This is a genomic window from Oscillibacter sp. PEA192 (assembly GCF_003574015.1).
GTDB classification, from domain to species: domain Bacteria; phylum Bacillota; class Clostridia; order Oscillospirales; family Oscillospiraceae; genus Oscillibacter; species Oscillibacter welbionis.
The window spans coordinates 853,650-907,352 of sequence record NZ_AP018532.1 but is presented as its reverse complement, the minus strand read 5'-3'; the positions used below and the strand labels follow the sequence as shown (position 1 = coordinate 907,352).

61 protein-coding genes and 1 riboswitch (2 of these 62 running past the window's edge) are annotated in these 53,703 nt (G+C 62.7%); of the genes, 27 read left to right on the top strand and 34 right to left on the bottom strand.

Annotated elements, in window-relative coordinates; all coding sequences use genetic code 11:
* Positions 1 to 161, top strand: partial view of an AbrB/MazE/SpoVT family DNA-binding domain-containing protein gene (locus DN611_RS04395; RefSeq protein WP_119310740.1) — the 3' portion only. It extends 85 nt beyond the left edge of the window; the window shows 161 of its 246 coding nt (coding positions 86-246); its start codon lies beyond the left edge, outside the window; it ends in the stop codon at positions 159 to 161.
* A gap of 47 nt (positions 162 to 208) precedes the next feature.
* Here DN611_RS04395 and DN611_RS04390 read toward each other — a convergent pair whose 3' ends face one another.
* From DN611_RS04390 to DN611_RS04380, 3 genes are all read right to left on the bottom strand, one after another.
* Positions 209 to 655 carry a zinc ribbon domain-containing protein gene (locus tag DN611_RS04390; RefSeq protein ID WP_036629574.1) on the bottom strand — a complete coding sequence of 149 codons (447 nt, stop codon included), beginning with the start codon at positions 653 to 655 and terminating at the stop codon, positions 209 to 211.
* A gap of 69 nt (positions 656 to 724) precedes the next feature.
* Entirely contained in the window at positions 725 to 1,645 is a 921-nt protein-coding gene (locus tag DN611_RS04385; protein ID WP_160117404.1) for a polysaccharide deacetylase family protein, read from the bottom strand.
* 156 nt (positions 1,646 to 1,801) lie between these two features.
* Complete coding sequence (locus DN611_RS04380) at positions 1,802 to 2,338, bottom strand: macro domain-containing protein (protein ID WP_119310738.1); 537 nt, start codon at positions 2,336 to 2,338, stop codon at positions 1,802 to 1,804.
* Positions 2,339 to 2,516: 178 nt separating this feature from the next.
* Between DN611_RS04380 and DN611_RS04375 the strand changes: the two genes are divergently transcribed.
* Complete coding sequence (locus DN611_RS04375; RefSeq protein ID WP_021749849.1) at positions 2,517 to 3,182, top strand: hypothetical protein; 666 nt, start codon at positions 2,517 to 2,519, stop codon at positions 3,180 to 3,182.
* A gap of 64 nt (positions 3,183 to 3,246) precedes the next feature.
* Positions 3,247 to 3,417: riboswitch (M-box (ykoK) riboswitch) on the top strand.
* 243 nt (positions 3,418 to 3,660) lie between these two features.
* A complete protein-coding gene (mgtE, locus tag DN611_RS04370; protein ID WP_025545283.1) occupies positions 3,661 to 5,010 on the top strand; it encodes a magnesium transporter in 1,350 nt (449 codons plus the stop codon).
* Between the two features lie 75 nt (positions 5,011 to 5,085).
* On the opposite strand, the gene selD is transcribed toward mgtE, so the two are convergent.
* The 3 genes from selD to yqeC are packed head-to-tail and all read right to left on the bottom strand — an operon-like array spanning position 5,086 to position 7,682.
* On the bottom strand, positions 5,086 to 6,126 hold the full coding sequence (gene selD, locus DN611_RS04365) for a selenide, water dikinase SelD (RefSeq protein ID WP_119310737.1): 1,041 nt from the start codon (positions 6,124 to 6,126) through the stop codon (positions 5,086 to 5,088).
* Between the two features lie 48 nt (positions 6,127 to 6,174).
* On the bottom strand, positions 6,175 to 6,990 hold the full coding sequence (yqeB, locus tag DN611_RS04360) for a selenium-dependent molybdenum cofactor biosynthesis protein YqeB (protein WP_119310736.1): 816 nt from the start codon (positions 6,988 to 6,990) through the stop codon (positions 6,175 to 6,177).
* Positions 6,981 to 7,682 carry a selenium cofactor biosynthesis protein YqeC gene (yqeC, locus tag DN611_RS04355; RefSeq protein ID WP_256264671.1) on the bottom strand — a complete coding sequence of 234 codons (702 nt, stop codon included), beginning with the start codon at positions 7,680 to 7,682 and terminating at the stop codon, positions 6,981 to 6,983. The genes yqeB and yqeC overlap by 10 nt, the downstream gene beginning before the upstream one ends.
* Before the next feature lie 161 nt (positions 7,683 to 7,843).
* On the opposite strand from yqeC, the gene DN611_RS04350 reads away from it, so the two are divergent.
* The 9 genes from DN611_RS04350 to DN611_RS04310 all read left to right on the top strand — a co-directional run bounded on the left by DN611_RS04350 (position 7,844) and on the right by DN611_RS04310 (position 15,255).
* Positions 7,844 to 8,683, top strand: a complete 840-nt coding sequence (locus tag DN611_RS04350) for a helix-turn-helix domain-containing protein (RefSeq protein WP_021749844.1) — start codon at positions 7,844 to 7,846, stop codon at positions 8,681 to 8,683.
* 116 nt (positions 8,684 to 8,799) lie between these two features.
* Complete coding sequence (moaA, locus tag DN611_RS04345; RefSeq protein WP_021749843.1) at positions 8,800 to 9,744, top strand: GTP 3',8-cyclase MoaA; 945 nt, start codon at positions 8,800 to 8,802, stop codon at positions 9,742 to 9,744.
* 5 nt (positions 9,745 to 9,749) lie between these two features.
* Positions 9,750 to 10,229, top strand: a complete 480-nt coding sequence (gene moaC, locus DN611_RS04340) for a cyclic pyranopterin monophosphate synthase MoaC (RefSeq protein WP_119310734.1) — start codon at positions 9,750 to 9,752, stop codon at positions 10,227 to 10,229.
* 5 nt (positions 10,230 to 10,234) lie between these two features.
* Entirely contained in the window at positions 10,235 to 10,678 is a 444-nt protein-coding gene (locus tag DN611_RS04335; RefSeq protein WP_025544848.1) for an MOSC domain-containing protein, read from the top strand.
* The gene (locus DN611_RS04330; protein WP_119310733.1) at positions 10,675 to 11,694 is read left to right on the top strand and encodes a molybdopterin-binding protein; all 1,020 of its coding nucleotides are present in this window, start codon (positions 10,675 to 10,677) and stop codon (positions 11,692 to 11,694) included. The genes DN611_RS04335 and DN611_RS04330 overlap by 4 nt, the downstream gene beginning before the upstream one ends.
* A 133-nt stretch (positions 11,695 to 11,827) precedes the next feature.
* Positions 11,828 to 12,682, top strand: coding sequence for a molybdate ABC transporter substrate-binding protein (gene modA, locus DN611_RS04325; RefSeq protein ID WP_021749839.1), 855 nt, complete (start codon positions 11,828 to 11,830; stop codon positions 12,680 to 12,682).
* 334 nt (positions 12,683 to 13,016) lie between these two features.
* A complete protein-coding gene (modB, locus tag DN611_RS04320) occupies positions 13,017 to 13,697 on the top strand; it encodes a molybdate ABC transporter permease subunit (RefSeq protein ID WP_119310732.1) in 681 nt (226 codons plus the stop codon).
* Positions 13,697 to 14,743, top strand: coding sequence for a sulfate/molybdate ABC transporter ATP-binding protein (locus tag DN611_RS04315; protein ID WP_021749837.1), 1,047 nt, complete (start codon positions 13,697 to 13,699; stop codon positions 14,741 to 14,743). The genes modB and DN611_RS04315 overlap by 1 nt, the downstream gene beginning before the upstream one ends.
* A 14-nt stretch (positions 14,744 to 14,757) precedes the next feature.
* A complete protein-coding gene (locus tag DN611_RS04310) occupies positions 14,758 to 15,255 on the top strand; it encodes a MogA/MoaB family molybdenum cofactor biosynthesis protein (RefSeq protein WP_119310731.1) in 498 nt (165 codons plus the stop codon).
* 51 nt (positions 15,256 to 15,306) lie between these two features.
* Here the strand turns inward: DN611_RS04310 and DN611_RS04305 are convergent, their stop codons facing one another.
* Positions 15,307 to 15,753, bottom strand: coding sequence for an RrF2 family transcriptional regulator (locus DN611_RS04305; protein WP_021749835.1), 447 nt, complete (start codon positions 15,751 to 15,753; stop codon positions 15,307 to 15,309).
* Between the two features lie 164 nt (positions 15,754 to 15,917).
* Between DN611_RS04305 and DN611_RS04300 the strand changes: the two genes are divergently transcribed.
* Positions 15,918 to 17,090, top strand: coding sequence for an NAD(P)-dependent malic enzyme (locus tag DN611_RS04300; protein WP_119310730.1), 1,173 nt, complete (start codon positions 15,918 to 15,920; stop codon positions 17,088 to 17,090).
* A gap of 74 nt (positions 17,091 to 17,164) precedes the next feature.
* On the opposite strand, the gene DN611_RS04295 is transcribed toward DN611_RS04300, so the two are convergent.
* Entirely contained in the window at positions 17,165 to 17,722 is a 558-nt protein-coding gene (locus tag DN611_RS04295; protein ID WP_025544844.1) for a hypothetical protein, read from the bottom strand.
* Positions 17,723 to 17,886: 164 nt separating this feature from the next.
* Here DN611_RS04295 and DN611_RS04290 point away from each other — a divergent pair, with 164 nt between their 5' ends.
* Positions 17,887 to 18,498, top strand: a complete 612-nt coding sequence (locus DN611_RS04290; protein ID WP_025544843.1) for a single-stranded DNA-binding protein — start codon at positions 17,887 to 17,889, stop codon at positions 18,496 to 18,498.
* Here the strand turns inward: DN611_RS04290 and DN611_RS04285 are convergent.
* The 3 genes from DN611_RS04285 to DN611_RS04275 all read right to left on the bottom strand — a co-directional run bounded on the left by DN611_RS04285 (position 18,450) and on the right by DN611_RS04275 (position 21,178).
* The gene (locus DN611_RS04285; RefSeq protein ID WP_119310729.1) at positions 18,450 to 19,712 is read right to left on the bottom strand and encodes an MFS transporter; all 1,263 of its coding nucleotides are present in this window, start codon (positions 19,710 to 19,712) and stop codon (positions 18,450 to 18,452) included. The genes DN611_RS04290 and DN611_RS04285 overlap by 49 nt on opposite strands.
* A 181-nt stretch (positions 19,713 to 19,893) precedes the next feature.
* Positions 19,894 to 20,547 (bottom strand): TetR/AcrR family transcriptional regulator, encoded by a 654-nt coding sequence (locus DN611_RS04280; RefSeq protein ID WP_119310728.1) that lies wholly within the window; start codon positions 20,545 to 20,547, stop codon positions 19,894 to 19,896.
* Between the two features lie 112 nt (positions 20,548 to 20,659).
* Entirely contained in the window at positions 20,660 to 21,178 is a 519-nt protein-coding gene (locus tag DN611_RS04275) for an NUDIX hydrolase (RefSeq protein ID WP_021749828.1), read from the bottom strand.
* Positions 21,179 to 21,360: 182 nt separating this feature from the next.
* On the opposite strand from DN611_RS04275, the gene DN611_RS04270 reads away from it, so the two are divergent.
* The 4 genes from DN611_RS04270 (at position 21,361) to DN611_RS04255 (ending at position 24,704) form a co-directional block, all read left to right on the top strand.
* Entirely contained in the window at positions 21,361 to 22,638 is a 1,278-nt protein-coding gene (locus tag DN611_RS04270) for a redoxin domain-containing protein (RefSeq protein ID WP_025544764.1), read from the top strand.
* Between the two features lie 176 nt (positions 22,639 to 22,814).
* Positions 22,815 to 23,327 (top strand): RNA polymerase sigma factor, encoded by a 513-nt coding sequence (locus tag DN611_RS04265; protein ID WP_021749765.1) that lies wholly within the window; start codon positions 22,815 to 22,817, stop codon positions 23,325 to 23,327.
* Between the two features lie 72 nt (positions 23,328 to 23,399).
* The gene (locus DN611_RS04260; RefSeq protein WP_119310726.1) at positions 23,400 to 24,275 is read left to right on the top strand and encodes a DUF4367 domain-containing protein; all 876 of its coding nucleotides are present in this window, start codon (positions 23,400 to 23,402) and stop codon (positions 24,273 to 24,275) included.
* Positions 24,276 to 24,281: 6 nt separating this feature from the next.
* On the top strand, positions 24,282 to 24,704 hold the full coding sequence (locus DN611_RS04255; protein WP_119310725.1) for a hypothetical protein: 423 nt from the start codon (positions 24,282 to 24,284) through the stop codon (positions 24,702 to 24,704).
* Positions 24,705 to 24,758: 54 nt separating this feature from the next.
* On the opposite strand, the gene dpaL is transcribed toward DN611_RS04255, so the two are convergent.
* Positions 24,759 to 25,973: a diaminopropionate ammonia-lyase gene (gene dpaL, locus DN611_RS04250; RefSeq protein ID WP_119310724.1), complete on the bottom strand. Its 1,215-nt coding sequence runs from the start codon at positions 25,971 to 25,973 to the stop codon at positions 24,759 to 24,761.
* A 218-nt stretch (positions 25,974 to 26,191) separates the two neighbouring features.
* On the opposite strand from dpaL, the gene DN611_RS04245 reads away from it, so the two are divergent.
* The 4 genes from DN611_RS04245 (at position 26,192) to DN611_RS04230 (ending at position 30,408) form a co-directional block, all read left to right on the top strand.
* Entirely contained in the window at positions 26,192 to 28,441 is a 2,250-nt protein-coding gene (locus DN611_RS04245) for a heavy metal translocating P-type ATPase (RefSeq protein WP_119310723.1), read from the top strand.
* A gap of 33 nt (positions 28,442 to 28,474) precedes the next feature.
* Positions 28,475 to 28,825, top strand: coding sequence for a metal-sensing transcriptional repressor (locus tag DN611_RS04240; RefSeq protein WP_021749760.1), 351 nt, complete (start codon positions 28,475 to 28,477; stop codon positions 28,823 to 28,825).
* Between the two features lie 15 nt (positions 28,826 to 28,840).
* Positions 28,841 to 29,035 carry a heavy-metal-associated domain-containing protein gene (locus tag DN611_RS04235; RefSeq protein ID WP_119310722.1) on the top strand — a complete coding sequence of 65 codons (195 nt, stop codon included), beginning with the start codon at positions 28,841 to 28,843 and terminating at the stop codon, positions 29,033 to 29,035.
* A 347-nt stretch (positions 29,036 to 29,382) separates the two neighbouring features.
* Positions 29,383 to 30,408 (top strand): G5 domain-containing protein, encoded by a 1,026-nt coding sequence (locus tag DN611_RS04230; protein ID WP_119310721.1) that lies wholly within the window; start codon positions 29,383 to 29,385, stop codon positions 30,406 to 30,408.
* Between the two features lie 73 nt (positions 30,409 to 30,481).
* On the opposite strand, the gene DN611_RS04225 is transcribed toward DN611_RS04230, so the two are convergent.
* Positions 30,482 to 31,165 (bottom strand): YjjG family noncanonical pyrimidine nucleotidase, encoded by a 684-nt coding sequence (locus DN611_RS04225; protein WP_119310720.1) that lies wholly within the window; start codon positions 31,163 to 31,165, stop codon positions 30,482 to 30,484.
* Between the two features lie 139 nt (positions 31,166 to 31,304).
* Here DN611_RS04225 and rsmA point away from each other — a divergent pair, with 139 nt between their 5' ends.
* The gene (gene rsmA / locus DN611_RS04220; RefSeq protein ID WP_119310719.1) at positions 31,305 to 32,171 is read left to right on the top strand and encodes a 16S rRNA (adenine(1518)-N(6)/adenine(1519)-N(6))-dimethyltransferase RsmA; all 867 of its coding nucleotides are present in this window, start codon (positions 31,305 to 31,307) and stop codon (positions 32,169 to 32,171) included.
* A 90-nt stretch (positions 32,172 to 32,261) separates the two neighbouring features.
* Entirely contained in the window at positions 32,262 to 33,869 is a 1,608-nt protein-coding gene (gene pckA / locus DN611_RS04215) for a phosphoenolpyruvate carboxykinase (ATP) (RefSeq protein ID WP_119310718.1), read from the top strand.
* Positions 33,870 to 34,008: 139 nt separating this feature from the next.
* Here pckA and DN611_RS04210 read toward each other — a convergent pair whose 3' ends face one another.
* From DN611_RS04210 to DN611_RS04195, 4 genes are read right to left on the bottom strand one after another with little or no spacing between them, the layout of a single operon-like run.
* Positions 34,009 to 34,245 carry a hypothetical protein gene (locus DN611_RS04210; RefSeq protein WP_021749750.1) on the bottom strand — a complete coding sequence of 79 codons (237 nt, stop codon included), beginning with the start codon at positions 34,243 to 34,245 and terminating at the stop codon, positions 34,009 to 34,011.
* Positions 34,246 to 34,258: 13 nt separating this feature from the next.
* Positions 34,259 to 34,492, bottom strand: coding sequence for a hypothetical protein (locus DN611_RS04205; RefSeq protein ID WP_025545071.1), 234 nt, complete (start codon positions 34,490 to 34,492; stop codon positions 34,259 to 34,261).
* Positions 34,493 to 34,531: 39 nt separating this feature from the next.
* Positions 34,532 to 34,975 carry a WapI family immunity protein gene (locus DN611_RS04200; protein ID WP_021749748.1) on the bottom strand — a complete coding sequence of 148 codons (444 nt, stop codon included), beginning with the start codon at positions 34,973 to 34,975 and terminating at the stop codon, positions 34,532 to 34,534.
* Between the two features lie 15 nt (positions 34,976 to 34,990).
* A complete protein-coding gene (locus DN611_RS04195; RefSeq protein ID WP_119310717.1) occupies positions 34,991 to 36,016 on the bottom strand; it encodes an aldo/keto reductase in 1,026 nt (341 codons plus the stop codon).
* A gap of 253 nt (positions 36,017 to 36,269) precedes the next feature.
* Here DN611_RS04195 and DN611_RS04190 point away from each other — a divergent pair, with 253 nt between their 5' ends.
* Positions 36,270 to 36,644, top strand: coding sequence for a winged helix-turn-helix domain-containing protein (locus tag DN611_RS04190; protein WP_021749746.1), 375 nt, complete (start codon positions 36,270 to 36,272; stop codon positions 36,642 to 36,644).
* 105 nt (positions 36,645 to 36,749) lie between these two features.
* Here the strand turns inward: DN611_RS04190 and DN611_RS04185 are convergent, their stop codons facing one another.
* The 7 genes from DN611_RS04185 to xdhA form a co-directional block, all read right to left on the bottom strand.
* Positions 36,750 to 37,406, bottom strand: coding sequence for a cytidylate kinase-like family protein (locus tag DN611_RS04185; RefSeq protein WP_021749745.1), 657 nt, complete (start codon positions 37,404 to 37,406; stop codon positions 36,750 to 36,752).
* A gap of 53 nt (positions 37,407 to 37,459) precedes the next feature.
* On the bottom strand, positions 37,460 to 37,660 hold the full coding sequence (locus DN611_RS04180; RefSeq protein ID WP_119310716.1) for a hypothetical protein: 201 nt from the start codon (positions 37,658 to 37,660) through the stop codon (positions 37,460 to 37,462).
* 12 nt (positions 37,661 to 37,672) lie between these two features.
* Positions 37,673 to 38,161, bottom strand: coding sequence for a hypothetical protein (locus DN611_RS04175; RefSeq protein ID WP_021749743.1), 489 nt, complete (start codon positions 38,159 to 38,161; stop codon positions 37,673 to 37,675).
* A gap of 132 nt (positions 38,162 to 38,293) precedes the next feature.
* Complete coding sequence (locus DN611_RS04170) at positions 38,294 to 38,917, bottom strand: TetR/AcrR family transcriptional regulator (RefSeq protein WP_021749742.1); 624 nt, start codon at positions 38,915 to 38,917, stop codon at positions 38,294 to 38,296.
* 127 nt (positions 38,918 to 39,044) lie between these two features.
* Positions 39,045 to 39,554: a xanthine dehydrogenase subunit XdhC gene (gene xdhC / locus DN611_RS04165; protein WP_021749741.1), complete on the bottom strand. Its 510-nt coding sequence runs from the start codon at positions 39,552 to 39,554 to the stop codon at positions 39,045 to 39,047.
* Positions 39,554 to 40,435, bottom strand: a complete 882-nt coding sequence (gene xdhB, locus DN611_RS04160) for a xanthine dehydrogenase subunit XdhB (protein WP_119310715.1) — start codon at positions 40,433 to 40,435, stop codon at positions 39,554 to 39,556. Before xdhB ends, xdhC begins: the two co-directional genes overlap by 1 nt.
* Before the next feature lie 15 nt (positions 40,436 to 40,450).
* Complete coding sequence (gene xdhA / locus DN611_RS04155; protein WP_021749739.1) at positions 40,451 to 42,745, bottom strand: xanthine dehydrogenase subunit XdhA; 2,295 nt, start codon at positions 42,743 to 42,745, stop codon at positions 40,451 to 40,453.
* Positions 42,746 to 42,837: 92 nt separating this feature from the next.
* On the opposite strand from xdhA, the gene DN611_RS04150 reads away from it, so the two are divergent.
* Positions 42,838 to 43,431 (top strand): nucleotidyltransferase family protein, encoded by a 594-nt coding sequence (locus tag DN611_RS04150; RefSeq protein ID WP_267288290.1) that lies wholly within the window; start codon positions 42,838 to 42,840, stop codon positions 43,429 to 43,431.
* On the top strand, positions 43,428 to 43,697 hold the full coding sequence (locus DN611_RS04145; protein WP_021749737.1) for a DUF1905 domain-containing protein: 270 nt from the start codon (positions 43,428 to 43,430) through the stop codon (positions 43,695 to 43,697). The genes DN611_RS04150 and DN611_RS04145 overlap by 4 nt, the downstream gene beginning before the upstream one ends.
* 45 nt (positions 43,698 to 43,742) lie before the next feature.
* On the opposite strand, the gene xdh is transcribed toward DN611_RS04145, so the two are convergent.
* The 10 genes from xdh to DN611_RS04090 all read right to left on the bottom strand — a co-directional run.
* Complete coding sequence (gene xdh / locus DN611_RS04140) at positions 43,743 to 46,295, bottom strand: selenium-dependent xanthine dehydrogenase (RefSeq protein ID WP_119310713.1); 2,553 nt, start codon at positions 46,293 to 46,295, stop codon at positions 43,743 to 43,745.
* 135 nt (positions 46,296 to 46,430) lie between these two features.
* A complete protein-coding gene (locus tag DN611_RS04135; RefSeq protein ID WP_119310712.1) occupies positions 46,431 to 47,078 on the bottom strand; it encodes a thiamine diphosphokinase in 648 nt (215 codons plus the stop codon).
* A 165-nt stretch (positions 47,079 to 47,243) separates the two neighbouring features.
* Positions 47,244 to 47,426, bottom strand: a complete 183-nt coding sequence (locus DN611_RS04130) for a hypothetical protein (RefSeq protein ID WP_021749734.1) — start codon at positions 47,424 to 47,426, stop codon at positions 47,244 to 47,246.
* Between the two features lie 111 nt (positions 47,427 to 47,537).
* Positions 47,538 to 48,158 carry a D-Ala-D-Ala carboxypeptidase family metallohydrolase gene (locus DN611_RS04125; protein WP_119310711.1) on the bottom strand — a complete coding sequence of 207 codons (621 nt, stop codon included), beginning with the start codon at positions 48,156 to 48,158 and terminating at the stop codon, positions 47,538 to 47,540.
* Positions 48,155 to 48,343: a hypothetical protein gene (locus tag DN611_RS04120; protein ID WP_021749732.1), complete on the bottom strand. Its 189-nt coding sequence runs from the start codon at positions 48,341 to 48,343 to the stop codon at positions 48,155 to 48,157. Before DN611_RS04120 ends, DN611_RS04125 begins: the two co-directional genes overlap by 4 nt.
* 1 nt (position 48,344) lies before the next feature.
* Complete coding sequence (locus DN611_RS04115) at positions 48,345 to 48,680, bottom strand: hypothetical protein (protein WP_025544507.1); 336 nt, start codon at positions 48,678 to 48,680, stop codon at positions 48,345 to 48,347.
* 35 nt (positions 48,681 to 48,715) lie between these two features.
* Positions 48,716 to 49,012, bottom strand: a complete 297-nt coding sequence (locus DN611_RS04110; protein WP_021749730.1) for a hypothetical protein — start codon at positions 49,010 to 49,012, stop codon at positions 48,716 to 48,718.
* Positions 49,013 to 49,039: 27 nt separating this feature from the next.
* A complete protein-coding gene (locus DN611_RS04105) occupies positions 49,040 to 49,456 on the bottom strand; it encodes a putative ABC transporter permease (RefSeq protein ID WP_025544504.1) in 417 nt (138 codons plus the stop codon).
* A gap of 300 nt (positions 49,457 to 49,756) precedes the next feature.
* Positions 49,757 to 53,302, bottom strand: a complete 3,546-nt coding sequence (gene nifJ / locus DN611_RS04095) for a pyruvate:ferredoxin (flavodoxin) oxidoreductase (protein WP_119310710.1) — start codon at positions 53,300 to 53,302, stop codon at positions 49,757 to 49,759.
* Between the two features lie 177 nt (positions 53,303 to 53,479).
* Positions 53,480 to 53,703, bottom strand: the 3' portion of a protein-coding gene (locus DN611_RS04090; RefSeq protein WP_021749725.1) for a UxaA family hydrolase. 940 nt of this gene lie beyond the right edge of the window; only the last 224 of its 1,164 coding nucleotides appear in the window; its start codon lies beyond the right edge, outside the window; its stop codon occupies positions 53,480 to 53,482.

Here is a 53,703-nt window from a genome sequence, read left to right as displayed (position 1 = left end):
ATGAGCGGGACACCGTAATGTTTTTTCTGGATGAAAAATCCCGCACGGTAATCCTGAAGAAAGAATTCCCCTCCTGCATCTGCTGCCATGCTGCGGATTCTCTCAGGCAGCTCCCCCATGGGATCTATGTGTGCGAAAGCTGTCTTGCGCAGCTGTCCTGAAAAAATCCAGGCGCCGGACCGCGGGTTTCCGCAGTCCGGCGCCTGTGTCAGTTCTCTTTCCACCGCCCCAGTGTGGGCAGAAGGCTCCGCATATAGGCGCGGCACGCCTCCGGATCCGTCCGGCCCAGGGGCATGTGGGGCAGGCAGTGCTCCACCATCTCCTCCATGGTGCAGTCCTGGGCAAAGCCCTCTCCATCCCAGCACCACATGCAGTACTGCTCATTGAAGCTGCCGTCTGTGTTTTTGGCCAGGATGTCATCGTTCAGCGGCATTCCACAGCTCTGGCAGACCAGGGTCCGGGGACTGCCCAGCAGGGTGTTGATGGACACGCCGAACAGCCTTGACAGCGCCTGAAGCGTCTCCACCTCCGGGATCGTCTCTCCCCGTTCCCAGCGGCTCACTGCCTGCCGGGTGACAAACAGCCGCTCCGCCACCTCGCTCTGGGACAGACCCGTCCGCTGCCGCAGCTGGGCGAACACCTCTTGAAACTCCATTCCCATCACCTCGGGACCAGTCTATCACAGCAGGGCAGCGGCGTAAAGCAACCGTCGGTTGCCTGCCGCTCATGCGGCGGCGGGCGCCGTCTCCGCAGGCAGGGGCGGCACCTGGAAGCGGAAGTAGTCGTAATTATAGGTGCGGTTGGGCTCCACCTGATCCCCAAAGCGCAGCTGGATCAGCTCGCTGACCGTCACCAGCTGGTAGCCCTGCTCCAGCAGCCAGGGCACCAGGACCTCCGTGGCCGCCACCGTGCTCTCGTAGATGCTGTGGAGCAGGATCACCTGTCCGTCCAGATTCCCGGCGTTCTCCACGCCGGTCACCACCTTGTCCGCGTCCTTGGAGCGCCAGTCCTCCGTGTCGATGGACCAAGTGACGATGCTCCGGCCGGAGGTGGTCTTCAGCGTCTTGTTCATGGAGCCATAGGGCGGCCGCAGCAGCGCGGGCGTGGTGCCCAGCACCTCCTGAAACAGCGCGTCCGCCGCGGCCTGATCCGCCTGCTGGGCGGCCTGATCCATCTTGCCCAGGTTTGCGTGGCGGTAAGAGTGGCTGCCGATCTCGCAGCCCATGTCCGCCGCCCGGCGGACTGCCTCCGGCGCCTCGGGGAGATTCCGCGCCACTTCGAAGAAGGTAGCCACCGCGCCGTGCTCCTCCAGAATATCCAAAATCTGGTCCGTGTAGACCGCGTGGGGACCATCGTCAAAGGTCAGGGCCACCATGGGGCGGGTGGGATCCACCACCCGCTGGGGCTCCGGCAGCGTCTCCACGGGAGTTCCGCCGCCCTCTTCCAGGGAGGGCTCCGAAGCATTCTCCCCGCCTGCCTCCTGGCTGTCCGGGAGGAGCTCCGGCATCTCGCCGGGAGCGGGGAGAACCTGAGCCGGGGGCGCCTCTGACACCAAATGCTCCGGCGGGGTCTTGGCGGGGGTCACAATGGTGCCGCAGGAGCTCAGCAGCAGGCAGGACAGCAGAAGGGAAACCAGTCGTTTCATGATGGGATACCTTTCTTTCATCTCTTATTTGAGTCTATCATACGGAATGCCCCGGGAAAAATCGGGTCAAAACGGATACAAAAAGGTCAAAAAGAGTGACAAAAGAAACGAAGAGTGACAAACGCCGGAGCGGGAAAGGTCCCGCTCCGGCGTTCTTTACATCCGCTGGTCCTTGCCCTCCGCGTACCAGAGGTTCCAGGTCCGGCGGTAGACCTCCGCCGCCTGCTCCGAATGGCAGACCATCCGCACCCGCTCCGGCAGGGCATGGTCCGCCAGGAAGTCCATGATGGCCCGCAGGGCCACGGTGGCCGCCAGCGGCAACGGATACCCGTAGACTCCCGTGGATATGGAGCAGAAGTCCAGGGTGCGGATGCTGTGGGCCTCCGCCAAAAGCAGGCAGCTGCGGTAGCAGGAGGCCAGCAGGGCCGCCTCCCCCTGCTCCCCGCCCTGCCAGACGGGACCCGGCGTGTGGATTACATACCGGGCCCGCAGGCGGTAGCCCGCCGTCAGCTTGGCCTGCCCCCGCTCGCAGCCCCCCAGCGTCCGGCACTCCGCCAGCAGCTCCGGCCCCGCCGCCGCGTGGATGGCCCCGTCCACCCCGGCGCCGCCCAGCAGCGTGGGATTGGCCGCGTTGACAATGGCCTCCGCGTCCGAACGGGTGATATCTCCCACCAGAATGGAAAAGCGATCCATAGCCGTCCTCCTGTTCCCCTGTGCCGTCCCGACACATCTCGTCTCTTAACAGTATATCTCCCGCCGGAAAAAAAGCAAGCCCGGATCCGGGCTTGTCCCGCGTGGCTTCCTGCGGTATAATTTGCCCGTGAACAACCACCTGTGCCCGGCGTTCTGCCGCCGGGAGAAAGGAGTCCCTATGGCAAAACAGGTCCCCTCCTACACTGGGACGCTGCGCAATCACTCCCTGACCATCCCCGCCTGCGTCAGCGAGTGCAGCGGCATCCGTATTTTCGGCCGGCGCATCAAGTCCCTGGCCTTTTCCACCGATGTAGCCATCATCAAGAACATCAACGCGGACGCCATCATCGCCGTCTATCCCTTCACGCCCCAGCCGGTGATCTCCCAGGCCATCATCAGCGTGTCCGACGTGCCGGTATTCGTGGGCGTGGGCGGCGGAATCACCACCGGCTCCCGCTCCGTCCGGCTGGCCATCCAGTCCGAGCACCAGGGTGCCTACGGCGTGGTGCTGAATGCCCCCACCTCCGACGATGTCATCCGCCAGATCAAAAAGGTGGTGGACATTCCCGTGGTCATCACGGTGGTCTCCGCTCACACGGACATCGGCAGCCGCCTGGAGGCGGGAGCCGACTTTCTCAATGTCTCCGGCGCCGCCGCCACGCCGGAGATCGTGGCGGAGATCCGCCGGGACTTCCCGAAGGTTCCCATCATCGCCACCGGCGGCCCCACAGAGGAGTCGATCCTCCGCACCATCCAGGCCGGAGCCAATGCCATTACATACACCCCGCCCTCCAACGGCGTGCTGTTCGCCCGTATCATGAACCAGCACCGGAAGGCGCTGTGAGGTCATGGCGAAAATTTTTTTGAGGCGACGGGGTTGACAAACGTCCGTCCAGGCGGTTATAATGACGGCGAATCGGTAGGTGAGGCTACCACGGGGATTCGGAATCATCCAAAGACTGCTGCCGCACAGTTGTGGAGACACAACCAGCTGGTCAACAGGCCGCGTCGACAACAAGGCGCCGCTTAACGCAGTTGCTACGCCCCGTGAAGCTAAAGCTTGGACGAAGACGCCCATTGTGTGCAGCTCTCCCTGCCGGATTTCCGGCAGGGATTTTTTTGCTGCGGAAAAGCACGGCCAAAAATTCAAACGCGCCATTTCCCCGTCCCTTCGGGGCAGCTGGAAAGGATGCGCAAAACCTCACACAGCCGATGTTCCTAACGCGCGAACGCGCATAGAGTTTTATGCAGAAAGGAGGTGCGGACCATGGAAAGCGCCAGTCAGCCACCCAGACAATACAGACGAAAGCGAGGTAACGACTATGACCATGTTCAACAAGGATCAGATCTTTCAGCTTTTGGAGAGCCGGGACGGCGAGGCGCTCCGCGCCCTTTGGCAGGGCCGCGGTGCCGTGGACATCGCCGCCCTCCTGGACTCCGTGGAGGACGGTGCCCGGCAGGCGGCGGTGTTCCGCACGCTGCCCAAGGACCTGGCGGCAGATGTGTTCTCCTATCTCCCCGGTCCCACTCAGGCCACCCTGGCCCGCTCTTTCGCGGACGGGGAGCTGCAGCAGATTTTTGACGCCCTGCATCTGGACGACGCGGCGGATTTTCTGGAGGAGCTTCCCGCTAACCTGGTGACCCGCATCCTCCGCTCCGCCAGCCCTCAGCGCCGTATGGCGGTAAATGCCCTGCTGCGCTATCCGGCGGACAGTGCCGGCAGCGTCATGACGCCGGAGTTTGTCTCCCTCCGGCCGGGCGATACGGTCCGGCAGGCGCTGGATACCATCCGCCGCACCGGAATCCACAAGGAGACGGTCTACACCTGCTATGTGCTGGAGCACCGGCAGCTGCTGGGCGTGGTGTCGGCCAAGGACCTGCTGACAGCCGCGGAGGATGCCGCTGTGGCGGACCTGATGGTCACGGATGTGGTATCTGTGGGTACGCTCACAGACCGGGAAGAGGCCGCCCGGCTCCTGGCGAAATATGACCTGCTGGCCTTGCCGGTGCTGGATGGAGAGGAGCGGATGGTGGGCATCGTCACCGTGGATGATGCCATGGATGTCCTGACGGAGGCCGCCGCAGAGGATCTCTCCATCATGGCGGCGGTGACGCCGGACGAGAAGCCCTACTTCGCCGCCTCCGCCTGGGAGCACGCCCGCCATCGGGTAGTGTGGCTGCTGATTTTGATGCTGTCCGCCGCCATCACCGGCTCTATCATCACCCGGTACGAGGACGCCATCTCCGCCGTGCCCCTGCTGGTGGCCTTTCTACCCATGCTGATGGACACCGGCGGAAACTGCGGCTCCCAGAGCGCCACGCTGGTGATCCGGGGGCTGGCTCTGGAAGAGATCCGCCCCCGGGACGCGCTGCGGGTGATCCGCAAGGAGCTGGCGGTAGCCGCCATCGTCAGCGCCGTCCTAGCCGCGGCCAACGGCCTGCGGATCTACCTTCAGTACCATGACAGCGCCATCGCCCTGGTGATCTCCCTGTCCCTGGCGGCCACGGTGGTGCTGGCCAAGCTGGTGGGCTGTATGCTGCCCATTGCCGCCAAGCAGCTCCACATGGATCCGGCCATCATGGCCTCCCCCCTCATCACTACCATTGTGGATGCCGGGGCGGTGCTGATCTACTTCCAGGCCGCCGCCGCGCTCCTGCGCCTGCCCGTTTAAGGGTTCCGCCCGGTACGGGCGCAAAACAGGTGCCTGCCAGAAATCCGGCAGGCACCTGTTTCCCATTTTCGACTTTCACCGCAGGAAGATGCGTTTCCCGCCTCGGTAGGCCTTCACGACGCCGATCCGCTGGGCACTGGGGACGCAGCCCTGCAGCTCCCGATACAGCGCCTCCGCGTCCGCCGGGTCCACGGCCATGAGGAGGCCCCCAGCGGTCTGGGGATCATAGAGCAGGTCCTGTCTGCACAGCGCGGTCTCCCCTGCATCCACGCCCGCCTCCGCAAAGGCGCGGTTACGGTACATCCCCGCCGGCAGCAGACCCATGTTTGCAAACTCCAGCGCCTCCGGAATCAGGTCGATGGCGTCCACCTCCAGCTCCAGCTCCACATCGCTGCCCTGGGCCATCTCATAGCTGTGGCCCAGCAGGCCAAAGCCCGTTACATCCGTGCAGGCGTGGACGCGGTACTTCACCATGGCGTCCCGGGCGGACTTGTTCAGGGTGGTCATCAGTTCCTCTGCCAAAGCCCGCCCCTCGACCGACAGCATCTCCGCCTTCTGTGCAGTGGTGAGGACGCCAATGCCGATGGGCTTCGTCAGCAACAGCACGTCCCCCGGCCGGGCGCCGGAGTTGGTCAGCACCCGGTCCGGATGGACGAAGCCGGTGACCGCCAGGCCGTACTTGGGCTCGTCGTCCAGGATGCTGTGGCCGCCGGTGATGAGCGCCCCCGCCTCATACACCTTGTCATAGCCGCCTCGCAACAGCTGGTGCACCGCCTCTTTCGGCATGGACTCCGGCACGGCCATGATGTTCAGGCACAGCTTGGGCTCGCCGCCCATGGCGTACACATCGGAGAGGGCGTTGGTGGCCGCGATCTGTCCGAACAGGTACGGGTCGTCGGCAATGGGCGGGAAGAAATCCACCGTCTGCACCAGGGCCAGATCGTCGCTGACCTTATAGACCGAGGCGTCGTCGCTCTTGTCGAACCCCACCAGCAGATTGGGGTCCCGATGCACCTGGATGCCGTCCAGCAGCTGGGCCAGCACACCGGCCCCCACTTTGGCGCCGCACCCGGCACACTTGGCCAGCTTCGTCAGCTTGACATCATTTTCAGGCATGATTCTTCCTCCCGTTTCCTCAGTTTGATCGTCCCCGACAGGCTGCACCTAACCGGAATACCCACCTGCGCGGTCTTTCAGCGCTCCCGTCAGGTCCAAAATCGCCTCCAGCACACCGCCGCCAATGGCCAGGGCCTTGTCGCTGGCGGTATAGCAGTGCTCCACCTTGCAGCGGGGGTCGATGTCCCCGGCCTTCATCCCTTTGTGCACCGGGGTATCATCCGGCAGGATACCCCGCAGGACGCCGTCCAGGGTGCAGGTCATGGGCACGCCGTTCACCGTGGCGGCCACATCCCCCTGCCGCACCTGGGCGCCAATGTCCAGCAGCTGGTGAAACACGCCGTCCGCCGGGGCCCGCAGCACTCGTTCCCCGGCAAAGCCGCCGATGAGCCCCGGGATCCCGGTATTGGGCAGCGCGCTGCCTGCATGGATCACCCGGCCCAGGCTGTGGCCCCGCATGGTCTCCACCACCGCGTGACAGTCCACCCCGGCAGTGAAGCCCGGCCCCACGCCGATGACCACCGGGGCATCGGTGATCCGGGTGCCCAGATTCCGCTTGGCCAGGATGGCGTCCACCACCGCGTCCGGCTTCAAAATCGAGATACAGGCTCCCTCCGGGTCCGCCAGCACCGGGACTACATTCTCTTGCAAAAGGGCCATAGCCGCCTCCGGTGTCTCCACCCGGCGGGCGGTGACATCCTCCACCTTTGTCTCTCCCAGCACGATGGCCTGGGAGAAGGCTACGGTCCGCCGGATGGCAGTTGGGGCCGGTATATCGGTCATAATCACCGATATATGCGCCCTTTTCAGCCGAAGAGCAATACCGGTGGCCAAATCACCGGCGCCTCGGATGATTACCAGCATGGAAAATACTCCCTCCTCCACAGACTGCCGGCCAGAACCGGACAGTCCATCAGGCGCGCCAGGGCCCTGGCATCTGCCAGATTCCACAGCGTCTCCACCTGATTGACATAAACTTTCGTGTGCAGATCTTCGGACCGAAGCACCCTCGCCTCGGCCTCCGGCGTGGCCTCCGCCGCCTCCGGCATCCCCGCAAGAAGCGCGTACCGCTCCGGCCGGTGAGCGGCCGCAGCGATGGGACGGCCGAAGCCGGAGGCCCCCACCACGCAGATGGTCTGATTGGCCTCAGTTGGGATCACCGGCTCGTGGGGGGCGTGCGCCTTCAGGGGACGGCGGGCAGCGCCGTCCGCCTCCACCAGAATGTAGTCGAATTGCTCCGCCAGCACCGCCATGGGCGTCTCTGGGGCCGTCAGCTTACCCGTTCCCGGTTCGTCTGTCCCGGCACACAGCAGCTGATGCGCCCTGCGCAGTTCGTCCAGCTCCGCCGCTGTCCGGGCGCAGGGCAGGTCCGAAAACGGGAGAATCTTGGTGGTGGTGCACAGCAGGACCGGATGCTGTCCGGCCAGCTCCTCGCCCAGGGTCCGCAGGAGAGTGGTCTTTCCCCCGCCGCCGATGACGGCAGTGACACCGGGACGGATATCCAGCAGCTGGGAAAGGGTCATGGCGCATTCTCCCTCTATCGTTCTTCTTTTCATAGAATAGCACCTCCTCCTTTCCTCGTCAAGCAAGTCCGCCGGGACTGCCTGTTTTTCAGGCTTTTGGCAGTGTGCAACTGCCAGTTGCCAAATTTTCAGGTCCCCTTGGTGGACTTTTGCCCACTCTCCCACTATACTGGAACCACAAAGGAGGGCGCGGTATGAGCCTTGGAACCAACATCAGCCGCCTGCGGGCGGAGAAACGCCTGTCTCAGGGGGACCTGGCGGAAGTGCTGGAGGTGAGCCGCCAGTCCGTCAGCAAGTGGGAGACGGATTCCAGTGTGCCGGACCTGGACAAGCTGATAAAGCTGAGCCAGCTCTTCCGTGTGACGCTGGATGAACTGGTGACGGGAGCAGAGCCCCAACTGAAGGTGGAGACGCCTCCGGTCATGGTGTCTCCGTCAATGCCGGGTCGGAAGATCGCCGGGATCATCCTCTTCTGCATGGCCTTTCTGGCATTTCTGATCCCTACGGTGCTGGGTGGGATCCTCGTCGGCCTGATCCTGGCCGTTCCGTTTCTAGTGTGCGGGATCATCTGCTTTCTCGTCCGAAAGCGGCCGGGGCTGTGGTGCGCCTGGGCAGCGTACTTGGCGGTTTACATCTTTTGCTACTATGGCACCCGCATCAGCTGGAATCTTTTCTTTTTCACGTTCTCTTGGGAGGAAGTCGGAACCCCCGTCTATACCTTTGCAGCGTGGATCCAATCGCTGATGATACTGGCTCTGCTGATTGGGACTGTCCGCTCCTTCTGCACATTCTCCTTTCCTCCCACCAGGCGGAATGGAGTGATTCTGGTCGTGCTATGGATTGAATTCCTGGCGTACCGATTGCTGACCGCGCCCATCGCCGACTTGCTCTCAGCACCGGAAATTCCTGTGACCTCCATGTGGGCCTTGATGGCTCTGATTCTTATGGCAGGCATCGCCTCCCTCATTCTGCTGGCCATTGTCTTGACGCTGTCGGTGCGGATGGCTGCCGCCTGGAGGGCCTCTCACTGCTGATACTTTTCGGCTCACGCCCCGACATTGGCCGGGGCGTTTTTCTTGACTTTTCCCGCAGGGCGCTTATAATATAGTATATCGTTTATCTCACTTGAGTATCACGGTTGGAGGACATTATGCGGGACAGCTGCGGACGGACAATCGACTACCTGCGGCTCAGCGTCACGGACCTGTGCAACTACCGGTGCCAATACTGTATGCCGCCCGAGGGCGTGGAGAAGCGGCTTCACAGCGATATTCTCTCCATCGAAGAGCTGGCGGAGATCGCCGCGGCGGCGGTTCGGTGCGGGGTAAAGAAGATCCGCCTCACCGGCGGGGAGCCTCTGGTGCGGCGGGGATTGCCGGACCTGTGCCGGATGCTGCGGGCCATCCCCGGGTTGGCGGAGCTGTGCCTCACTACCAACGGCTCCCTCCTGCCCCAGCTGGCAAGGCCCCTGCGGGATGCGGGGGTGGACCGGCTGAACATCAGCCTGGATACGCTGCGGCCGGACCGGTTCGCCGCCATGACCCGGCTGGGGACCCTCCAGGACGTGCTTGCGGGCATTAAAGCCGCGGAGGCGGCTGGATTCCGGAATCTAAAATTTGACACCGTCCTCATCGGCGGGTTCAACGACGATGAGATCGAAGATTTTGTGAATCTCAGCCGGGAGCATCCCTGGGAGATGCGGTTCATCGAGCTGATGCCCATGGGCCCCTGCGCCGGGTGGGATCGGAGCCGCTTCCTGCCTGCAGAAACGGTGCTGGACCGGATGGCAGAGCTGGAACCCATCGAGGCCCAGGGCGTGGCCCGGCGGTACCAGCTGCCCGGCGCGCTGGGGACAGTAGGGCTCATCTCCCCAGTGAGCCACGACTTCTGCGCGGACTGCCGCCGGATTCGGGTGACGGCGGACGGCAAGCTGAAGGGCTGCCTCCACAGCCGGGAAGAGATCCCCCTCCGGGGCCTCCACGGCCAGGCGCTGGAGGACGCCGTCCGGCGGGGCATCCTCCACAAGCCGGAGCGCCACCATCTCACAGAACGGTCCAGCGACACGCCCCGAAACATGAATCAGATCGGAGGATGACCACCATGGCGGAATTGACCCATTTCAATGAACAGGGCCGGGCCAGGATGGTGGATGTGACGGAGAAGGCCGTCACCCACCGCCGGGCAGTGGCTGCCGGGGAGATCCACATGGCCCCGGAGACATTGCAGAACATCAAGTACGGCACCTTGAAAAAGGGCGACGTGCTGGCGGTAGCCCAGGTGGCGGGCATCCAGGCGGCCAAGCACAACTGGGAGCTGATCCCCATGTGCCACCCCCTGCCCCTGACAGGTATCGACATCACCTTCGCCCTGTCCGATTCCCCTTGCATGGTGGAGATCCAGGCCGCCGTCACCTGCACCGGCGTTACCGGGGTGGAGATGGAGGCCCTGACAGCCGTGTCCGTGGCGGCGCTGACCATCTATGACATGTGCAAGGCAGTCCAAAAGGACATGCGCATTGAAAACATCCGCCTGCTGTCCAAGTCCGGCGGCAAGAGCGGAGATTACCAGATCAAGGAGTGAGCCTGTTGGCAAACGTGGTATCGGTCAACATCAGCGAGCGGAAGGGGGAGCAGAAGCACCCCGTCCCGGAAATCCAACTAAAGTTCCGCCACGGCATCGTGGGGGACGCCCACGCCGGGGACTGGCACCGGCAGATCTCCCTGCTGGCGGAGGAGAGCGTGGACACCATGCGGGCGAGCTGCCCCATCCCACTGGATCCGGGGGTGTTTGCGGAGAACATCAACACCGAGGGCATCGACCTGAAACACCTGCCGGTGGGCACCCATCTGCGGATCGGTGAGACGGAGGTGGAGGTGACCCAAATCGGCAAGGAGTGCCACAGCGACTGCGCCATCAAGCAGGCGGTGGGCAGGTGCGTTATGCCCACGGAGGGCATCTTCGCCGTGGTGGTCCGGGAGGGCGTGGTCCGTCCCGGCGATGAGATCGAGATTCTGGAGGCGGAAGCATGAAGCTGATACGGACGGAGGATGCGGTGGGCCATGTGCTGTGCCACGACCTGACCCAGATCATCAAGGACCAGTACAAGGATGCCCGGTTCCGCAAGGGCCATGTGGTGGCGCCGGAGGACATCCCGGTGCTGCTCGGCATGGGCAAGGAGCACCTGTACGTGTGGGAGATGACGCCTGGGATGCTCCACGAAGATGAGGGGGCGGAGCGCCTGCTGGCCCTGTGTGCCAACGAGAATATGGAGCGGAGTGGCGTCAAGGAGGGCAAGATCGAGCTGAAGGCATCCTGCGACGGGCTGTTCCTGCTCCGGTCGGAATCCCTGCGGGCGGTAAACGCCATCGATGAGCTGATGATCGCCACCCGGAAGGGGGGTACAGCCGTCAAAAAAGGTGACAAGCTGGCGGGGATGCGGGTGATCCCCCTGATCATCGCGGAGGAGAAGCTGACAGCCGCCAAAGCGGCCGCCGGAGATACCCCCCTGCTGGAGCTACGTCCCTGGGTGCGAAAAACCGCCGCCATCGTGGCCACCGGCAGCGAGGTGAAGAAGGGATTGATCCAGGACACCTTCACTCCGGTGGTGAAGGACAAATTGAGCGCCTATGGCATCGAGACCATCTCCGTCTCCTATTCCGGCGATGGGGTGGAGAACGTGGCAGGCGCCATCTCCCAAGCCCGGCAGACTGGGGCGGAAGTCATCCTCTGCACCGGGGGTATGAGCGTGGACCCCGACGATAACACCCCCGGCGGGATCAGGCAGAGCGGGGCGAAGATCGTCACCTACGGCGCCCCGGTGCTTCCCGGCGCTATGTTCCTGCTGGGCTACTACGATGACGGCACCCCCGTCATGGGCCTGCCTGGCTGCGTCATGTACGCCGGGGCCACCATCTTCGACCTAGTGCTGCCCTGGGTGGCGGCGGATGTAAGCGTCACCAAGGAGTGGATCGTCTCCCTGGGGGAGGGCGGCCTGTGTCTCGGCTGCCAGCCCTGCCGCTGGCCCATCTGCCCCTTTGGAAAGTAAAAATCAGCCCGCGCCGGAGCGTCCGGCGCAGGTTTTTTCCATCCGTTATCCTCATTTGAATATCACGTCAGTTTGACACCGGACTTGCAAAGCCGGGTTCAACATATTATCATCAAGAAAGGAAGATTTCACCATGAAAAAGCTTTTCTCCCTCGTTCTGGCCCTGTCCATGGCGCTGGCCCTGACCGCCTGCGGCGGCAGTGCGGACACCGACAGCACCACCACAGACGACACCACAGAGACCACCGCCAAACCGGTAGAGCTGTACGTCTTTGCCGCGGCCTCCATGCAGGAGTCCCTGGATCAGGTCATCGAGGCCTACAAGGCCGTGGCTCCGGAAGTCGCCGTCGTGGCGACTTATGACTCCTCCGGCACCCTGAAAACCCAGATCCAGGAGGGAGCCGACTGTGATGTGTTCATCTCCGCCGCTCCCAAGCAGATGAACCAGTTGGACGCCGAGGGCGGCGAGGAGAACACCGAGGGCCTGGACCTGGTGAATAGCGCCACCCGCCTGGACCTGCTGGAGAACAAGGTGACCCTGGCCGTTCCCGAGGGCAACCCCAAGGGCATCGAGTCCTTTGACCAGCTGGCGGGGCTGCTGGCCAGCGGCGATGTGTTCCTGGCCATGGGCAACAGCGACGTTCCAGTGGGCCAGTACACCCAGAAGATCTTCACCTACTACGGTCTGAATGAGGAGACCCTGGCCAGTTCCGGCGTGCTGACCTACGGCTCCAACGTGAAGGAGGTCACCACCCAGGTCTCTGAGGGCACCGTGGACTGCGGCGTGATCTACGCCACCGACGCCTTCTCCGCCGGTCTGACCGTGGTGGACGAGGCCACCGCTGAGATGTGCGGCCAGGTGATCTACCCCGCCGCCGTCATGAAAAACAGCGCCAATCCCGATGCTGCCAAGGCCTTCCTGGACTTCCTGTCGACCGACGAGGCCATGGCCTGCTTCGAGGCGGTAGGCTTCAGCCCCATGGTGTGAGTTCAAGCAGATTGGAAATAGGCGTCTGATAAGGCTGGATCGTTTAAAATGCTTTCTGACAGCCCTTGATCCCCTCATTCCAAACTCCGGATTTCTTATTTTCCAAAGGAACCTTATGGCCTGGTCCCCTCTCTACAACTCATTGCGGATCGCCGCCATCGTTCCCATTGGGCCTTGGCCCAATGGGAGCCCTTGATTTGATTTTGCTCGGCCAGGCAGAGCCCGGCCTCTCCAAGGTTTTGCTTTGCAAAACGCTTGTACGCCACTTTTGTGGCGGCCCGCCTCTGGCGGGTCGGGATGGCAGACGCCCCCTTTCCCCAGGAGGTTTTTTGAAATGGACTGGTACCCTCTCTACAACTCATTGCGGATCGCCGCCATCTCCACGGTGGCGGTATTCTTCCTGGGGATCCTGGCGGCGTACTACATCGCCAAGCTGCCCCGGCTGGTGAAGGGCGTGCTGGATGTGGTGCTGACCCTGCCCCTGGTGCTGCCGCCCACCGTGGTGGGCTGGCTGCTGCTGGTGCTGCTGGGGCCCAACCGCCCCATCGGCGCCTGGGTGCAGGCCCACTTCGGCCTGAGGCTGGTGATGACCTGGTGGTCCGCTGTCTTTGCCACGGTGGTGGTGGCCTTCCCCCTGATGTACCGCACCGCCCGGGGGGCCTTTGAGAGCTTCGATCCTACGCTGGCGGAAGCTGCGGCGACCCTGGGCCGGTCCAATATCTGGATCTTCTGGCGGGTGCGGATGCCCGTGTGCCGCCAGGGCATCCTGGCGGGGACTGTGCTGGCCTTTGCCCGGGCTCTGGGGGAGTATGGTGCCACCTCCATGATCGCCGGCTACACCCCCGGCCGCACCGCCACCATCTCCACCACCGTCTATCAGCTCTGGCGGACCGACAATGACACAGAGGCCCTCCGCTGGGTGCTGGTGAACATTGCCATCTCCGCTGTATTCCTGTTGGCAGTGAACCTGCTGGAAGCCCGCCAGAAACGGGCCGGAAAAGGGGGCAGACGGTAATGGCGCTTTCCGTGGACATCCGAAAGGCCCTGGGAAATTTTCATCTGGCGGTCCAGTTTGACGCCGGGGATGAGACGCTGGCCCTGCTGGGGGCCTCGGGGTGCGGCAAGTCTGTGACCCTCAAGTGCATCGCCGGCATTCTGACGCCGGACGAGGGACACATCGAGCTGGACGGTGTTACCCTTTACGACAGCGCCTCCAGAATCAACCTGCCGCCCCAGCGGCGGCAGGTCGGGTACCTGTTCCAGCAGTACGCTCTGTTCCCCAACATGACGGTGCGGCAGAACATCGCCGCAGCCGTGCGGGACAAGGCCCGCCGCCAAACAGAGGTGGCGGAGAAGCTGCGGCAGTTCCGGCTGGAGGCCGTGGCAGACCAGAAGCCGGGGCAGCTCTCCGGCGGGCAGCAGCAGCGGTGCGCCCTGGCCCGAATCCTGGCGTCGGAGCCCACGGCCATCCTGCTGGACGAGCCCTTCTCCGCCCTGGACAGCTACCTGAAATACCAGCTGGAACTGGAGCTGGCAGAGACACTGGGCGGATTCCCGGGCACGGTGCTGTGGGTCTCCCATGACCGGGGGGAGGTGTTCCGGAACTGCCGCCGGGTGTGTGTCATAGACCGGGGCAGATCCCAGCCTGTGACCACCCTGGGGGAGCTGTTCCGCAGCCCCGGCACAGAGGCCGCTGCCCGGCTCTCCGGCTGCAAGAACTATGCCGACGCCCGGCCAAGGGAGGATGCGGTGTTTCTTCCGGACTGGGGACTGACGCTCTCCTGCGGCCGTCCGGTGCCGGAGGGCGTCTGCCGGATCGGCATCCGGGCCCACCATGTTCAGCTGGCCGGTCCCGGGGCGGAAAACGCCTTCTCCTGCACGGCAGTAAAGGTGGTGGAGGACGTGTTTTCCACCATCGTGCTGCTGCGGCCGGAGGGCGCGGCGCCGGAGGCGCCCCTGCTGCGGATGGAGCTGGACAAGGACAACTGGCAGGCGGTGCCGGACAAGGACCGCCTCACCGTCTCCGTTCCGCCGGAGGCCATTCTGCTGCTGGAATCGTGAAGGAGTGATCTACCATGTTCAAAGCCGCTGTCCTGACCGTCAGCGACCGGAGTTTCCGGGGAGAGCGCCCTGACGCGGGCGGGCCTCTGGTTGTGGAAATTCTGAAAAACGCCGGGTACGCGGTGACGGAGACCGCCATTGTCACGGACGAGAAGGGCCGGATCGAGGCTGCCCTGCGGCAGTGGTGCGACCGGGAGCCGGTGGATCTCATCGTCACCACCGGAGGCACCGGCTTCGCCCCCCGGGATGTGACGCCGGAGGCCACCCTCGCCGTGTGTGACCGGCTGACCCCCGGCATTCCGGAGGCCATGCGCTACGCCTCCATGCAGGTGACGAACCGGGCCATGCTGTCCCGGGCCGCGGCGGGCATCCGGAAGGGGACGCTCATCGTGAATCTCCCCGGCTCTCCCAAGGCGGCCAGGGAAAACCTGGAGGCCGTCCTCCCCGCGCTCGCCCACGGGCTGGAGATGCTCTCCGGACGGCCCGCCGACTGCGCCGGGCTGACGGACTGACCTGCTTTTCAAACAAACGCCGGCCTCTATATGAGGCCGGCGTTTTGCCATTCAGTCTGTGGAGGGTCGGGACGCTCTCCCCTGTTTCTCCAATTCCTCCCGCACCAGATCCGCCAGGGTGAAGCGGTCTACATATTCGTTCACGGCCGCATACAGGCCCGTCCAGAAGTCCAGGGTCGGGCAGACGCCGCACCGCTCGCAGGCGTTCTCCTCCGTCTCCAGGCAGGCCACCGGGGCCAGATTTCCCTCTGTCAGCCGGAGGATACTGCCCAGGGTATACTCCTCCGGCGCTTTCGTCAGACGATATCCCCCCAGGGCGCCACGCCCGCTGCGGAGGAATCCCGCCTTTCCCAGCAGACCCGCGATCTGCTCCAGATACTTCATGGAAATGCCCTGCCGGGCGGCCACATCCTTCAAGGAGACGAACTCCTCCCCGCCGTGGACCGCCACATCGATCATCAGGCGCAGGGCGTACCGCCCCTTGGTCGAAATCTTCACGAAACCGCCTCCTTTTCTGTCCCATCTATTTTGCCACAGGCGCTTCCGGAATGCAAGAGACCGCCTGGATTTTCCCCGCCCCGCCGGCACCGGAAATTGACAACCGTCCGCTTTTCCCGTACAATAAAAACAACTTTTGAGCGTTATGGAGAGGAGTACCGATCATGGATTACGCAAAGGAATCCCTGCGCCTGCATTCCGAGTGGAGGGGCAAGCTGGAGGTGACGCCCCGGGCCCAGGTGGACAGCAAGGAGGCGCTGTCCCTGGCCTACACCCCCGGCGTGGCCCAGCCCTGCCTGGAGATCCAGAAGGACATCAGCAAGAGCTACGAGCTGACCCGCCGGTGGAACACCGTGGCGGTGGTCACCGACGGCTCCGCCGTCCTGGGACTGGGCGACATCGGCCCGGAGGCGGGGATGCCCGTCATGGAGGGCAAATGCGTCCTGTTCAAGGCCTTCGGCGGCGTGGACGCCATTCCCCTGTGCGTCCGCAGCCACGACGTGGACGAGATCGTGAACACCGTGGCCCTGCTGGCCGGGTCCTTCGGCGGCGTGAATCTGGAGGATATCGCCGCCCCCCGGTGCTTTGAGATTGAGCGGAAGCTGAAGGAGCGGTGCGACATCCCCATCTTCCACGACGATCAGCACGGCACCGCCGTCATCACCCTGGCGGGGCTCACCAACGCCCTGAAAGTGGTGGGCAAGCGGCTGGAGGATGTCCGAATCGTCATCAACGGTGCCGGCGCCGCCGCCGTCTCCATCACGAAGCTGCTGCTCTCCGCCGGGGCAGGGGACGTGACCCTCTGTGACCGGAAGGGCGCCATCTACGCCGGCCGCAGCGACGACATGAACTGGATCAAGGAGGAGATGGCCCAGGTGACGAATCCGGAGAAGCGGACCGGCTCCCTGGTGGACGTGCTGGCGGGGGCTGATGTGTTCATCGGCGTGTCCGCCCCCGGCGCCGTGACCAAGGAGATGGTGCAGACCATGAACGCTGGAGCCGTCATCTTCGCCTGCGCCAACCCCACGCCGGAGATCTTCCCCGACGACGCCAAGGCCGGCGGTGCGGCGGTGGTGGCCACCGGCCGCAGCGACTATCCCAACCAGATCAACAACGTGCTGGCCTTCCCCGGCATCTTCCGGGGCGCCCTCGATGCCCGGGCCAGCGACATCAACGACGCCATGAAGATCGCCGCCGCCCATGCCTTGGCGGAGCTGGTGGGAGACGACCTCTCTGCCGACTATATCATCCCCGCCGCCTTCGATCCACGGGTGCGGGACGCGGTGGCCTCCGCTGTGGAGCAGGCCGCCCGCGCCTCCGGCGTGGCCAGAGTCTGAGTCCTCCGCTGCTGTTCACGTATGCAGAAGGCCCCGGCTGTCCTTTTGGACAGCCGGGGCCTTTTTCGTCAGGTTCAAATGTCCACGCTGGGGACCGCTTTCACCTCTCCGTCGTGGGGGCCCTCCCGGAACCAGCGGACGATCTCATCCAGCGCCTCCTCCCGGACAAAGTCGCCGCCGTGCTGAAAGATCTCCGCCATCCGGCGCTCCTGGTCCGTGGCGGCCTCTCCCCGGGCCTGCACCTGACGGACAACGGAGCCGGCCATGGGCTTCATCATCATGCGATAGAAAAAGCCCAGCTTCTCCGGCGCGTAGCCGCCCTGGAGATAGAACAGCCGCCCGCCGCTGTCGCTGTATCCCCCGTTGATCCGGGCCTCGGTCCAGAGGTCGCCGTTCCCCTGAGGCGAGACCCCCACAATGGCTGCCCCCCGGATGGTATAGCGGTCCATGGCGCTCTGGAGGCCCTTCACCGTGCCGGCCATCAGCCAGCCCATGTAGAAGATCTCCTCGCCCCGCCGCAAGCTCTTTCCGGCCTCCTTCAGGCTGTATGCCGGCACGCCGGTCCTTTCCGCCAGCATCTGGGCATACCGCTGGGTGTGCCCGGTCTGGGATGTGTAAACGATGGCTTTCATCGCTTCCCCTCCTTGTGGAACGGCGGTGGGCCGCCGGATTCATGGCTTTATTATATACGCATTCCGCCCCGGAGGCAAGGACCTGTTCCGCCGCCGGGGATTTTCAGGTCTATCCCGGCCGCGGCTCTCATAAGGTGTACCATCACGACCGAGAGGTGGACAACATGACGACTCAGACCCGCAACGAGGTGCTGCTGGAGGGGATTGCTCTGGAGGCGCCTGCACTCTCCCATGAAAACCACGGCACCCGGTTTTATCGCTTTCCCCTGCAGGTGCCCCGGCTCTCCGGCACTCCGGACACGCTGCCGGTGCTGGTGCCGGAGGCCCTGCTGACTGCGGTGCGGCTGGAGGACCCGCTCCGGGTCCGGGGGCAGCTGCGGTCCTTCAACAACCGCTCCGGCGTTGGGAATCGGCTGGTGCTGACGGTGTATGCCCAAGCCATGGAACCCGGGTCCGGAGAGCCCTGCAACCGCATTCTGCTCTCCGGCGCCCTGTGCAAGCCCCCCATCTTCCGCCGCACCCCTCTGGGCCGCAGCATCTGCGACCTGATGCTGGCGGTGAGCCGCCGGTACGGCCGGGCGGACTATCTGCCGGTGATCGCCTGGGGACAGCTGGCGGTCCAGGCGGCCCGGCTCCAGGTGGGGGACACGCTCAGCCTGGAAGGCCGGGTCCAGAGCCGGACCTACCGCAAGGTCCTGGAGGACGGCACCGCCCAGGAACGGGTGGCCTACGAGGTCTCCGCCATGCACCTGCTGGAGCCGGAGGCGGCAGAGTAAGCCACCCGCCGGGCCGCCACAGCGACGATCATGGCCCCGCAGGCCGCGCCCAGCAGCACCCAGCCCTCGCCCCCGGCCAGCTGCTCCAACAGGACCCCGTAGAGAGCCTGCCCCGCCGGCTGGGCGCATAGGGAGACGGTCAGCAGCAGAGACACCACCTTCCCCACCAGCGTGGCCGGCGTCTGAGCCTGAATGTGGGCCAGCATGGTCACGGTGAACAGCGCGGCGCAAGCCATCAGAACGAAGCCCGCAGCCGTCAGCACAGCAAAGGCCGCGACAGCCCCCACGCCTGCCAGCAGGCAGAGCCCCATGGGGATGAGGCAGCCCCCGCAGGCCAGCAGCGTCAGCCAGGACCGGCGGACTGTCAGCCGGGGACCCAGCAGTCCCGCTGTCAGGCCCCCGGCCAGGCTCCCTGCCGCCATGGCGGTCTGGTTGAGGCCGTACCAGGTGTCCCCCAGCACCAGGGTCTGTTTGATGAGCACCGGCATACTCACCACCAGCAGCGCGCTCAGCAGCAGGTTGAAGGCGCTGACCAGGGCGATGTACTTCAGGATCTCCGGCCGTTCCTGCCGGAGGAAGGTCCCGCTCTCCGCCAGATCCGCTCTGGCGGTCTGCCAGACGCTGGCTCCAGTGTGTCTTGGCGTATGGGGGATATGGATGAACAGTTCCATCACCGCCGAAGCAAAAAAGCAGGCGGAGGCCCCCGCCAGGACCGGTGTCACGCCGAAGGCACCGTAAACCAGGCTCCCCAGCAGCGGTCCCAGCAGGCTGGACAGGGCGCTGACCTGGTTGATGACGGCGTTACCGTCCACCAGCCGGTCCGGCGGGCACAGCAGGGGCATGCTGGCCTGCACCGCCGGCTGGTATGCCCCGGAGATACCATACAGCAACATCATGGCCGCCACCAGCACCGGCACCAGGGGCAGATGTCCCAAGGCCAGCGCCGTCAGGGCCACCAGGGCGCAGGTGAAGAAGTCCAACACCACCATGATCCGCTGCTTATGGAGACGGTCCGCCACCACGCCGCCCAGGGGCGTCAGCACCACCATGGGCACGAACGCCGCGGCGGAGCACAGGCCGAACAGGCTCCGGGAACCGGTGACGTCCAGCAGATACAGCGGCAGGACGAATCGCAGCACGGCGTTACCCAGCAGGGAGATGATCTGTCCAATCACCACCAAGGTGAAGTCCCGGTGAAACAGCTTTTCCCGCATCTCAATTCCTCCTCCCGTTCTCTCCTGCCAGCAGGGCCAGACCCAGCAGCCACAGACAGGCGGCCAGGTCCTGGGGCAGGATCCGATCAGTTTGTCTCATACGCTCCTCCTTTTCATACATTTGGTTGGTATGTATTTATGTGAAAAAGAAGCTGCCCTGTCGGGCAGTTTCTTCTGTTGTTTACAGCCGTTCCTGGGACAGGCGGCAAAATCGCTCCCACTGATTCAACAGCTCCTGATCCAGCAGGTCCAGGCCCATGCTCCGCAGCATCTGGTCGTATAGCTCCATGCGGCGGCGGGTCTTCTCCGGCGTGGCAGGGTAGATCATGGGATTCAGCCACACGTTGGCCAGGAGAAGCAGCAGCTCCCCCAGTTCCTCCGGGTAGTCCGTCCGGATGGAGCCGTCCGCCACCGCCTCCCGCAAGACGGGCTCCATGTAGTTGGGCAGGACCTCCCCGATCATGCTCTCCAGCAGGATGCTCATCAGCTTGGGGTTCTTCAGCATATTGGGTGCCAGCACGAACAGGTCCGTCTGGTCCGAGTTCTCCAGGGATGCCCGGAACATCTTCTGCAGCTTCTCCGCTCCGGTCAGGCCGGGATCGTCCCGGACCGTCCGCATCCAGGCCTCCGTCTGCTCTCCCATCCGGTCCGCGATGGCAAGGAGGATCTCCTCCTTGCCCTTGAAGTGGTGGTAGATGGCCCCCTTGGTCAGTCCTCCCAGATTGTCAATGATGTCCTGAAGGGTGGTGTGCTCATATCCCTTTTCCATAAACAGCTTCGCGGAGACCGCCAGGATCTTTTCCACCGTCTCCTCCGGGTGCTTGTTTCGGGCCATACCGGCCCCCCTTCCAATACATACTATTAGTATGTTTCGTTTATACCATGTTTATTATTCCTTGTCAAGGCCGTTTTCTCAAAAGCGCTGAAGCTCCGGTCCGGACGGTGCTTCATTTGGTGCAGAAGCCGAAAGTCCCCCGCATGTCGAACAAAAACGCCAGAAAGCTTTTGGGATAGTCGATGAACTCCCCCCGGTCCACCATGTCCAGGATTTCCGGCAGCTCCGCCCAACGGGCCCGGGCCACCTCCTCCTTTTGGAGCGTCAGCTCCTCCAGGCCAAGGTCCCGCTCCACCAGGAAGAAGTCATCAAAGCCGCCGTCGAAGTTCACGGTGCAGGAGGGCCGCACTCCCGTCAGGTCCAGGGCCACGCCCAGCTCCTCCCGGAACTCCCGCTCCGCCGCCTGGCGGCTGGTCTCTCCGGCATCCACGCCGCCGGCGGCAGACACATCCCATGCCTCCGGCCAGACGGCCTTTTCCCGAGACCGCTGCTGGATCAGCAGGCGGCCCCGGCTGTCGAACACGCAGATATGGACCACCACCCGGTATTCTCCCTCCCCCTTGGGGGCGTAACGCTCCGCCGTCCGGCCCAGAGGGAGCCGGTTCTCGTCGTACAAATCCACCATTTCCATTGCAAAGTGCCTCCCTGCCGCCCGTTGCGGTCTTGTTTTCCACTCTTTATCTTGACCGCCCCGCTCCCCGCTGTCAAGAGGATTCTTCCGTGTTTCCCGGAAGATGTGGCAAATCCCTCTTTACAGCGGCCGGAAAACCCGGTATGATGGCGCCATGACTTCATATTCAGGAGGATGTCCCCATGGGCTTTTCCATTGAGACCAGCGTATCCGCCGTCACTGTCTTTCTGCAGGGCGCGCTGAGCTTCTTCTCCCCCTGCGTGCTGCCGCTGGTGCCGCTGTACGTCAGCTATCTGGCCGGCGGCGCCGCTGTGGTGGGCGAGGACGGCGTCCGCCGCTATCCCCGGGGAAAGATCTTCCTCAACACCCTCTTTTTCGTGGTGGGCATCAGCTTCGCCTTCTTCCTGCTGGGGCTGGGCCTCACCGCCCTGGGGGAGTTCTTCCACAACTACCAAGTGTGGTTCGCCCGGGCCAGCGGCGTCATCATCCTGCTGTTCGGCCTGTACCAGCTGGGGCTGGGCAAGCGGACCATGCTGCTGGAGCAGGAACACCGCCTCCCCTTCCATCTGAACAAACTGGCTATGAACCCGGCGGTGGCCCTGGTGATGGGCTTCACCTTCAGCTTCGCCTGGACGCCCTGCGTGGGCCCCACCCTCAGCAGCGTCCTGCTGATGGCCTCCTCCGCGGAGTCCTCCGCTGCGGGATTTCTTCTGATCGGCGTGTACACCCTGGGCTTCGTACTGCCCTTCCTGGCAGTGGGACTCTTCACCGGCACGGTGCTGGATTTCTTCAAGTCCCACCAGAATGTGGTGCGCTACACGGTGAAGATCGGCGCGGTGCTGCTGATCGTCATGGGCATCCTGACCCTCACCGGCGCCACCGGCGGCATCTCCGCAGATCTGGCTGCCGGCTCCGGCACGGTGCAGGAAGAGCCCGCCGGGAACAGCGGCGAAGAGGCGGCCCCCTCCGGCGATTCTCAGGAGGAGCACAGCGGGGCGGACAGCCAGGAGATCCCCATGGTCCCCGCTCCGGACTTCACTCTGACGGACCAGTACGGCCAGACCCACACCCTCTCGGACTACCAGGGGAAGACGGTGTTTCTGAACTTCTGGGCTACTTGGTGCGGCCCCTGCAAGATGGAGATGCCGGACATCCAGGCCCTGTATGAGGACTGGGACGAGAACGCCGGGGAGCTGGTGGTGCTGGGCGTGGCCGGGCCCAATATCGGCCAGGAGGGCAGCGCCGAAGACATCACCGCCTTCCTGGAGGAAAACGGCTACACCTATCCCGTGGTGATGGACGAGACGGGCACGCTCTTCTACCAGTACGGCATCAGCGCCTATCCCACCACATTCATGATCGACACGGAGGGCAACGTCTTCGGCTACGTCCAGGGCGCCGTCAGCCGGGAGGTCATGGACGACATCGTGGAGCAGACCAGGACCGGGCAGCGCAGATGATCCATCCAGGCCGCCGGGGCCGCACATTCGCGGTTCCGGCGGCTTTTTCCCGTGCTGCGGAGAGCGCTTGCAAAAAAGTTGTAAACCTGCGGCAATTTGTGTTAGAATCAAATTCGTACCGCGGCCCGCTCCGGCGGCGCGGCACCCCGATAGATAGAAAGAGAAGGGGGACGCCTATGGCGCATAACGATTCTTTTGATGAACCGCGATTTGAAGCCCTCTACCGGAAGCTGTATCCGGACCTGCTCCGCTGTGCGGAGATCGCCCTGCGGACTGGCGGAAGCTGGTACGTCTCCGTCGCCGGGCGTGCGGAAGAGGTGGTGCAGGAGCTGTTCGCCTTCGCTTGGGAGCATCAGGCAGATCTTTGGAGCAGCGCCTCGCCCACGGGATGGCTGTACCGGGTCCTGCGCTATAAGGTCCTAGAGCTCCTGAAAGAGGACCGCTTCTGGCGGAAGCACCTGATCCGGGCCGCCGGTGAGATGCCCGCTTCTCCAGAGGATGATTTCCAGCAGCGGGCGGAGATCACCAGCATCCTCACGCCGGAGGAGTACGAGATCCTGCGGAAGCTCTATCTGGAGAAGTACACCTACGAGGAGCTGGCGCGGGAGATGGGGTTGAAGAAGTCCGCCCTGGCCATGCGGGTCAAGCGTTCAAAGGAGCGGTTCGTCAAACAGTGGAACCGGCACTAAAAGTTTTTTCGCCGCCCCTGTGAACAAGCGGGGCCGAAACGGTCATTATAGATACAGAGGAGGTTCCCGGAGATGCCATCAGATCGAAATACGGCGTATCCTTTCCTGGAACAAATGCGCACCGAAGAGCTGGAGGCTCTGCTCCAGCAGGAATTCACGGCTGCGGACGGCGGTGAGCCGGACGTGGACTACATCATGGCGATTATGGAGGTGATGAAGCAGCGGGATGCGAATCCCCCGGCGGCGGAGGCCGACGTGGACGCCGCATGGCGGGATTTCAAGGAAAATTATCAAGGACAGGCTTCTGCCTATGAGACTGAGGTCCTCCCGGAACGTGACTCATCCCATCTTGACCAAATCACCTCCCCTTCCCCCAAAAAGAAAAGCCGCCGGATTCTGCGGGCAGCCGTCATCACGGCCGCGTGCATTGTGATTCTGTGCGGCGCTGCCTCCGCCTTTGGGTTCGACATCCTCCAGGCGTTCGCGGACTGGACCGCGGAGACCTTTGGATTTGTGACGCCGGGGCAGGAGGAAGCGGAAGTGCCGCAGGATCCTTACCTGGAGTTGCGACTTGCAGTAGCCGAGGAAACGGATTTGCCGGTCGTGCCGAATTGGGCGCCTAATGATACTAAGTTAGTAGGCGCTGTTAGTATGATAAAACGAACTGATGGCAACCGGATCCAAGCGGTATACTCTGTAAATGGGGAACGTTTTACAGTAAGAATCCAAATCTACGATTCTGTCCCGGATGTCTATACGGGAATATATCAAAAAGATAGTAGTGAGGAGATTGTTGAATACAAAGTTTCTGATATAACTCATTATTTAATGAATAATAATGGTCACCTTTTGGCCACTTGGGTAAATGAAAATATTGAATGTTTCATCCAAGGAAACTTGTCAAAAAGCGACTTAGAAAAAATCATAAATTCTATTTATGAGGAGTAATTTTAAATGAAGTACAAGTCTCTTCGTCTTTTGTCCTCTCTTTTTGCCATTGCCTTGCTTTTCAGTATGATTCCTATGGCGCATGCTTCATCCACAAGAGCCAGTGACTATTTTGCTTATACAGATGTATGGGCAACCCCATTGGGTGGTGGCAGAGTTGCTGTCGAATTTGATATTAATGCCACTGATATTATGCAAGAACTCGGAGCTGAAAAAATTTATATTTGGGAACAACAATCTGATGGTTCTTATGAGAATGTAAAAACATATAGCTCAGGTTTGATTGACAAAAACACTGCTGACGCATATCGGATGATTACATATTATGGAACTTCCGGTGTTAAATACTATGCGACTGTTGTTCTTTATGCCAAAGATAGTTCCGGTAGCGAAAAACTTTATAGCAATACTAGGGTCGTAACCGCCTAAACCGAAAACAAACCGGGGGAAGCAATGCTTCCCCCGATTCTTTTTTATTCTTTTTTACACCGTCGGATATTCGCCGTCCCACAGCACCTTGCGGAACTTCATGGGATCTGTGTTGCCCTCCGTGGAGAACAGCAGCACCTGGCTGAACCGGTCCAGGCCGATGGCCTCCCGCAGGTCCTGGTACTCGTCCGTCTCCATCAGGGCCGCGATCAGGCCCATGCCCACCGCGCCGGATTCGCCGGAGATCACCGTGGGGTCGCCCTTCACCGGCACGCCCAGCATCCGCATGCCCCGGGCGCTGACCCAGTCCGGGCAGGAGACGAAGGCGGAGACATGGTTGCGCAGAATGTCCCAGGAGAGGATGTTGGGCTCTCCGCAGGCCAGGCCCGCCATGATGGTCTTGAGATCGCCTTCCACGATCCTCGGCTGTCCATCCCCTGCCAGGGCGCCCTGGTACAGGCAGTCCGCCGCCCGGGCCTCCATCACCACGAAGGTGGGGGGATCGTTGGGGAACAGGTTGGTGAAATATCCGATCACCGCTCCGGCCAAACTACCCACACCGGCCTGCACGAACACGTGAGTGGGGCGGTTGATCCCCACCTGCCGCAGCTGCTCCGCCGCCTCGTTGGCCATGGTGCCGTAGCCCTGCATGATCCAGGCGGGGATCTCCTCGTACCCCTCCCAGGCGGTGTCCTGCACCACCACGCCGTGCTTGGTCTCGGCGGCCTCCGCCGCGGCCATGCGGACGCAGTCGTCGTAGTTGACTTCCTCGATGGTGACCTGGGCGCCCTCCTTGGCGATATTCTCATACCGGGCCTGGCTGGAGCCCTTGGGCATGTGGACCACTGCCTTCTGGCCCAGCTTGTGAGCCGCCCAGGCCACGCCCCGGCCGTGGTTGCCGTCCGTGGCGGTGAAGAAGGTGGCGTGGCCGAACTCCTGGCGGAATGCCTCGCTGGTCAGGTAGTCGTAGGTCATCTCGCTGACGTCCCTGCCCATCTCCTTGGCGATGTACCGGGCCATGGCGAAGGAGCCGCCCAGCACCTTGAAGGCGTTGAGGCCGAAGCGGAAGGACTCATCCTTCACGAACAGGCCACCCAGGCCCAGGTACTTGGCCATGCCGTCCAGCCGGGCCAGAGGCGTGATGGAATACTGGGGAAAGCTGCTGTGGAAGAATCGAGCCTTGGCCACGTTCCCCAGGGACATGATGGAAAGCTGCCGGTCGTCGCTCTTGGGCATCCGATTGGCGACCCATTTGATCGAATCTCTCATAATCCTCACCATACAAAATTTTTTAGTTTCACAAATTTTTTGTTAGATTTCATATTCATCATACCATAGTTCCCCCGGTTGTCAAGGGGTTTTCCGGATTCCACGGCATTTTTTCACAGCCGAAAATTCCCCCCTTGACAAATACCCCCTAGGGGTATATAGTAGGTCTCAGAAAGAATACCCCCGGAGGGTATCTCTCCGGCAGATTGGAGGTTCCTATGCGAGAAGAAAAATACGACATCTCCGGGATGCACTGCGCCGCGTGCAGCGCGTCCGTGGAGCGGGTCACCCGGAAGCTGCCCGGCGTGGCGCGCAGCGAGGTGAATCTCACCACCGGTATCATGACCATTGCATACGATGAAAGTCAATGCACCCAGGAGCAGATCGTGGCCAAGGTGGAGAAGGCAGGCTTCGGCGCCGCCCTGCACCTGGAGCACCCGGCCCCCGCCACGGTCCAGAATGCTGAGGATGCAGAGACCGCCGCCCTGAAGCGGCGGAAGATCGAGCTGATCGCGGCGGCGGTGTTCTCCGCGGTGCTGCTGTATGTGTCCATGGGGCAGATGCTGCCCTTCGGGCTGCCAGCTCTGCCCCTGCCGGACCTCTTCTCCATGCACACCCATCCCATGAATTTCGCGGTGCTGCAGCTGATCCTGGCCGTGCCGGTGCTGTACTGCGGCCGGAACTTCTTCCAAGGGGGCCTCAAGTCCCTCTTCCACGGCAACCCCAACATGGACTCCCTGGTGGCCATCGGCTCCGGCTGCTCCTTTGCGTACAGCCTGGTGATGACCTTTCTGATCTCCGACGATCCCAGCTACGTCCACAATCTCTATTATGAGTCCGCCGCCGTGGTGCTGACTCTGGTGTCCCTGGGCAAGTTCCTAGAGAGCCGGAATATGCAGAAGACCAAAGGCGCCATCACCGCCCTGATGCAGCTGTCCCCGGATACCGCCATCCTGGCGGACACGGGCCGGGAGGTGCCCACCAGCCAACTGAAGGTGGGCGACGTGGTGCTGGTGAAGCCCGGCGCCCGGGTCCCGGCGGACGGCACCGTCACCCAGGGCGAGAGCAGCGTCAATGAGGCCATGCTCACCGGCGAGAGCCTGCCGGTGGAGAAGGCCGTGGGCAGCGAGGTCATCGGCGGCAGCGTCAATGAGAACGGCGTGCTGTACGTCCAGGTGACCCGTACCGGCGACGACTCCACCCTCTCCCGCATCATCCGGTTCGTGGAGGACGCCCAGGGCCGGAAAGCCCCGATCTCCAAGACCGCCGACAAAGTGGCCGGTGTGTTCGTGCCGGTGGTCATGGGCATCGCGCTGCTGGCCGCCGTCATCTGGGCCATCGCCGGGCAGCCCTTCTCCTTTGTGCTGCGGGTGTTCACATCGGTGCTGGTCATCGCCTGCCCCTGTGCCCTGGGGTTGGCAACTCCCACCGCCATCATGGTAGGCACGGGCCTGGGGGCCAAGCATGGTATCCTGATCCGCTCCGGCGAGATTCTGGAGATCACCCACAGCGTGGACACGGTGGTGCTGGACAAGACCGGCACCGTCACCGAGGGCACCCCCGCCGTGACGGAGGTCCTACCCCATCGGTGTGAGGCATCCGACCTGCTGTCCGCCGCGGCGGCGGTGGAGGCGGTGTCCGCCCATCCCCTGGCAACCGCCATCACCGCCTACGCCCAAGAGCATGGCTACGGCGGCACCGCCCGGCCGGAGAGCTTTGAGAACCTGTCTGGCCGGGGCCTGAAGGCCGTGCTGGGCGGCGAGACCGTTCTGGCCGGCAACCGCCGATTGCTGGAGGAGCACGGCGTGGACGTCTCCTCTCTGGCATCTGATGCGGAGCGCCTCTCCGCCCAGGGCCAGACCCCCATGTACTTCGCCAGGGGCGGCACCCTGCTGGGCCTGATCTCTGTGGCCGATCCGGTGAAAGAGACCAGCGCCGCCGCCATCCAGAAAATGCGCGGGCAGGGCATCCGGACCGTGCTGCTGACCGGCGACAACCGGGCGGCGGCGGAGCACATCGGTTCCCTGGTGGGTGTGGACGAAGTCATCGCCGAGGTGCTGCCAGAGGAGAAGGCCGGCGTGGTGGAGCGGCTCCAGTCTCAGGGCCGCAAGGTGATGATGGTGGGCGACGGCATCAACGACGCCCCGGCCCTCACCGCCGCCACCGTGGGCTGCGCCATCGGCAGCGGCAGCGACATCGCCATCGAGTCCGCGGACATTGTGCTGATGCGCTCGGACCTGCAGGATGTGCCCCGGGCCATCCGGCTCTCCCGGCTGACCCTGCGGGACATCAAGCAGAATCTCTTCTGGGCCTTCTGCTACAACACCATCGGTATCCCCATCGCGGCGGGCCTGCTGTTCGCCTTCGGCGGCCCTCTGCTGTCCCCCATGTTCGCGGGGGCGGCCATGAGCCTCAGCTCCGTCTGCGTGGTAGGCAACGCATTGCGGCTGGGCCGGGCCAAACTGTGATTTGACGGGAAACGGGAAAAAGGAGTATTCTATATGGAAGATCAGACTTTGCAGGCAGTCCCCGCCGCCGAGGCACCGGCGGAGGAGACAGCGGCAGGCTGTCCCTGCCGCCACAAGCACCGGGAGGCCCCGGAGTACGACTCCCTGATCCGGCGGCTGAACCGGATCGAAGGCCAGGTCCGAGGCGTCCGGGGCATGGTGGAAAAAGAGTGCTACTGCACGGACATCCTCACCCAGGTCTCCGCCATCCAGTCGGCGCTGAACGCCTTTTCCCGGGAGCTGCTCAGCAACCATATTCACTCCTGCGTGGTGCAGGACATCCAAAACGGACATCTGGAGGTCGTGGACGACCTTCTGGTCACCATTCAAAAACTGATGAAATGAAAAGGAGCACTCAATATGACTACGATTTCTGTCCCTGATATGATGTGTGAGAACTGCGTCAAGCGCATCACCAACGCCCTCACCGCCGCGGAGCTGAAGTTCTCCGTCTCTCTGGACACCAAGACTGTCACCATCGACGGCTGTGACAACTGCGTCAAGACAGCCGTCAGCGAGCTGGAGGATCTGGGCTTCACGCCGGAGGTCCGCTGAATCCCTTGAAAACAGAGGGGGTTCCCCAACAGGTCCCGCGTCTGAACAGACAGGCGCGGGGTCTGTTTTTTTGCGTCGGTTTTATGTCACCAATTTGTTACTTTTTTTATTTTTTCTCCAGACTTTTGCACAGCTCGACCGCGTTGTTTTTCTGCAAAGTGGGAGACATAACACCGTAACCCCCACAAAAACTTGACAAAAGTGGGAAGCCGGTGTATACTAGCCCCAGTTTTCCAATCGGTAACAAAAGTTACAAGTTGTTTTCATTCAGGAAAACACCGAGGTATAGACCTTCCAAAACCAGGGAAGACTGGCATGGAAGACCTTTTCTGAGGAGGTATCTGATTTTGAACACACATGCTTTTGAGAAAAAGCTGCACAGCCTCAAGGCCCGGTTTGGTCTGCAGCTCTTTGTGCTGGCCGCCGTTGTCTGCACCAGCTGGATCGTCACCGATCACGCAAACGCCGTGTATATTCTCACCGGTCCGGAGGACGCCGCCATCGTGCTGAACGAGGAGGAAGTCCGGGAGGGCGAGATGTCCTCTCAGCTGGTGTACCTCTCCAGCGGCCAGAGTGGCTATGACATGGCCCTGACCGCCGGACAGGAGGTCACGGTCACGCACGACGGCAGCACCGTCACCGCCAAGGCCCGCAGCGAGACTGTGGCAGAGCTGCTGGAACGGCTCCACATCACCCCCAGTCCCCTGGAGATGGTAGCCGTGGATCTGGACGAAGACAGCGCCGAGCTGACCATTGCCTCCGAGCTGACCTATTACGACCAGGTGGAGGAGCCCGCCACCTACGAGACAGTGCGGGTGGCTAATCCCTCCCTGCCCAAGGGCACGGAGAAGGTGGTCCAGGAGGGCGCCGACGGCGTCCGCACCTCCATCTACGAGGTGGTCTGGTCCGGCGGCGAGGAGATCTCCCGCCAGTTTGTGGAGGAGCTGGAGAGCACCGCCGTGAATGAAGTCGTGGAGTACGGCACCGCCGTCGCCTCCACCAGGGCGGGCGTCGCCAGCGTCTCTAAAAACACCGACGGCAGCGGCATCCTGACCCTGACAGACGGCACCACTCTGAACTTCTCCGGCGTGAAGTCCATGACCGCCACCGCTTACACCGCGGGCCACGGCGGCGCTGACTACACCACCGCCACCGGCACTCTGGTCAAGGTGGGCACCGTGGCTGTGGACAAGAACGTTATCCCCCTGGGCACTAAGATGTATATCGTGGCGGCCGACGGCTCCGTGGTCTACGGCACCGCCGTGGCGGCGGATACCGGCGTGCGGGGAAATATCGTGGACCTGTACTACGACACCTATCAGCAGTGCATCAACTTCGGACGGCGGACGTGCAATGTCTATATCCTGGAGTGATGAAACTGCCCGCAGAGGCACATTCTGAAAAGAGGTCCCCCGCTTTTGGCGGGGGACCTCTTTTCAATCGCGCTCACAGCCGCTCCAGCAGGGGCGGAAGCTCCGGCAGGGCCCCGATGGTATAATCCGCCGGGATGTCCGGCCGGGGCGGCAGGTACTGGGGATTGTACCAGCAAGACCGCAGGCCGACGTTCCGGGCGCCCCGGATGTCGGAGGTCAGGCTGTCCCCCACCATCATGGCCTCCGCCGCATCAAAGTCCGGGATCGCCGCAAAGCAGGCGTGGAAGAAGGCCGGGCTGGGCTTATAGGCCCCCATCTGTTCGGAGATGAAGATGTTTTGGAAATAGCGGGCGATGCCTGCGCTCTCGATCCGGCTGTTCTGGACCTCGGGAGTGCCGTTGGTGGCCAGATACAGCTCATATCTTGTGTGCAGGGCCTCCAGCAGTTCCTGGGCGCCGGGCACGAAGAAGTGGCCCTGGGCCAGTTGTTCCTCATAAAGCTGGCAGACCTCCTGCGGAGCAGCACGGATCCCCAGCTCATCAAACAGCAGCTGGAACCGCCGGACCAACACCTGGGGCCGGGTCAGCTTCCCCTCTTCCAGCAACTCCCACTGTCGGCGGTTCAGGACGTGATAACGGTCCAGAACGGCGTCCGTGGGGTCTACATGAAAGTGCCGCAGGGTCTGGGAGAGCGCCTGCCGCTCCGCCCGGTGGAAGTCCAGAATGGTGTCGTCCAGGTCCAGAAAAATGAATCGCATCTGCATCCCTCCTGGGGATTTTTTGATGCCACCAGTTTACCGGATCAGGCGGTATTTTGCAAGGACCATTCCCTCGCTGGGATGGGGTTGGCAGACCCGCAAAAATTTGATATACTGCTGAAGAAAGGCGGGATCAGGTATGAATCTCTGTGACTACAACACCATCCGGGACCTGCTGGCCCGGCATGGGTTCCATTTCTCCAAATCCATGGGACAGAACTTTTTGATCGATCCGGAGGTGCCCCGCCGGATCGCGGAGGCCTCCGGCGCGGACGCAGGCTGCGGCGTGCTGGAGATCGGCCCGGGCATCGGCCCCCTGACGGCGGAGTTGGCCCAGCGGGCCGGGAAGGTGGTGGCCGTGGAGCTGGACCGGGCCCTGCTGCCGGTGCTGGCGGAGACCATGGCCCCCTATCCGAATGTGGAGGTCGTGCCGGGGGACGTGCTGAAACTGGACCTCACGGCCATCGCGGCAGAGAAGTTCCAGGGCCTCACGCCTATAGTCTGCGCCAACCTGCCCTATAACGTCACCTCTCCCATTCTGGAAAAGCTGGTGGAGTCCCCCTGCTTTACTGCCTTCACGGTGATGATCCAGCGGGAGGTAGCCCGGCGGCTGTGCGCCCCACAGGGCTCCTCTGAGGGCGGCTCCTTCTCCCTGTTCCTCCAGTACTACATGAAGCCGGAGCTGCTGTTCGACGTGCCGCCGGAGAAGTTTCTCCCCGCTCCCAAGGTGACCTCCGCCGTGATCCGCTGCGTCCGGCGGGAGCGGCCCGCCGTGGATGTAGCGGACGAGAGCTTTTTCTTCAAAGTGATGCGGGGCGGCTTCCTGCTGCGGCGCAAGACCCTGGCCAACAGCCTCTCCGCCGCCCTGCCGGGGATTCCCAAGGAATCCATCCAACAGGCCATCGCCGATATGGGCCTGCCTGCCGCCGTCCGGGGGGAACAGCTGACGCTTGAGGACTTCGCGGCCCTCTCCGCCGCGCTGGGGCGGGAGGCGGATGGAGATTGACTTTATCTCCCGCACCGTGTATGATATTGATACGAAAAATGCCCCTCCGCCGCGCCGGCTGGAAGATTATTCAGAAACGAGGTCATTCAAATGGCAACCATTGATCTGAGTAAATATGGTATTACTGGTACCACGGAAATTATCCGCAATCCCTCCTATGAGTTCCTGTTTGAGGAGGAGACCAAGGCCGGCCTGGAGGGCTATGACAGGGGACAGGTCACCGACCTGGGGGCCGTCAACGTCATGACCGGCATCTACACCGGCCGCTCCCCCAAGGACAAGTTCATTGTGATGGACGACACCTCCAGGGATACCGTGTGGTGGACCTCCGACGAGTTCAAAAACGACAACAAGCCCGCCTCTCAGGAGGCTTGGGATGCCTGCAAGAAGCTGGCGCAGGAGCAGCTGTCCAACAAGCGCTTGTTTGTGATGGATGTGTTCTGCGGCGCCAACCACGACTCCCGCATGGCCATCCGCTTCATCATGGAGGTGGCATGGCAGGCCCACTTCGTCAAGAATATGTTCATCCAGCCCACTGCTGAGGAACTGGAGAACTTCGAGCCTGACTTCATCTCCTACAACGCCGCCAAGGCCAAGGTGGAGAACTATCAGGAGCTGGGCCTGAATTCCGAGACCGCCGCCATCTTCAACCTCACCTCCCGGGAGCAGGTCATCCTGAACACCTGGTACGGCGGCGAGATGAAGAAGGGCATGTTCTCCATGATGAACTACTACCTGCCCCTGAAGGGTATGGCCTCCATGCACTGCTCCGCCAATACTGATATGAACGGCGAGAACACCGCCCTGTTCTTCGGCCTGTCCGGCACCGGCAAGACCACCCTGTCCACCGACCCCAAACGCCTGCTCATCGGCGACGATGAGCACGGCTGGGATGACAACGGCGTATTCAACTTTGAGGGCGGCTGCTACGCCAAGGTCATCAACCTGGACAAGGACGCCGAGCCCGACATCTACAACGCCATCAAGCGCAACGCCCTGCTGGAGAACGTGACTGTGGACGAGAACGGCCACTGCGACTTCGCCGACGACTCCGTCACTGAGAACACCCGCGTTTCCTATCCCATCGACCACATCGAGAAGATCGTGCGACCCGTGTCCGCCGGACCCGACGCCAAGAATGTGATCTTCCTGTCCGCCGACGCCTTTGGCGTGCTGCCCCCTGTTTCCATCCTGACCCCGGAGCAGACCCAGTACTACTTCCTGTCCGGCTTCACCTCCAAGCTGGCCGGCACCGAGCGGGGCATCACCGAGCCCACTCCCACCTTCTCCGCCTGCTTCGGCCAGGCCTTCCTGGAGCTGCATCCCACCAAGTATGGCGAGGAGCTGGTAAAGAAGATGCAGAAGTCCGGTGCCAAGGCCTACTTGGTGAACACCGGCTGGAACGGCACCGGCAGGCGCATCTCCATCAAGGATACCCGCGGCATTATCGACGCCATTCTGGACGGCTCTATTCTGACTGCTCCCACCAAGACCATCCCCTACTTCAACTTTGAGGTGCCCACCGCTCTTCCCGGTGTGGACCCCGCCATCCTGGACCCCCGGGACACCTACGCGGACGCCGGCGAGTGGGATACCAAAGCCAAGGATCTGGCCTCTCGCTTTGTGAAGAACTTCTCCAAGTATGCCGCCAACGAGGCGGGCAAGGCCCTGGTAGCCGCCGGCCCCAAGGCGGAGTAAGTAAAAAACGAAAAGCCGGATCAGGGTGCCGCGGAAGCGGCGCCCTGATCTTGTCGAACGAGCTGCCGCTTGTTCGACACAACCGCAAGGCCGCTCTGCAAACGCAGAGCGGCCTTGTTTTGCCAGTATGACAGGATTTTTACCGAATGTACTCCCCACACTCCGGGCAGTAGTGGGGAATGCCGCCCCGGGGATCCCAGTGTCCGCCGCAGTACGGACACCGGAAGAACAGCAGCGTCTGGAGAACATCCGCCATAACAACCACTGCTCCCGGCCACAGCAGCCATCCAATCTCCAGAAACACGCCGATGAGCATCAGGACGAATCCGGCAATCAGCCCCACCCACAGCAGCGTATAACTCTTCTTGTAGTCCATGGCCGCCCTCCGTTCAGTCCAGGGGCTTCTTGCAATAGGGGCAGGTTTTGGGCAGGGTCCGCTTGGGCAGATCCCGCTTGCAGTGGGGGCAGTGGTAGAAGAAATTCATCTGAAGCGTCCCAACCAGCACACAGATGATGCCCAGCACGCCGATGACGGTTCTGCCGGTGATCCCGCCGATCAGCATCACCAGAATGCCGCCGATGCCCAATATCCGCATCAGCCAATAGCTCGTCTTATAGTTCAAGCCTGTTCACCTTCTTTCCAACCGGGGCTCCGGGGTTTTTCAGGTCCGATCCGGGAATTTTTCGCAGAGCCGGTCCAGTTCGCCGATCAGCGCCTCCATCTCCTTCTGGTCCATGGTGCAGGTGATCTCAGCGGTGTCGTCCCCGTCCATGGTGTTGGGCAGATAGAAGGACACCACCACTTCAAAGGTCCCGTCTCCCAATGCCCGGGCGCCGACGGAGAAATAAAAGTTCTCCTGAAAGTCACTGACGTACACATCCCGGATTCCAGCCTTCAGCACTTTCAGCCCGGCGCTCATGCTCTGGAGCTCGTGGGTCAGCAGGCAGCTGTTGGAATCCTTCACCACGTCTCCGTCCTCCTTGTTCCAGGTGGCCCGGAGCACCAGCCAGTTCCGGTCGTCACTGGTGGGGTCGCCGCCGTCCGGCGGAAATTCATAGTTCACGATATCCAGCCTCAGGCTGGACTCCTCATTGCGGAAGAGCATCTGGGGTTCTCCTTTTCAGTCGTTGTGATGGGCGGCGTAAAACGCGTCGTAGTCCGCCAGCTGCTTCTGCAGCAGGGCCGGGGTGTCCAGCCCATAGGGACAGCGGGACTTGCAGGCGTTGCAGTGGATGCAGTTTTTGATCTGGTGCATCTTCTCCCGCCACTCGTCGCTCAGATAGGGCTTGTAGGGTGCCCGCCGCAGCAGCTGGGCCATCCGGGCCGCCTGGGGGATATCGATGCCGGCGGCGCAGGGCAGGCAGTAGCCGCAGGAGCGGCAGAAGTCCCCCGACAGCTCCGTCCGGTCGTGGTCGATCACCGCCTGGAGCTCCGGCGTCATGCGGGGATTCCGCTCCGTCAGCTCCAGCCACTGGTCCAGCTCCCACTCATGCTGGATGCCCCAGATGGGCACCACGTCTGGATGCTCCTGCATAAAGGCGTAGCAGGCCTCCGCATTGTTCAGCAGGCCGCCGGAGAGGCCCTTCATGGCGATGAAGCCCATGTCGTGCTCCCGGCACAGCTCCACCAGCTCCAGGTCCTTCTCCGTGGCCAGATAGCAGAAGGGGAACTGCAGCGTCTCAAAATTGCCGGACTCAATGGCCTCGTGGGCCACCTTCAGCCGATGGTTGGTGATGCCGATGTGGCGGATGTAGCCCTTCTGCTTGGCCTCCAGTGCGGCGGCAAAGGGCCCGTCCGGGTCATGGATATCCGGCAGCACCGCCGGATTGTGGAACTGGAACAGGTCGATGTAATCCGTCCGCAGGCTGCGGAGGCTCTGCTCAATGTGGGCCTGGACCGTCTTTTTGTCTCCTCCGCCGCTCTTGGTGGAAATCACCACGTTCTGCCGCACGTCGTGGAGGGCCTCTCCCAGTTTTTCCTCGCTGTCAGTGTACATATTCGCGGTGTCGAAATAGTTGATTCCCGCCTCACAGGCCCGGCGGACCAGCTTCACTGCATCCGCCTTGGAAATCCGCTGGATGGGCAGGGCACCGAACGCCGTCTTGGTCACCAGCAGGCCGGTACGGCCCAGTCTGATTTTCTCCATAATAGTTCCTCCTTCCCGCACAGAGCGGGTCACTCCCCTGCATTGGATTGTATCACATTTTTCCAGGTTTGCAAACCGCAAATCCTGTGATATGATAGAAGCAGAATATCGCTTCGGAGGGACATGATCTCCCGTCCGGGACCCCGGCACCCCTGTCCTCAGCCTATTGGGGTCTCGCCCGGCAGGTCGGGCCCCGGATGGGTGTCCGGACGGTCCCGGCGGGGGATTGGGACAGAAACAGAGGAGGCGCCCTATGGCACAGAATGAGCTCCATTTGAAAGTGACGCTGCGGATTTACAGCGACGATGACCAGCGCTGCTTCGGCCCCGGCATCGCCACCCTGCTGCAGCGGGTGCGGGAGCACCACTCCCTCCGGGCCGGAGCCGCCTCTATGGAAATGGCCTACTCCAAGGCGTGGCGTATCATCCGCACAGCTGAGACAGTGTTTGGGTGCAAGCTGCTCTCCTCCACCATCGGAGGTGCCCACGGCGGCGGCGCGGTGCTGACGCCGGAGGCGGAGCGCCTTCTGGCGGCCTATGAGGCCTACTGCGCCGATGTGGGCACCTACGCCCAGGGGAAATTCGAGGATGCCTTCCGCTTCTACCGGGATCTGGACCATCGGCCATGACCCGGTGCGGCGTGAGCCGCCGTGCCTGCCCAGGAGTTATCCTCTCTGAACAGGAAAACGGGACCGGAGCCTGTGCGGCTCCGGTCCCTCCGTGTTTTGCGGCGCTTACGTCCGGGGACGGGTGGGATCCTCCTCCGTGGGGCTGGGGATCGGATGCTCCTTGTGGGCCACCATGGCCTGGATCAGCTCCACGGTCCGGCCCAGGCCCAGATAGCTGGAATCGATGCAGAAGTGGTAGCTGTCCACACTGCCCCACTTCTTGGAGGAATAGTACTCGTAATAGGACGCCCGGCGCTTGTCGGTCTTGAGGATCAGCTGGCGAGCCTTCTCCGGCGTGAGGTTCTGCCGCTGGGCCACGCGCTGGATACGGACCTCCAGAGGTGCGCTGATAAACAGGCTCAGGTGGTTGGGATAGTCCGCCAGGGCGTAGTCCGCGCACCGGCCGATGATAACGCAGGGCCCTTGGTCCGCGATGTGCCGGATGGTGTTGAAAGTCGCCAAATACACCTGTTGTTCCAGAGAGTCACCCACACCGCTGCCGGGCAGGGCAAACATATAGGAATCCATGGCGATGGAGTACAGGAGGCTCTTGGGCCGCTCGTCGAAGTTTTCAAAAATCTTCTCGCACAGGCCGCTCTTCTTGGCGGCCTCCTGCAGCAGCTCCTTGTCATAGAAGGGAATGCCCAGCTCCTTGGCCACGCGGATGCCGATCTCCTTGCCGCCGCTGCCAAACTGCCGGCCGATGGTGATGATGGTTTTCATAGAGAACCCTCCTCTCCTTGTTGGTTTTATTATACCGCAAGAAGAGGCCGCCGTCAAACAGTACCGGGCGGACCGTCGCCGGAATCGCCCTCATCCGGCGGAAGGGGATGCCAGGGCTCCCGTTTTCCGGAAAAAAAGCGGCGGGCAATAGCATCCTTCACCATCTCCACCAGTGCATACCAGAGGCGTCCCGCCGCGAAGAGAATCACCAGGGCCAGCAGGACGGCACCGACCTGCTCCAGGGAAAGCGACATGGCACGCGCTCCTCACTTCGTGGCGTAACAGGTCTTGAAGAAAGTCTCAAAGGCCTGCTCTTCCGGTCCCTGGTCCACGTAGATGAACAGCTTCTCATCCTCCAGCCACTCGAAGGTGTTGATGGCCAGATAGTGACGCCCATCCGGGTAGATGATGAAGGCGTCCGTGGGGTACTTATTCTGATAGGCCTTTTTGACTGCGGAACGGGGGCAGATTTCCGGATCGCCGCAGCCGGAGAGGTCCGGAACTGTGGGCACGACCACCACCGTGGGGTCCGCCCCCTCCTTCCAGCCCACGATCAGGCTGCCGTAGGTAGTCTTGCTGCCGTGGACCAGGCCGTAGTTGAACCGCTTCGCATCCTCCGTATAGGCGGCCACCAGCTGGTACTGCCCGCCGTCGGGCACCACGCTGTCAAACAGGCGGCGCATCTTCTGCTTGCTGTCCGCGCTTTTGGCCTGGTCAATTTCAGGTCCCTTGAAGAGTTTTCCGAAAATTCCCATGACAATCCCTCTTTAATATCTCAATTTTATATTGACCATTTTATTTTATCTGGTCAATATATGAGATATCATACCAAAAGAAACCGGATTGCGCAACTGGGTAATTATCAGCGCACAAAAAAAGACCGCCCATCAGCGGTCTTTTTTTGCGTTGCGCAGGGAGCCCAGATAGTTCACCAAAAATTTCACGTGCAGCGCCGCCGTCTCCTCCAGGTGCGAAGGAAACAGAAATGGCATGGATTCCGGCGCGGAGTTATAGATCAGGAGGCAGGAGAACACCAGGTTCGCCAGCACCTCAGGGGCGCAGTCCTCCTGCCGGATGTCCAGCAGCGCCATCAGGCGCAGAAAGAAATCCCGCTGCCCGGGCCGGAAATCCTGGAATCGCTCCGGCGTCAGGCGGCTGTGCAGATCCGCCTCCTCCCCCTGGGTCATCACCAGGATGCCGTTTTCCCGGTGGCGGAGGATCGTCCGGAAAAAAGACTCCACGTGCTCCTCCCAGGTCCCCTCCGGCCGGGCCAGCTCCTGTTCCAGCAGCCGGAGCAGACGGCAGCGCTGCTCCTCCATCATCTGGAGGGAAAAATCCTCCAGCGAGTCAAAAAACGTGTAGAAATAGGGCTTGGAAATCCCCACCGCCGCGGCGAGCTCCGCCAAGTGCAGCCCCTTCAGACCCTTGCTTACGGCCATATTCAGCCCCGTGTCCAGCAGAGCCTGCCGCACCCGGGCCCGGTCCTCCTCTGTATAGGTCTTGCGGGCCATGGCATTCCCTCCCCTTTTTCATCTGGTGCCAGTATAACACAATTCCCGGGAAAAGAAAACCGTTCTGCCGCGCATCCCCCAAAAAGCAACCCGGCCGCTGTGCGCGGCCGGGTTGCTTTTGAAGATCTCACGCCTCCGGCATGGGCTTGCCTAGGCGCTTGTACATGGTCTTTTTCACCGCCCGGAGGATATTCTCATACCCGGTGCAGCGGCACAGGTGGCCGGAGAGGAGTTTTCTCAATTCATCGTCCGTGTACTCCTTGCCGCTCTCCAGGATCTCCACTGCCGTCAGGATAAAGCCCGGCGTGCAGAAGCCGCACTGGATGGCCGCCTCGTCCACAAAGGCCTGCTGGATGTCGCTGAGCTCGCCGTTAGGGCCCAGCAGCCCTTCCAGGGTGCGGATGTGCTTGCCCTCCGCCCACACGGCCAGATAAATGCAGGAGTTGTATGCCTCCCCGTCGATCAGGACGTTGCAGGCGCCGCACTCCCCCACCTCGCAGCCCTTCTTCACGGAGGTCATCCGGAAGTCGTTGCGGAGCATGTCCGTCAGGCTGGCCCGCACGTCCACCGTGCGTTCCACGTCCTTGCCGTTCAGATTGAAGTGAACAGTCTGATACTGCATCACATGCTTTTCCATCACAGGTCACCTCCCGCCAGCTTCACCGCTTCGATGAACGCCCGCCGGGCGCTCTCCACCGCGATGTGCATCCGGAAATCCTTGGCCGCCCGCCAGGAGTCCCGGGGATTGATGTCCTCCTTCACCGCCTGGGCAAAGCGATCCGCCAGCTCCAGGCTCACCGGCTGTCCGGCGGCCAGCTCCTCCGCAGCCGCCGCCCGCAGGGGCACCGGCCCCGCCACGCCGAAGGCTACTCTCGCCCGCTCCACGGTCTTTTTGTCGGCGGAAAGGCGGACGTTCACAGAGGTTCCCAGGGTGGCGATGTCCATGGCATTCCGCATGGCATACTTTATATAGTGGCCAAATGTGTCAATATAACTGTCTTTTTCGATCAGGATGGCCGTTTGGATCTCGCCGGGACGGATATCCACCTTGCCTGCCCTGATGTAGAACTCCCGGATGGGCTGGCGGCGGATACCGTCCGGTCCCGTCAGCTCCACAATGGCGTCGTAGGCGTGGAGAGTGGAGGCGGAGTCCGCGGAGGTGACACCGTTACAGGTGTTACCGCCGATGGTGCCGATGTTGCGGATCTGGGGACCGCCCACCTGGTCCACGGCCTCTCCCAAAACATGGAGGTATTTCTGGATCAGGGGATCCCGGGTAATGTGGGAAAAGCTGGTGAGGGAGCCGATCCGCAGGGTGCCGTCTGCCTCCAGGGTCACGCCCCGGAGTTCATCCAGCCCGTAGATGGAGATCAGCTCCACCCCGGCCCGCTTGCCCTCCCGCATCTGCACCAGCACGTCGGATCCGCCGGCGATGATCTGGGCATCCGGATGGGCCACCCGGAGGGCCACCGCGTCCTGAACGCTCTCCGCCTGATACAGGGCTTTCATATCATACATGAGTGGTTCCCTCCTTTAGTCTTCGATCAGCCCAGCCTCTTTGAATCCGCGGTAGAGGACATGGGGCGTGATAGGGCATGCGTCAAAGGCCACACCTGTGGCGTTCAGAATGGCGTTGCGGATGGCCGGCGCCGGCGAACAGGCCGGGGGCTCGCCCAGGGCCTTGGTGCCGTAGGGAGAGGTGGGCTCCGGGTTTTCCACGAACGCCGCCTGGAGCGTGGGATGGTCCATAAAGGTGGACAGCTTGTAGTCCAGCAGATTGTTGTTCAGGGGCTTTCCGGTCTTCTCGTCGAACTTCAGCTCTTCACTGAGGCCGTAACCGATGGCCATGGACATGCCGCCGTGGACCTGGGCCTCTGCCAGCGCCGGGTTGATGAGGGTGCCGCAGTCGTGGACGTTGACCAGATTCAGCAGCTTCACCTTGCACAGAGGGACGTCCACCTCCACCTCTGCGAAGGAGCAGCCGAAGGAGTAGGCGTTGGACTTGATCTGGGCCGTGGTCTCGGCGGTGATGTGCTGGCTGTGCTCCAGGGAGTAGAGGCTCTCTGTGGCCAGCTCGCCCAGAGTCTTGAGGACCCGGCCGTCCTCCTTGCGGATGATCTTGCCATCCACCAGATCCAGAACAGATACCGGCATCCGGGTTTGCTCATGGGCGATCTGCAAAATCCGCTCTCGCAGGGCCAGGGCTGTCTGCATGATGCTGAAGCCGCCGATGTACGTCTGCCGGGAGGCGTAGGCACCGGTGCCGAAGGGCGTCACGTCCGTGTCCTGGGTGGACACCACATGGACGTCCTCCACCGGGATACCCACCGCGTCCGCCACCATCTGGGAATAGGCGGTGTCGCAGCCCTGTCCAATCTCCGTCTCACCGGTCTGGAACTGGAGGGAACCGTCCTGGTTCAGCACCATCCGGCAGGAGGAGGACTCCAGCGAGATGGGCCACACAGCCGTGTTGTACCAGAACACCGCAAGGCCCACGCCCCGGCGGACAGGGCCAGTCTGGTTCTGGTATTCCCGATATTTCCGCTGGTAATCCAGCATCGCCATTCCCTTGTCCATGCACTGGTTGAAGGTGTCGGCGTACAACTCGTTTCTGGAGAAGCCGTCGGTATACCCCACCGGCATCAGATTCTTCCGGCGGAATTCCATAGGCTCCATCCCGATAGCCTGACAGATATCGTCGATGTGGCACTCCCCGGCCCACATGGCCTGGGGGATCCCATAACCACGCATGGCGCCGGCGGCGGGGCGGTTGGTGTAGACCGTCCAGCAGTCGCACTCCAAATTGTCGCAGGGGTAGAGCTGGGGGAAGGCGCCCATGCCCTTGGCCACGATGCTGTGGCCGTGGGAGGCGTAGGCCCCCTGGTTGGACCAGGCCTCAAACTTCCGGGCCACCAGGGTGCCGTCCGGCCGGACGTAGGAGATGATGTGGGTGCGGATGGCGTGGCGGACCCGGTTAGAGACAAAGGTCTCCTCCCGGCTGCACTCCAGATGCACCAGCCGTCCCCCCACCTGGGTGGAGAGCCAGGCGCACAAAGGCTCGTACAGAGCGTCCTGCTTGTTGCCAAAGCCGCCGCCGATGTAGGGCTTGATGATCCGCACCTTGCCCCAGGGCAGACCCAGTGCCTGCCCCACCACCCGGCGGATGATGTGGGGGATCTGGGTGGAGGTGACCACCACCACCCGGCCCGCCTCCTCATAGGCGAAGCAGCCGTGGTTTTCAATGTGGCAGTGCTGGACAGTGGGGGTGTCGTACCAGCCCTCCACCCGGATCAGGCCCGGCTCCTGGATGGCGGTCTGATAGTCGCCTCTGCGGATATCTGTGTGCTTCAGAACATTGCCGGGGCAGTCCTCGTGGATCTGTGGGGCATCCGGCTCCATGGCCTTCTGCACGTCCAGAACGAAGGGCAGCTCCTCATACTCCACCTTCAGCGCCCGGACGGCCTGAGCGGCAGCTATCTCGTTCTCCGCGATGACGGCGGCGATGTCGTCGCCGTAATACCGCACGTGATGGTTCAGCAGCAGCCGGTCCGCCACGTCCTGGTGGGCGGGATCTGTGGACCAGGGGTGTCCCGCTGTGGGGAAGCGGTAATCGGGCACGTTGAAGCAAGTCAGGACCTTCACCACACCGGGAACGGCCTCAGCCTCCGTAGTGTCGATGGACTTCACGTAGCCGTGGGCGATAGTGGCGTGCAGGATCCTGGCCACCAGGGCGCTTTGATCGCACAGGTCCGCCACATACTTGGCGCGGCCCGTGGCTTTTTCATAGGCGTCCACACGGGTGACGCTTTTGCCGACGCTTTTACTCATCAGGCAAGCCTCCTTTTTTGATCAAAGTTCCGCCGTCCATTGACTGGACACGGCGAAAGCGGATATACTACTGATAAAATGAGGTGATGGATGTGGAAAACAAGCCGAAAATCGGTTGTGTGGTCATGGCCGCCGGCAACGCCCGGCGGTTTGGGGAAAATAAGCTGGCCGCCCAGCTGCGGGGCAGGAGTCTCATCCTCCGGGCGCTGGAAGCCGTCCCGGCCGAGAAGTTTGACAAAGTCGTGGTGGTGACTCAATACCCGGAGGTCATGCGGCTGGCCGGGGAGTTCCACTTCGCCGCCATCCACAATCCCCACCCGGATTACGGCATCAGCCACACCATCGAACTGGGCCTGACGGCTCTGCGGGACTGTGACGGGGTGCTGTTCCAGGTGAGCGATCAGCCCCTCCTGCGGCGTGAGAGCGTGGCAGAGCTGGTGGACCGCTGGCGCACCCGGCCGGAGAAGATCGTCGCTCTGGGCCACGGCGGCGTGCGGGGCAATCCCTGCCTCTTCCCTGCCCGGTTCTTTCCGGAGCTGCTGGAGCTGCGGGAGGACCACGGCGGCAACACCGTTATCCGGCGGCACGAGGCGGATCTCCTCCTTCTGGACGTCCCGGCGGAGGAGCTCCGCGACGTGGATACCGCCCAAGCCCTGGAGGAATTGAAAGCGGAGGAGCAGGTATGAATCCAACCGTCTATGAATTCGATGCGGTGATCCGGAAAGTTCCGGACATCGACGGAGCCTATGTAGAATTCCCCCATGACGTACAGGCGCTATTCGGTAAGGGCCGAGTCAAGGTGGCTGCCACCTTTGACGGCGTCCCCTACGCGGGGAGCCTGGTGCGGATGGGCACTCCCGGCCACATCCTGGGGATGCGCAAGGACATCCGGGCCCAAATCGGGAAGCAGCCCGGAGACACCGTCCATGTGACAGTGCGAGAGCGGGGGTAACGCAGATTCGGACAGGCCGCGGCGGAAGTACCGCCGCGGCGCTTGTTATTTACGGCTGTAAGGCGTGCCCTCCAGGGGCAGACTGGTACGGAACTTGCCGTCGTAGCGGTAGTAGGCGTCCGCAATGGCTGGGGCTGTGGGGATGGAGGTGATCTCGCCGATGCCGATGGCGCCGCAGGCCACGTTCAGTCCCGCTTTTTCCACGATGATGGGGGTGATCTCCGGGATCTGGTTGGCCCGGAACAGGCCCAGCGTGCCGTATTTGGCGGTGGGCCTGCAGTCCGTGAGGGGATACCGCTCCGTCAGGGCAAAGCCCATGCTCATCACCACGCCGCCCTCGATCTGCCCCTCGATGGACAGGGGATTCACGGCCTTGCCCACATCGTGGGCAGCCACCATCTGGCGGATTTTCCCCTCGTCGTCCAGGATGCACACCTGGGTGGCGTAGCCGTAGGCCACGTGGCTGACGGGGTTGGGCACCGGGGCCCCCAGGGGGTCCGTCTTGCCCAGGTATTCGCCATAGAACTCCTGACCGTTCAGGGCGTCCAGACCGCCGGAGGCCCCCATGGCCTCCTTCAGATCCTGGCAGGCCCGGCGGACCGCCTCGCCGGTGAACAGCGTCTGGCGGGAGCCGGAGGTGGTGCCGGAGTCCGGCGCGCAGTAGGTGTTGGACCGCTCGTAGACGATCCTGTCCCGGGGAATGCCTGTCTGCTCATAGACCATCTGGGTCAGTACAGTCCCCAATCCCTGGCCGATGCAGGAGGCGCCCGCGAAAATGTGGAGCTTTCCATCCTCCACCACCAGGCGGCACCGGCCGGTGTCCGGGATGCCCACGCCCACGCCGGCGTTCTTCATGGCGCAAGCCAGGCCCACGTACTGGTTATTCTCCACATAGGGCTTCACCGCCTCCAGCGTCTCCACCAGGCCGGTGGAGTTGTCTACGATCTGGCCGTTGGGCAGCTCCTGTCCCGGGCGAATGGCGTTGCGGTAGCGGATCTCCCAGGGGGTAATGCCCACGATGTCCGCCATCTGGTTTAAGAGGCTCTCGATGCAGAAGCAGGTCTGGGTGACACCGAAGCCCCGGAAGGCCCCGGCGGGGGGGTTGTTGGTATAATAGGCCCAGCCGTCGATCTCAAAATTCTGGTAGTTGTAGGGACCGGCGGCGTGGGTGCAGGCCCGCTCCAACACCGGCCCGCCCAGAGAGGCGTAGGCCCCGGTGTCGGCGATGACCTCGGCGGCCACGCCCTGGATGATGCCGTTCTCGTCGCAGCCGATGGAGAACTCCATCTCCATCGGGTGGCGCTTGGGGTGGATCAGAATGCTCTCCGCCCGGGTGAGCTTCACCTTCACCGGGCGCTTGGTCAGGTACGCGATCAGGGCGGCGTGGTGCTGGACCGTCACGTCCTCCTTGCCGCCGAAGCCGCCGCCCACCAGGCAGTTGCGGACCTTCACTTTTTCCGCCGGCAATCCCAGCATCCCCATGGTCTCGTGCTGGGTGTCGTAGGCGCCCTGGTCTGTGGAGAGGATCATGACCCCGTCCCCGTCGGGATAGGCCACGGCGCACTCCGGCTCCAGGAAGGCGTGTTCCGTCCAGGGTGTGGAGAAGTGCTGGGTCAGCACATGCTTCGATTTGGCGATGGCCTCTGCCGGGTTGCCCCGCTGGATGTGCTTGTGGGTCAGCAGGTTCCCGGTCCGGTGGACCAGGGGAGCGTCTGGCAGCATGGCCTCCCGGGGACTGCGGACCATGGGCAGCTCCTCATAGTCCACTTTCACCAGGGCCTTGGCCTGGGCCAGGATCTCCGGTGTCTCCGCCGCCACCAGGCAGATGGCGTCACCCAAGTAATGGGTGATATCCCCCACGGCGATCATGGTGTCCCAGTCTTTCACCAAATGGCCCACCTTGTTCTGCCCGGGGATGTCCTCCGCCGTAAAGACCCCCACCACACCGGGCAGGGCCCTGGCCTCCTCCGTGTGGATGGCCAGCACCCGGGCCCGGGGGTATTGGGACCGGACGGCGCTGCCGTAGATCATGCCGTCCAGATAGATGTCGTCGGGATAGATGCCGGTGCCGGTGACCTTCTCCTCCACGTCCACCCGGGGCACCCGCTGCCCCAGGGACCAATCAGCGGGAGCCGGCGGCACCTCGCCCTTGCGGAACAGCTCGGCGGCCAGCAGAATCGCATCAATGATCTTCACATAGCCGGTGCAGCGGCAGATATTGTTTCGGATGGCGTAGGCCGCCTCCTCCCGGGTGGGATTGGGATTCATATCCAGCAATCCCTTGGCGCTCATCACCATACCAGGGATGCAGAAGCCGCACTGAACCGCCCCCGCCATGCCGAAGGCGTAGGTATAGACCTGCTTTTCAAAATCGGTCAGCCCCTCCACCGTGACGATGGACTTGCCCTCCAGCTTATCGGTCTGGGGGATGCATGCCTTGGTGGGCTTACCGTCGATCAGCACTGTACAGGTGCCGCAGGCGCCCTCGCTGCAGCCGTCCTTTACACTGGTGAGATGCAGGGTATCCCGCAGGTAGCGGAGCAGCTTCTGGTTGTTTTCCACTGTCACGGCCCGGCCGTTCACGGTAAATTTTGCCATGGCAAGTTCCTCCTTGACTGCCGTGCCCAACCCTGGTCCCACGGTCATCGGTGTTCTTTCGGAAAGGTCGACCTTTCCGCTGTCTCTATTATACAATAACTTTCTTGCCGCCGCAACTGAACTTTGTCCGGCACGCTATTTTATCTCGGAAACAACGCCACCAGACGGCAGCTCCCACCCCACGATCAGGGCGCCCTTCCGGACGGTGATCCGGGCCTTGGGCTCGATGATGTGGTTGCTGACGCCCAGGGGGAACTCCGCCGAGAGGGAGGCGTGGGAGAGGGGATACTGCACACCCTTCTCGTCAATGCCGGAGGCCGGTGCACCCAGGCAGAAGACGGAGAGCAGGCCCCACTCCACCGTCTGCTCCACAGTGATGGTCTCATTCTCCACAGCCGTCCACACAAAATCATTGTCATAGAGGTATCCCCTGGCCCCATGGCGGCGCAGATACAGCAGTGTCTGCAGATTGGCCAGGGTGTGGTCCAGCCGCCTGCCGCCGGTGCCGCCGTAAATGTAAAACTCGCCGCAGCCCTGCTCCAGCCCCGTCTTCACAGCCAGCATGGTGTCCGTGTCATCCTTCTCCACCGGCACCCGGCGGACATGGTCAAAGTCCGCAGGCTGATCCATGGAGTCAAAGTCTCCCAGCAGCAGATCCGGGGTGATCCCCGCCTGGCGGCAGGCCAGATACCCGGCATCCGCCGCCAGCACCAGGTCCCCTGTCTGGGGCCGCTCCCGCAGGCCGTAATAGGTGCCTGCGGCAAAAATGAAGCATCGTTTCAATGGGTCCACTCCCCGTCTTGTTCATTGAGATGTCACGCGGCCGCCGTGCCGTGAAATCCAGCGGCTGTCCTTACAGCCATTGTACCATGATTCCGCGCCCATGACAAACAGAACTTCCTGACAGAAGAGCCGCATCCAGGCAGCGCCCGGACACGGCTCCTCCGTTTACTGGATATGCTCCTCACAGAAGTTGTCCAGCACCCGATAGCCCATCTCTTCCGGCTCCGCCACCGGGAAGGTGGCGATGCTGACCGGGTCAAAGGCCGGACAGAGCCGCTTTTCCGGCTCGATCCGCAGGGCGGGCGTTCGGCTGGGGGACTTCTTCTGCGGAGCTTGTGCCTGCCGCATACAATCACCCCGGCTCTAGCATTTGTGAAATCTGCGGAATCATGCGGCGGCGTTCCCGGAAAAGCCCGGAAACGCCGCCGCATTCTGGAAACTCTATATTTTAATAATGTATCAGGTCCGCTCCTCCAGCTTTGCAAAGCGGTACAACACCGCTGCCAGCTGCTGCCGGGTGACGGGCTGGGAGAGCATCAGGTTCCCCGCCTCGTTGCCCTGCAAAAGGCCGTTTTCCACGGCCCAGGCCACTGCTTCCTCCGCATACGCGCTGGGGATGTTGTCCATGACTGCTTCCTCCTTGGGCCGCCAGCCGGGCCAGCCGGAGACGGCCACCTCCCGTCCGCTCCGCTGGTCCCATCTGGCTCGTGCGGTCCGGGTGTCCACATGGGTGAAGGTCTGATAGACGCCGATCCCACCGTGTCCGCCCAGATAGTATTCCGCTATCTGCCCCACCAGCAGGGGCGAGGCACCGCTCACCTGAATATCCGCCGCCCTGCCCAGCAGGTGCTGGCTGGCTCTGGCGCCGCCCACCTTCTGATTGTAAGAAGCGGTGCGGTACCCGCTGTTGACGGTCACCGCCCCGCAGGCGGCAGTGCGGATCCGCTCCAGCAGCTCCACCAGATCCGTGTCGATCTTCACCAGGTCTGCCCCGTCCCGGCAGGCGAACTCCCGCACCCGGAAGTGGGGGGACAGCAGCTTGTCCCCCTCCCGGGCAAGGCTGTATGTCCCCACGCTCATTCCCTGGCCCGCTTTTCCGCCTGCGTGCCAAAGTAAAAAGCGATCACCACGGTGAACACGGTCAAGAACTGCTCCGCGGTCACCCGGCCCGTTCCGGCCATGGCAGCAAATACCGCCGTCAGAATCACCGTCACCAGACTCTTCACCGTCAGCAGGCTGGCCAGGCGCTGTGTCAGTAGCTCCATCTCAGTCCTCCTCCGTCAGCACATCGCCCCGCAGGCGGTATCGCTTTCCGGCCATATAGACATAGGCGGTCTCCTGGCCCATGTCCACGTCCACCGTGCGGCCGTTCACCACATGGACCTTTTCCAGGCTGCCCACACCGTGGTCCAGAATGCCCCAGCCGTTGGCCTCGTCCGGCGTCTCTCCCGCCCGGGTCTCCAGCAGCTCCCGGGCGGAGAAGAGATTGCGGGTGGGGTCCAGGGTGAGCCCGCACCCCAGCTCCTTCAGGGCCTTGTTGGCCTCCTCCAGAGTCTTCTCTCCTCTGGTGTAATCGTACAGCACTTCCTCCAGGGTTTTCATCTTATGTACCATCCTCTCTCCGGGTCCTGCCCGGCTCAAATTTTACTGACGCTGTGGGCCGCCTCGCTGCGGACGAAGCCGATATACGCCGTGCGGGCCGTCTCCGCTGCACGCATGGCCTCCTCCACGTCGCCGTTGGTATGTTGACCCGCCAACTTTTTGGCCGTGGTCAGGGACAACGAACAGGTGGCGTACATCAGATCCATAGCCAGCCTGCTCTCCGTAGCCCGGCGCGCCGCCCGGGCATCTGCCCGCCTGGCACTCTTCCGGGAGCGGTATTCCGCCCCAGCCGCCAGTACGGTAGCCGCCCCGGCGATCAGCGCGCAGAGCACCTCCGTTCCGATCCTGCATCCCTCCTCTCAGATCCAGCGGTAGTGGGGCCGCTCCTCTTGGAACAGCCAGTGCCGCATCCAGTCGAACAGCACGATGGCGGTCCCCGCCAGCACCACCCACAGCAGGGCGTACTTCAGGCACACCTGTCCCCACAGGTTCCCCGGCAGGCGGGAGTAGTCCCAGATGTCCAGCTTCAGCCAGACGTTCAGGATCAGCCCGGCTCCCAGCTCCGCCAAGGTAATGACGCTGCCCCCGATCAGCGCCTGGAGCCACAGGGGCCGCTCCCAGGCCATGTGCTCGTTGGCCAAATCTAGCGGCAGACTCAGCATCGCCGCCAGCAGAAACATGCTCCAGTGGGTGTGCCCCCGCCAGATCAGCTCCACCATGCAGTAGAGATCCCCGCCCATCAGCGACAGGATCAAGGCCTTGTGCCATCTCTTCACGTTCGTGTCCTCCCTGCTCTGAAATTCGCTTGGCTTCAACCGCTATCGTGCCTTTCCGGCGGCTCCGCTATGCATAGCCGGAGCCGTCAACCATATCCTTTATTTCCCGGCCGGCGCGCACGGCGGCGTGCAACGCGGCGGAAATTTCTTTTCCCGCCTTCCTCTCTTCCAGGTTATATGCATCTCTCCCTCCGCTCACCACAAAAAGCGCCGCGGGCAGGAATGCCCGCAGCGCAGAGAAAACGCCCCGGCGCCGTAACCGGCGCCGGGGCATCTGTATTTGATCTGTTCCTTCGGAAATCAGTCCTCCGCCATCTTGCGGTACTTCTGGTACCGGGCCTTGACGTCGGCGATCTCCTTCTGGTACAGGGCGTCCGCCCGCTCGGGGAAGTTGTTCTTCAGAGAGGCGAAGCGGTTCTCGCCCATGAGGAAGTCCATGAGCTTGTCAGTATCGGGCGCGGGAGAGTCCAGCTGGAAGGGGTTCTTGCCCTCGGCGATGCGCCGGGGATCATACCGGTACAGGTGCCAGTAGCCGCACTCCACCGCCTTCTTCATCTCGTCCTGGGTACAGCTCATGCCGGCTTTGATATGCTGCTCCAGGCAGGGGCAGTAGCAGATGACGATGGCGGGGCCGGGATAGGACTCCGCCTCCCGCAGGGCCTTCAGGGTCTGGGCCTGGTCATAACCCATGGCCACCTGGGCCACATACACATAGCCGTAGGTCATCAGGATGGCGCCCAGGTCCTTCTTGGCCACCTGCTTGCCGCCGGCGGCGAACTTGGCCACGGCGGAGGTGGGGGTGGACTTGGAGGACTGGCCGCCGGTGTTGGAGTACACCTCGGTGTCCAGCACCAGCAGGTTCACATCCCGGTTCTGGGCCATGACGTGATCGATGCCGCCGAAGCCGATGTCGTAGGCCCAGCCGTCGCCGCCGATAGCCCAGATGGACTTCTTGGAGAGATACTCACGGTTCTCCAGGATGTAGGACACATCTTCGGTCTGCTCGCACTTCTCCAGGGCGGCGATCAGGGCGTCGGACACGGCGCGGGACTTCTCTCCGTCGTTCCAGTTGTTGATGTAGTCCTCGATCTCCGCAGGGGCGATGCCGGCGTCCTTCATGCTCTCCAGCCGGATCAGCAGCTCCTTGCGGATGGCATCCTGAGCGTGGAAGAAGCCGTAGGCGAACTCGGCGTTGTCCTCAAACAGGGAGTGCTCCCAGGCGGGGCCGCGGCCCTGGCTGTCCTTGCAGTAGGGCAGGATGGGCGCGCCGCCGGAGATGGCGGAGGAGCAACCTGCGGCGTTGCCCGCGTACATCCGGTCGCCCACCATCTGGCTCAGCAGCTTGATGTAGGTGGTCTCGGCGCAGCCGGCGCAGGCGGCGGAGAACTGGAAGTACGGCTTGGCGAACTGCATGTTCTTGACGGTCTTGCTGTTGATCACATCCTTCTTCAGGTACTTGTCGTTCATGGCGACCTCGTCGAAGTTCGCCTGTTCGGACTTCATCTCCTCGAAGGGGGTCATCACCAGGGCGTCCGCCGTCTTGTCGCTCTGATTGGCCGGGCAGGCGGTCAGGCACACGCCGCAGCCCAGGCAGTCATAGGGAGAGACCTGCATCCGGAAGAAGTAGCTGGGGGCGTCCTTGCCCAGGCCCTTGGCGGGCACGGTCTCAAAGGACGCGGGCACCTGGGCCTTCTCCTCCTCGGCCAGCAGCACGGGCCGGATGGCGGCGTGGGGGCAGCACATGGCGCAGCGGTTGCACTGGATGCAGCTCTCCGCGTTCCACTTGGGCACCTTGGTTGCCACGCCCCGCTTGGAGAAAGCGGAGGTCCCGTTTTCCCAGGTGCCGTCCAGCACGCCGTGCTTCTGGAACACAGACACAGGCAGCTTGTCGCCCTGCTGCCGGTCCATGGGCAGCACGATGTCACGGACAAAGGCAGAGGCGTTCTTGGGCTCGGCCATGGGAGTGTCAGGCGCGTCCGCCCAGGAGGCGGGGATCTCCACCTTCACAGCGGCGCTGATGCCCAGATCCACGGCCTTGTCGTTCAGATCCACGATCTTCTGGCCGGCCTTCTTGAAATAGGAGTTGTAGTTGTTCTTCTTCATGTCCTCCACGGCCATATCCAGGGGGATGACCTTGGTCAGGGCAAAGAAGGCAGCCTGAAGGATGTTGTTGGTCCGCTTCTCGCCAAGGCCCACCTGCACCGCCAGCTTGGCGGCGTCGATGATGTAGAAGTTGGCGTGCTTCCGGGCCAGGTCCCGCTTCATCTTGCCGGGCAGGCGGGTCTCCAGCTCCTCCGCGCTCCAGGGGCAGTTCAGCAGGAAGATGCCGCCGTCCTTCAGATCCTCGGTGGTGTCGTACTTGTTGACATAGGTGGGGGCATGGACCGCCACAAAGTCCGCGGAGGACACCAGATAGGTGGAGCGGATAGGCTCGTCACCGAAGCGCAGATGGCTCTGGGTCAGGCCGCCGGACTTCATGGAGTCATAGGAGAAATACGCCTGTGCGTACTTGTTGGCCACCAGGCCGATGGTGGAGATGGCGTTCTTGTTGGCGCCCACCGTGCCGTCGCCGCCCAGGCCCCAGATCTTGCAGGAAACCTCGCCGGGATGAGGCAGCTCCACCTCCTTGTAGTCCAGAGAGGTGTGAGTCACGTCGTCGTTGATGCCGATGGTGAAGCTGTTCTTGGGATTCTCCAGCTTCAGATTGTCATACACGGCGATGAACTGGCCCGGGGTGGTGTCCTTGGAGCTGAGACCGTACCGGCCGCCCACCACACGGATGTCGCCGCGGCCCGCCTGATTCAGGGCGGTGACCACGTCCAGATACACGGGCTCGCCCACGGAGCCGGTCTCCTTGGACCGGTCCAACACGGCGATCTTCTTCACCGTGGCGGGGATGGCCGCTGCGAAGTGCTTCACGGAGAAGGGCCGGTACAGGTGGATCTGCACCATGCCCACCTTGCGGCCCTTGGCGTTCAGGTAGTCCACGGTTTCCTTCACGGCCTCGCTGGCGGAGCACATCACCACGATGACCTCCTCCGCGTCAGGCGCGCCGTAGTAGTTGAACAGCTTGTAGTCCCGACCGGTGAGCTTGTTAATCTCGTCCATGTAATGCTGGACCGTGTCAGGGATGGAGGCGGCCTTGACGTTGGCGCCCTCCTTGCACTGGAAGTACACGTCGGGGTTCACGTTGTTGCCCCGGTTGGTGGGGTGCTCCGGGTTCAGGGCGTGGCGGCGGAACTCCTGCAGGGCCTCCTGGTCTACCAGAGGACGCAGGTCCTCATAGTCCAACGCCTCGATCCGCTGCATCTCATGAGAGGTGCGGAAGCCGTCGAAGCAGTGCATGAAGGCGTACTTGCCGCTGATGGCGGACAGGTGGGCCACCGCGCCCAGGTCCATGGCCTCCTGGGGGCAGGAGGACATCAGCATGGCGTAGCCGGTGGTGCGGCAGGTCATGAAGTCGGTGTGATCGCCGAAGATAGAGTGGTGGTTGCTGGTCACCACGCGGGAGGCGATGTGCATGACGCTGGGCAGGAATTGGCCGCCCATGGCGTACATGGCTGGGATCATCAGCATCAAACCCTGGGAGGATGTAAAGGTGGTGGTCAGAGCGCCGGCCTGCAGGGAGCCGTGGCAGGTGCCCGCGGCGCCGGCTTCAGACTGCATCTGGATGACGTCCACCGTGGAGCCGAACAGGTTCTTCCGCCCCTTGGCGGACCACTCGTCCACCTTCTCCGCCATGGGAGAGGACGGGGTGATGGGATAGATCGCCGCGACCTCTGTGAACGCGTATGCCACATGGGCCGCGGCCGTATTGCCGTCCATGACGGCAAATTTCTTTTTCATCGGTATACTCATCTCCTGTTATAAAATGCGCCGCATTTCCCTGCGGCGATCCCGCCCGGCAGATGGGTGGGTGCTTGTGAAAAGCCGCGGCGGCACGATAAGGGGGGATTTGCATATCGTACCGCCGCGGCTGCATGATGGATTCTCTTTACTTCTATGCGCGACGTCCAGCAGAGCTTACACGAAGTTGCACACGCGAGCGATGGCCATCTCGGTATAACCCAGAGACTCGGCCTTGGTCTGCTTGCCGCAGGCCACTTCCTGCGTGAGCTTCAACAGCTCCTGCCCCAGCTCCTCGATGGTCTTGGTACCGTAGATCAGGGGAGAGGCATCCACATCGATGTTGTCAATCATATTGGCGTAGGTCAGCTTGTTGCCGGTGATCTTGATGACGGGGGCCA

Bases quoted from the DNA above. Each gene is read 5' to 3' on its own strand.
- DN611_RS04235 (WP_119310722.1), top strand. From the start codon at position 28,841: ATGACTACGATTTCTGTCCCTGATATGATGTGTGAGAACTGCGTCAAG.
- DN611_RS04280 (WP_119310728.1), bottom strand. From the start codon at position 20,547: ATGGCCCGAAACAAGCACCCGGAGGAGACGGTGGAAAAGATCCTGGCG.
- DN611_RS04180 (WP_119310716.1), bottom strand. From the start codon at position 37,660: ATGTCGCTTTCCCTGGAGCAGGTCGGTGCCGTCCTGCTGGCCCTGGTG.
- nifJ (WP_119310710.1), bottom strand. From the start codon at position 53,302: ATGAAAAAGAAATTTGCCGTCATGGACGGCAATACGGCCGCGGCCCAT.
- DN611_RS04145 (WP_021749737.1), top strand. From the start codon at position 43,428: ATGAATCCAACCGTCTATGAATTCGATGCGGTGATCCGGAAAGTTCCG.
- DN611_RS04315 (WP_021749837.1), top strand. From the start codon at position 13,697: ATGGCGCTTTCCGTGGACATCCGAAAGGCCCTGGGAAATTTTCATCTG.
- DN611_RS04190 (WP_021749746.1), top strand. From the start codon at position 36,270: ATGGCACAGAATGAGCTCCATTTGAAAGTGACGCTGCGGATTTACAGC.
- xdh (WP_119310713.1), bottom strand. From the start codon at position 46,295: ATGGCAAAATTTACCGTGAACGGCCGGGCCGTGACAGTGGAAAACAAC.
- DN611_RS04375 (WP_021749849.1), top strand. From the start codon at position 2,517: ATGGCAAAACAGGTCCCCTCCTACACTGGGACGCTGCGCAATCACTCC.
- DN611_RS04170 (WP_021749742.1), bottom strand. From the start codon at position 38,917: ATGGCCCGCAAGACCTATACAGAGGAGGACCGGGCCCGGGTGCGGCAG.
- DN611_RS04290 (WP_025544843.1), top strand. From the start codon at position 17,887: ATGACGACTCAGACCCGCAACGAGGTGCTGCTGGAGGGGATTGCTCTG.
- dpaL (WP_119310724.1), bottom strand. From the start codon at position 25,973: ATGAGAGATTCGATCAAATGGGTCGCCAATCGGATGCCCAAGAGCGAC.
- DN611_RS04130 (WP_021749734.1), bottom strand. From the start codon at position 47,426: ATGCGGCAGGCACAAGCTCCGCAGAAGAAGTCCCCCAGCCGAACGCCC.
- DN611_RS04120 (WP_021749732.1), bottom strand. From the start codon at position 48,343: ATGGAGCTACTGACACAGCGCCTGGCCAGCCTGCTGACGGTGAAGAGT.
- xdhB (WP_119310715.1), bottom strand. From the start codon at position 40,435: ATGTATGATATGAAAGCCCTGTATCAGGCGGAGAGCGTTCAGGACGCG.
- DN611_RS04225 (WP_119310720.1), bottom strand. From the start codon at position 31,165: ATGCGATTCATTTTTCTGGACCTGGACGACACCATTCTGGACTTCCAC.
- yqeB (WP_119310736.1), bottom strand. From the start codon at position 6,990: ATGCTGGTAATCATCCGAGGCGCCGGTGATTTGGCCACCGGTATTGCT.
- xdhC (WP_021749741.1), bottom strand. From the start codon at position 39,554: ATGGAAAAGCATGTGATGCAGTATCAGACTGTTCACTTCAATCTGAAC.
- mgtE (WP_025545283.1), top strand. From the start codon at position 3,661: ATGACCATGTTCAACAAGGATCAGATCTTTCAGCTTTTGGAGAGCCGG.
- yqeC (WP_256264671.1), bottom strand. From the start codon at position 7,682: ATGAAAAGAAGAACGATAGAGGGAGAATGCGCCATGACCCTTTCCCAG.
- DN611_RS04185 (WP_021749745.1), bottom strand. From the start codon at position 37,406: ATGAAAACCATCATCACCATCGGCCGGCAGTTTGGCAGCGGCGGCAAG.
- DN611_RS04300 (WP_119310730.1), top strand. From the start codon at position 15,918: ATGGATTACGCAAAGGAATCCCTGCGCCTGCATTCCGAGTGGAGGGGC.
- modA (WP_021749839.1), top strand. From the start codon at position 11,828: ATGAAAAAGCTTTTCTCCCTCGTTCTGGCCCTGTCCATGGCGCTGGCC.
- DN611_RS04115 (WP_025544507.1), bottom strand. From the start codon at position 48,680: ATGAAAACCCTGGAGGAAGTGCTGTACGATTACACCAGAGGAGAGAAG.
- DN611_RS04200 (WP_021749748.1), bottom strand. From the start codon at position 34,975: ATGCTCTTCCGCAATGAGGAGTCCAGCCTGAGGCTGGATATCGTGAAC.
- DN611_RS04350 (WP_021749844.1), top strand. From the start codon at position 7,844: ATGAGCCTTGGAACCAACATCAGCCGCCTGCGGGCGGAGAAACGCCTG.
- DN611_RS04275 (WP_021749828.1), bottom strand. From the start codon at position 21,178: ATGGAAATGGTGGATTTGTACGACGAGAACCGGCTCCCTCTGGGCCGG.
- xdhA (WP_021749739.1), bottom strand. From the start codon at position 42,745: ATGAGTAAAAGCGTCGGCAAAAGCGTCACCCGTGTGGACGCCTATGAA.
- selD (WP_119310737.1), bottom strand. From the start codon at position 6,126: ATGCCTGAAAATGATGTCAAGCTGACGAAGCTGGCCAAGTGTGCCGGG.
- DN611_RS04255 (WP_119310725.1), top strand. From the start codon at position 24,282: ATGAAGTACAAGTCTCTTCGTCTTTTGTCCTCTCTTTTTGCCATTGCC.
- DN611_RS04295 (WP_025544844.1), bottom strand. From the start codon at position 17,722: ATGAAAGCCATCGTTTACACATCCCAGACCGGGCACACCCAGCGGTAT.
- DN611_RS04175 (WP_021749743.1), bottom strand. From the start codon at position 38,161: ATGGGAATTTTCGGAAAACTCTTCAAGGGACCTGAAATTGACCAGGCC.
- DN611_RS04270 (WP_025544764.1), top strand. From the start codon at position 21,361: ATGGGCTTTTCCATTGAGACCAGCGTATCCGCCGTCACTGTCTTTCTG.
- DN611_RS04125 (WP_119310711.1), bottom strand. From the start codon at position 48,158: ATGAGCGTGGGGACATACAGCCTTGCCCGGGAGGGGGACAAGCTGCTG.
- rsmA (WP_119310719.1), top strand. From the start codon at position 31,305: ATGAATCTCTGTGACTACAACACCATCCGGGACCTGCTGGCCCGGCAT.
- DN611_RS04265 (WP_021749765.1), top strand. From the start codon at position 22,815: ATGGCGCATAACGATTCTTTTGATGAACCGCGATTTGAAGCCCTCTAC.
- DN611_RS04285 (WP_119310729.1), bottom strand. From the start codon at position 19,712: ATGCGGGAAAAGCTGTTTCACCGGGACTTCACCTTGGTGGTGATTGGA.
- DN611_RS04210 (WP_021749750.1), bottom strand. From the start codon at position 34,245: ATGGACTACAAGAAGAGTTATACGCTGCTGTGGGTGGGGCTGATTGCC.
- modB (WP_119310732.1), top strand. From the start codon at position 13,017: ATGGACTGGTACCCTCTCTACAACTCATTGCGGATCGCCGCCATCTCC.
- DN611_RS04380 (WP_119310738.1), bottom strand. From the start codon at position 2,338: ATGGATCGCTTTTCCATTCTGGTGGGAGATATCACCCGTTCGGACGCG.
- DN611_RS04260 (WP_119310726.1), top strand. From the start codon at position 23,400: ATGCCATCAGATCGAAATACGGCGTATCCTTTCCTGGAACAAATGCGC.
- DN611_RS04385 (WP_160117404.1), bottom strand. From the start codon at position 1,645: ATGAAACGACTGGTTTCCCTTCTGCTGTCCTGCCTGCTGCTGAGCTCC.
- DN611_RS04310 (WP_119310731.1), top strand. From the start codon at position 14,758: ATGTTCAAAGCCGCTGTCCTGACCGTCAGCGACCGGAGTTTCCGGGGA.
- moaA (WP_021749843.1), top strand. From the start codon at position 8,800: ATGCGGGACAGCTGCGGACGGACAATCGACTACCTGCGGCTCAGCGTC.
- DN611_RS04240 (WP_021749760.1), top strand. From the start codon at position 28,475: ATGGAAGATCAGACTTTGCAGGCAGTCCCCGCCGCCGAGGCACCGGCG.
- DN611_RS04195 (WP_119310717.1), bottom strand. From the start codon at position 36,016: ATGGAGAAAATCAGACTGGGCCGTACCGGCCTGCTGGTGACCAAGACG.
- DN611_RS04245 (WP_119310723.1), top strand. From the start codon at position 26,192: ATGCGAGAAGAAAAATACGACATCTCCGGGATGCACTGCGCCGCGTGC.
- moaC (WP_119310734.1), top strand. From the start codon at position 9,750: ATGGCGGAATTGACCCATTTCAATGAACAGGGCCGGGCCAGGATGGTG.
- pckA (WP_119310718.1), top strand. From the start codon at position 32,262: ATGGCAACCATTGATCTGAGTAAATATGGTATTACTGGTACCACGGAA.
- DN611_RS04390 (WP_036629574.1), bottom strand. From the start codon at position 655: ATGGAGTTTCAAGAGGTGTTCGCCCAGCTGCGGCAGCGGACGGGTCTG.
- DN611_RS04330 (WP_119310733.1), top strand. From the start codon at position 10,675: ATGAAGCTGATACGGACGGAGGATGCGGTGGGCCATGTGCTGTGCCAC.